This is a genomic window from Streptomyces sp. NEAU-174 (assembly GCF_052665095.1).
In genome coordinates this window covers 68,641-126,112 of the sequence record NZ_JBQTCE010000018.1, presented here as the reverse complement: position 1 = coordinate 126,112, position 57,472 = coordinate 68,641, and the positions used below count along the sequence as shown (strand labels likewise).

Sequence of the window (57,472 nt, the reverse complement as noted above, 5' to 3'; positions counted from 1 at the left end):
CCCCCTTGCGCTTCACGGGCCCCTTGGGCCGCACGTGTCTCTTGCGCCTCACGAGTTCCCTGCTCCTCGTGCGCACCGTGGCCCCCGCGCCCGCCCCCGGGCCTCGCGTGGTTCCCGGGCCTTGCGTGGTCCTCGGGACCCGCGCAGCGCCAGGCGTGCACGGCCTCCAGCTCGACGCCGCGCAGTCGCGCCTCGCGGAGGGCGAACGCCACGGCGGCGGAGGGCGGCGCGGGCTCCTGCTCGCCCGGGCGCTCGCGCTCGGCGATCCCCACCACCACCCGGTTCATCGCGCCGCGCACGTTCTCCGGGCGGCCGCGCACCACGACCACCGGGCACTGGGCGCGAGCCGCGATGCCCAGTCCGACCGAGCCGAGCAGCAGCGAGGCGAACTCACCCCGGCCGCGCGAGCCGACCACCAGCGCCTCGGCGCTCTTCCCGGCGCGCAGCAGGGCGGTGACCGCGTCGTCCGCCGCCAGATCGGTCATCACCTTCAGGGCCGGCACCCGCCGCCCGGCCCGCTCGGCCGCGGCGGCCAGCACCGCCTCGCTGTGCAGCCGCTCGGCGGGGCGGTCGGCGGCCGTCCCGGGGATGTAGCCCTCGTACCGCTCCCACAGCGAGGCGTGGACGACGCGCAGCGGCAGCCCGCGGCGCCCGGCCATCTCGGCCGCCCAGTCCAGTGCGTCCGACGCGGCGTCCGAACCGTCGACCCCGACGACCACGGGAAGCTCCACCGTGCCCACCGCCTCTCCTGTCGGCACCTGGAAGTGTCCCTTCCCATTGTCCCGCCGAAGCGGTCGCCGAGGGAGTCCGGCGGCTCACTCAGCGCAGCCGCATGGCCAGCGTCACCACGGCGCCCACCGCCCCCGCGCTGATCGCCAGCCGGTCGGTGACCAGCTGGGTCAGCCACAGCCCGCGGCCGCTGGTCGCGCCGTCCAGCCCCGGCAGGATCCGCGGGATGACGTCCTCGGAGAAGCCGGGGCCGGAGTCGCTGATCCGGCACTCCAGCTCGTCGCCGATCCGCCGCAGCAGCAGGGATCCGGTGCCGCCGGCGTGCTCGATGGCGTTGTTGGCGATCTCGTCCACGGCCAGCACGAAGTCCCCGCGGCGGGTCTCGCTGAGCCCGGCCCAGGCCGCGCACTCCTCGACCTGCACCCGCAGCCGGGGCAGCTCATCGGCGGTGAAATGACGGTGGAGCAGGTGTTCTCCGGCTCGATCGGCGGACCGACGACGAGGGTCGGCTAGCACCAGTGCCTCCCGTTTGGTGACGAGTACGAGCGACAACACAGGGTCGGTGAAGCAGCCGAGGGTACGGGGAGCGGCCCCTCATTGGTCATGACGACCACGAATGACGTGTCATATCGGAAACGTGACCGAAAATGGGTAAGGGTGAAGCGATACCCGATCGACGGTGTATCGCTTCGGATCGGCTGTCTCTCGTATCCACAGCTAGCCCGCTCAGAGACCGCCGAGGAGCGAGGGGGGAGAGGAGACGGCAGAGTGAGGTCATGATGGGACTGCTGAGCGCGCTGAAGACCGAACACCGTGAGCGGCTGATGGCGCTCGCCCACGATGTGTCCTTCCCCTCGGGCGGCCGCATCTTCGAGGAAGGCCGTAAGGCCGACCGTTTCTGGATCATCCGCACCGGCGCGGTCACCCTCGATCTGCATGTCCCGGGGCGGCGGGCCGCGGTGATCGAGACCCTCGGCCCCGGAGAGCTCATCGGCTGGTCCTGGCTCTTCCCGCCGGACACCTGGCACCTGGGCGCGGAGGCGCTCAGCCCGGTGCGCGCACACGAGTTCAACGCCGAGGCGGTGCGCCGGCTGTGCGACGAGGACCCGGAGCTCGGCTACGCCCTCGCGCTGGCCTGCGCCCAGGTGATCGGGCGCCGGCTCCAGAGCGCCCGCACCCGGCTGCTGGATCTGTACGGGCCCTACGCGGGCGGAATCTCGCCATGACCGGGCGCTCGCCATGACTGGGCCTTCGCCATGACCGGGCCGGAGGGTGCGGCGGGCGGCCCTGGGGCCGAATGGCCCCTTACGCTTCCCCGCGCCAGAACGTAAAGCTGGGCAGCCGGATCGCGACCGGCGAGACCGGCGACCCGCGCGCCATGGAGGAGAGGCCGTGCCCCAGACAGCCGACCGCGACGGCCCCATCGGGGTCTTCCTGCTCGACGACCACGAGGTGGTGCGGCGCGGACTGCGTGATCTGCTCGACGCCGAATCCGATCTGAAGGTGGTCGGCGAGGCGGCCAACGCCCGCGAGGCCATCGACCGCGCCCCCGCCGTACGGCCACACGTCGCGGTGCTCGACGTACGGCTCGGCTCCTCGGGCGAGGGCGGGGACCACGAAGGGATCGAGGTCTGCCGGGAGTTGCGGGCCCGGCTCCCCGACCTCGCCTGCCTGATGCTGACGTCCTTCGACGACGACGAGGCGCTGTTCGACGCCATCATGGCCGGGGCCGCGGGCTATGTGCTCAAGCAGATCAACGGGTCCGACCTGGTGTCGGCGGTGCGCACCGTGGCCGAAGGCCGCTCCATGCTCGACCCCGGCGCCACCTCCCGGGTGATGGCCCGGCTGCGCGGCCCCGCGCCCAGCGGGCCCGTGGAGCTGGAGAAGCTGTCCCCGCGAGAGCGGGAGATCCTCCAGCTCATCGGCGACGGACTGACCAACCGGCAGATCGCCGAGCGGCTGTTCCTGGCCGAGAAGACCGTCAAGAACCGCATCTCCTCGATCCTGTCCAAGCTGGGCGTGGGGCGGCGCATCCAGGCCGCGGTGATCGCGGAGCGGATCAAGGAGCGCGAAGCGGGTCAGTGAGCCCGTGGGCGATGCCCGGTGCGGGTGTCCGGTCCGGATGACGCCCTTACGGTCGCCGCCGTGGACGGCGGTGGCCGCCCTTACGGTCGCCACCTCGGTGGCCGCATGTGTTTCGCGTGGAGCGCGGGACCGGTCCCCTACCGGCCCCGCGCCCCACGCCGAGTGGGGCGGGACCGGTCGACATGCTCATCACCGCAGTGGAGTGAGAGCCCGGCCCACCCCCATGGTGGAGATGGCTCGCGGAACTGTTCGGTCCAGCATCGCGGTCGCGGCCCGTCGCCGGGAGGGGCCGAACGGCCCTCATAAATCGGGCGCGGACGGCCCGCACAACAAATCAGGGGCCGGACGGGGACACCCCATCCGGCCCGGACCTTCCCGCGACCGGGCGCCGCCCGGTCGCATCACCTCCCGACGTGTGTCAGTAGCCGCCTCCCGGCTGCGGCGCCCGGCCGCCCGGGTACTGCTGACGGCCGTAAGGGTCGTCGTACGGAGAGGGGGCGGGTGCCGCCGGGCGAGGCGCGACCGGACGCGTCATGGCCGGGCGCATCGCCTCGTACCCCATCGGCGAGGCCGGCGCGGGGCGCTGCATCTGCGGCTGCTGGGCGCCCGGGTAGCCCCGCGGTCCCGTCGGCTGCGGCGGGATGTAGGGCGCGTGCGCCTGCTGAAGGCCGGTGGGCTGCGGCGCCTGCTGCTGGTACCCCTGGTGCATGGGCTGCGGGGAGGGGGCGGCCGGCAGCGCGGGGAGCGCCGAGGGCAGCGCCGGAAGATGACTTCCGGTGTCATAGGCCGACGGCACCCTGATGGGCGCGATCTGCGGTGTCCCCCGCTCGGCGACAAGACTGTCGTAGATGGGGGTGTCCGGGAAGGACGGCGAGGAGTAGTAGCCGCCACCGTAAGTGCTGCGGGGGGAGGTCATAGACCATAAGTTAAGCCCACCATGTGCTGATTGGGGAGTCCGGTAGGAGGGTTGTTTTCAGTGTTCGGAGTGGCCGTGGATCCCCAATCCGAGCGAACCCGGGAAAATCGGTCGTCAGGGTACGTTGAGATCGTGTAAAGAGCGCGTTTTCAGCGGGTAGCCACCCGCCGTCCGCGCTGTGCGACGGCCGAGCGGCCCGAACCGAGCGAACAGAAAGGCAGGGGGACGGAAATGGCGATGCGCAAGGGCGGTAACACGCCAGTACCGGCTGACGCGGTGCGGATCGAGCTGGGCTGGCGCGCCGGGCCGGGGGCGCCGGACGTGGATGCCTCGGCGCTGCTGCTGGTGTCCGGAAAAGTCAGGTCCGACGGGGACTTCGTGTTCTACAACCAGGCGGTGCACTCCTCCGGCGCGGTGCGCCACGAGGGGAAGCGGACCGCGGGTGACACGGTGACCGACACCCTTTCGGTGGACCTCGCCCGGGTCGAGCCCGCCGTCGACACCGTGGTCCTCGCGGCCTCGGCCGATGGCGGAACGTTCAGCCAGGTCCCCGGTCTGCACATCCGGGTGCTGAACGCGGCGGGCGGCGCGGAGATCGCCCGCTTCGACAGCGAGGACGCCACCGTCGAGACCGCCTTCGTCCTCGGCGAGCTGTACCGCAGGCAGGGCGCCTGGAAGTTCCGCGCGGTGGGTCAGGGCTACCAGAGCGGTCTCGCGGGGCTCGCCACGGACTTCGGCATCTCGGTCGACGAGCCGCAGCAGACGCCTGCTCAGCCCGCCGCCCCGGCTCCGGCCCCCGCCGCCCCGCCGAACGCCGGGCAGAACCCGTACGCGGCGCAGAACCCGTACCCGGCCGCGCAGAACCCGTACGCCGCCCCGGCGCCGCCCGCCGCCCCCGCGCCGCCGTCCGGCCCGCCCGCCGGGGCGTACCCGCCCCCGACGCCCACCGCCGCCTCCACGCCCCTGCCGCCGCCCCCGCCCACCGCACCGGCCGCCCCGGCCCCCGCGCCCGCCGCGGCGCCGGTGAGCCTCAGCAAGGTCACCCTGACGAAGGAGGCGCCCTCGGTCTCGCTGACCAAGCAGGGCGGCACCTCCGGCACCATGCGGATCAACCTCAACTGGCAGGTGCACAAGCAGTTCTCGGGGTGGGCCTCCAAGCTGGGCCGGGCCATGGCCATGCACAGCGACCTCGATCTCGACCTGGGGGCGCTGTTCGAACTCGCCGACGGCAGCAAGGGCGTGGTCCAGGCGCTCGGCAACTCCTTCGGCTCCCTGCACCAGCCGCCCTTCATTCACCTGGACGCCGACGACCGGACCGGTGCCCGGGCGAGCGGTGAGAACCTCACCATCAACCTCGACCAGCAGAAGCTGTTCCGCCGGATCCTGGTCTTCGTGACCATCTACGAGGGCGCCCGCAGCTTCGCCAACCTCCACGCCACGGTCACCCTGCAACCGCAGTTCGGCGCCCCGATCGACTTCTCGCTCGACGAGTGCACCGTCCCGTCCCCGGTCTGCGCGCTCGCGCTCATCACCAACACCGGCGGCGAGCTCGTCGTGCAGCGCGAGGCCCGCTATCTGGTGCCGCAGCGCGGCACCAGCCCGCAGCGCACCCTCGACCACGCCTACGGCTGGGGCATGAACTGGACCCCCGGCCGCAAGTGAAACCCGGGTGCACGGGGTGCGGCCGTCAGGGCGCGGCGCTGGGGCGGGCGTACGTGCGCCCCTTCCAGGCCGCGCCCTGCCCGAGGTGGTGCCGCACCGCCGAGTCCACGGTCATCAGCAGATAGAGAAGGGCCGTCAGGGGCAGCAGCGGCGCCAGCCACAGCGTCTGCCGGTAGTAGCGCAGCATCGGGATGTAGCTGCCCGCCATCAGCGCCCAGGCGACGGCGCCCAGGGCCAGCGGCGCCGGACGCCCCGTCAACACCCCGGCGACCACGGCCGCGGGCGGCACGAGATACACCACCGCCAGCCCCGCGACCGTCACCAGCAACAGCAGCGGGTTGTGGCGCAGCTGGGTGTACGCGCTGCGCGAGACCATCCGCCACAGCTCGCCCAGCCGTGGATACGGCCGCACGCTGTCGACCCGGTCGGCCAGCCCCAGCCAGATCCGTCCGCCGGACCGTTTCACCGTGCGGGCCAGCGCCACGTCGTCGATGACCGCCTGCCGGATCGCCTCCGGGACCCCGGCCCGCTCGGCCGCCTCCCGGCGCAGCAGCACACAGCCGCCCGCGGCCGCCGCGGTGCGCCCCCGGGGCCGGTTGACCCACCGAAAGGGGTACAGCTGCGCGAAGAAGTAGACAAAGGCGGGCACGATCAGCCGCTCCCAGTAGGTCACCACCCGCAGGCGCGCCATCTGGGAGACCAGATCCAGCCCGTTCGTCTCGGCCGCGCGCACCAACTCCCGCAGGGAGTCCGGCTCATGGGCGATGTCCGCGTCCGTCAGCAGCAGGTAGTCCACGCCCCCGTCGCCCTTACGGTTCGCGCCCCCGTCGTCCTTACGGTCCGCACCGTCCGCGTCCCCACGGTCCGCGGCGAGGCGGGTCGTGGCGAGCGCCATGCCGTGCCGCACCGCCCACAGCTTGCCGGTCCAGCCGGGGCCCGGCTCGCCGGGGGAGTCGACGGTCAGCGGCAGCCCGCCGTGCTCGTCGGCCAGTTCACGGGCCAGCTTTCCGGTGCCGTCCGAGCTGCCGTCGTCGATCAGGAAGATCTCCGCCGGCCCCGGATAGTCCTGGGCGAGCAGCGAGGGCAGGCTGGCCGGAAGCACCGCGGACTCGTCCCGGGCGGGCACCACGACGGCCACCGAGGGCCATATCGCGGGCTCCGGCGGCCCGAACCCGTCCGGCTCCGGCGGCCCCGAGCCCTCCGGGCCCGTGCGGGGCAGCGTTACGTCCGTACGCCAGAAGAAGCCCTGGCCCAGAAGAAGCCACAGCCATGCGGCCAACGACCCGGCGGCGATCCACATCAGCGCGCTCACCCGCTGAAGTCTGCCCGAAGGTGTGCCCGGCCGTCGGGCGCACGGGACCGATCCATTAAAGTGACCGGGTGAAGATCGCGTTTATGGACTCCGGAATCGGGCTGTTGCCCACCGCCGCCGCGATGCGCCGACTGCGACCGGACGCCGATCTCGTCCTCTCCTCCGACCCCGCCACCATGCCGTGGGGCCCGCGCACCCCCGAGAACGTCACCGAGCTGGCCCTGGGCTGCGCCCGGGCCGCCGCCGCGCACCGCCCCGACGCGCTGATCGTCGCCTGCAACACCGCATCCGTCCACGCCCTGCCCGCGCTGCGCGCCGAGCTGGAACCCGGGCTGCCGGTCATCGGCACCGTGCCCGCCATCAAGCCCGCGGCGGCCGGGGGAGGGCCGATCGCGATCTGGGCCACCCCGGCCACCACGGGCAGCCCGTACCAGCGCGGACTGATCCGTGACTTCGCGGGCGGCGTCGAGGTGACCGAGGTGCCGTGCCCGGGGCTCGCCGACGCGGTGCAGCACGCCGACAACGAGGGGATCGACGCCGCGGTGGCCGCCGCGGCGGCCCGCACCCCGCGCGATGTCACGACCGTCGTCCTGGGCTGCACCCATTACGAACTCGTCGCCGACCGCATCCGGACCGCCGTGCAGCAGCCGGACGCGCCGCCGATCGTCCTCCACGGCTCGGCCGGGGCCGTCGCCGCCCAGGCCCTGCGCCGGATCGGCGCCGACCCGTTCCCGCCGGACGGCCCGGTCGCCCCGGGCGGTCTGACCGTCATCCTCAGCGGACGCGAGGCCGCCCTGCCGGAGGTTGCCCTGGCCTACGCCGAAGGCGTGCAGCTGGCCCCCGTCGCCCCGACGCGCGCTTGACCGCGACGCCTCGTGCGGTGAGCTGACCGAAACGCTCCTCACCAGCGGATTCCCCCGCCCCGCTGCCGTGGCGCCGGAAGGTGAGTACGCTGCCAACCATGAGGCACCACGACCACGGAGAGCCGAGCGCCCACGGGCAGCCGCCCGCGGTCTGGATCGGACGGGCCCACAATCGCGCGCAGTGGCTGCTGGCCGTGGCGGGCGCCGCGTGCCTGGCACTCGGTGTCGACCTCGCCGTCGACTCGCCCTGGGGCTCGGGCATCGCCCCGCTCCTGATGGCCGTCATCGGCTGTGTCGCCGCCGGGCTGCTGATGCTCTTCGGCACCCTCGCCTTCGTCCATGTGGCGGTGCGGGTCGACGACGAGGTGCTGGAGATCCGCTGCGGCCATATGGGACTCCCGCGCCGCCGGATCCCGCTCAGCGACGTGGTCCACGCCGATGTGGCCCATAAGGTCACCCCGTGCCAGTGGGGCGGCTGGGGCTACCGCTGGCGCCCCGAGAAGGGCACCGCCGTGGTGGTGCGCCGGGGCGAGGGCGTGGTGGTCCGCCTCGGGGACGGCCGTGTCTTCACGGTCACGGTGGACGACGCCGAGGCGGCGGTCCGGGTCATCCGCGACCGGCTGCGGCTGATCGCGGCCCGCACCTCCCAGGTCTAGCCGGCCCCCGTTCTGTTTCAGGGGCGCGTACGCGTGGGCCGTGCCGGATGTCATGGCACCGCTCCCGGGTCGTCGTCCAGGCGACGGGCTGTCGCCAGCCCGGCGAGGAGGCCCGCTCCGGCGGTGATCTGGGAGAAGCTGAGGGCGTTGCCCAGACAGGACTCGACGGCCAGGGCCGTGAGGGTCGCGGCCGCCGTAAGGACCACGGGAGTGGGGCGCGGGGAGCGCCACAGGGCGTGGAGCATCCAGCCGAAGGCCGCGCCCAGCAGGGCCACCCCCGGCAGCCCCTGACCGGCCGCCTGCTGGAGCGGCGCCGAATGCGGCTTGGCCTCCGGGCCCAGTGGCTGGGCCACCGAGGGGCTCAGCTCGCCGAAGCGGTCCGGGCCCGCACCGCGCAGCTGATCCGTCTCCTCGATACGGGCGGCGTCCTGCCACAGCCGGATCCGGTGCTCGGTGAGATGGGCGCGCAGCGCGGGCGGCAGTCCGCCCGGGACCGAGCCCTTGGCCACCGCCCAGGTGCCGCCGACCGCGACCGCCGCGATCAGCGCGCACGCGGTGAGCGCCGGCAGCCGCCGTCGTGGCCGGGCGGCGATGAGCGAGCACACCAGGACGGCACCGCACGCCACCGAACCGACCGTCGAGCCGCCCACCACGGCCGTCAGCGTGACCGCCGCGGCCGTCAGCCACAGCGCCGGGCGGAGGACCCGCGGGGCGGCCCAGGCCGCGCAGCAGAGCGCGCCCGTGGCCAGGGTGAGCTGGGCCGCGCCCGGCCCCTCATGGCCGCTGAGCCCGTACGGCGAGGTGCAGGCCAGGCCGAACCCCGCGAGCCCGGCGGCCGCCGCCCCGGCGACCGGCAGCAGCGATCCGGCGATCCGGCCGCAGGCGTACCCGGCGGCCACGGCCAGCACCGCCAGCAGGACTCCCTCGGGGCGGGCCGGTCGCCCCATGGCCGCGATGAGCGCCCAGACGGCGCAACCGGCGAGGATCAGAACCCCCGCGACATCGGACGCACCGGCGCGGCCGGCGGCCGGTCTGCCGTGGTCCTGCACGACCGGCTCCACCACTGATGACGTCATCCCGCCGACCCCCCGTCGTGACGGGCACCGCGCCGACGCCCTTACGGCCGTCGCGCGAGCCATGACACCCGAAACCGTAGCGCTTGTCGTAAGGAATGTGTATATGGTGCGCAGAAACGATGAGTCGGTCGTGAAACGCCCGCCGTGGAGGGCGCCGTGCGGGCGCCGCGCGCGCCCTCATTTGCGCCCGATACCCTCGGCCCATGCCGACCCCCGACTTCATCCGTGACCTCAGGGCCTCCATCGGTCATGAACTGCTCTATCTGCCGGGCGTGAGCGCCGTGGTCATCGACGACCAGGACCGGGTGCTGCTGGGCCGCCGGGCCGACAACGGCCGCTGGACCATCATCTGCGGCATCCCCGAACCCGGTGAGCAGCCGGCCTCGGCGGTGGTACGCGAGGTCGAGGAGGAGACCGCGGTGCGCTGTGTCCCCGAACGCATCGTGCTCGTACGGACCCTGGCACCGGTGACCTACCCCAACGACGACAAGTGTCAGTTCGTGGACATCTGCTTCCGCTGCCGCGCGGTCGGCGGCGAGGCGCGGGTGAACGACGACGAGTCGCTGGACGTCGGCTGGTTCCCGCTCGACGCCCTGCCCGAGATGGAGGACTTCTCCCTGTCCCGGATCAAGCAGGCGCTCGAGGACGGCCCGACATGGTTCGAGCCCATCGTCGGGGAGTGAAGTATGTGCCGCCCCCACATCGGTCCGGGCCCGACGGCTGCCTAATGTGCCCCTCATGAGCGCGTCCACCACACTAGGCCCGGACTCACGGCCGTCCGGCGGCCTCGATCTCTCCGGCCGTACCGCACTCGTCACGGGCGCCGCCGGGGGCATCGGCCGGGCCTGCACGCTGCGGCTGGCCACCGCCGGGGCGCGGGTGCGGGCCGTGGACCTGGACGCCGGGGGCCTGACCGACCTCGTCGCCGCGGCCTCCGGACTGCCCGGCCCGGTCGAGGCCCACCCCTTGGACCTCACCGACCTCGACGCCGCCGAGCGGGTCGCCGCGGGCACCGACATCCTGGTGAACAACGCCGGGCTTCAGCTCGTCCGGCCCATCGAGGACTTTCCGCCCGAGGTCTTCTCCCGGGTGCTCACCGTGATGCTCGAGGCCCCCTTCCGGCTGGTGCGCGGCGCCCTGCCGCACATGTACGCCCAGGGCTGGGGCCGGATCGTGAACATCTCCTCGGTGCACGGGCTGCGCGCCTCCCCGTACAAGTCGGCCTATGTGGCCGCCAAACACGGTCTGGAGGGGCTCTCCAAGGTCGCCGCCCTGGAGGGCGCGGAGCACGGGGTGACGTCCAACTGCGTCAACCCCGGCTATGTGCGCACCCCGCTCGTCGAGCGGCAGATCGCCGACCAGGCCGAGGCCCACGGGATCTCACCGGAGCGGGTGGTCTCCGAGGTGATGCTGGCCGACGCGGCGGTCAAGCGGCTGGTCGAGCCCGAGGAGGTCGCCGAGGCCGTCGCGTACCTCTGCGGTCCGCACACGTCCTTCATCACCGGGGCCTCACTCAGCATGGACGGCGGATGGACCGCCCACTGAGCGGCCCCTCGGATCGGCCACCAGCCCTTGATGGCCGATTGGCTCAGCCACCGGACCGCCTACTGCCCGGCCGCCCCGCCGACAAGGCCCCGGGCCGCCTTACGGCTGGCGCCGCCACGCCCGGCGGGAGTATGCCTGTGGCCATGTCCGACGACCGGCCGGAGAACCCCTACCTGGAACTGCTCGCACGCGGCGCGCCCGCCGAGGCGTACGAGCGCCCGGTGCTGCGCGCCCGCGCCGACAAGGCCCCGGCCGACCGGCTGGCGGCCCTGGAGGCCGCCAAGCTGCTCGCCCTGCGGGTACGCGGTGAGCTGGAGGGGCGACGGCGCCGCGAGGCCGAGCTGTCCGCGCTCTTCGAGACCGCCCACGACCTGGCGGGGCTGCGCGACCTGGACGCGGTGCTCCAGGCCATCGTGCAGCGCGCCCGCTCCCTGCTGGGCACCGAGGTGGCCTATCTGACGCTCAACGACCCGACGGCCGGTGACACCTATATGAGGGTCACCGACGGTTCGGTCTCGGCCCGCTTCCAGCAGCTGCGGCTCGGCATGGGGGAGGGGCTCGGCGGTCTGGTGGCCCAGACCGCCCGCCCCTACGTCACCGAGAGCTACTTCCACGATCCTCGGTTCCAGCACACCCACACCATCGACGCGGGCGTCAGGGACGAGGGACTCGTGGCCATCCTCGGGGTGCCGCTGTTGCTCGGCAGCGGTGTCATCGGCGTGCTGTTCGCGGCCGACCGCCGGGCCCGGGTGTTCGAACGCGAGCAGATCGCGCTGGTCGGCTCGTTCGCCGCGCACGCGGCCGTGGCCATCGACACCGCCCATCTGCTCGCCGAGACCCGTACGGCGCTCGCCGAGCTGGAGGCCGCCAACGAGATCATCCGGGACCGCAGCCGGGTCATCGAGCGCGCCTCCGACGTCCACGACCGGCTCACCGAGCTGGTGCTGCGCGGCGGCGGGGTGCACGACGTGGCCGACGCCGTGGCCGAGGTGCTGAGCGGCTCCGTGGAGTTCCTCGAGGCCGACGAGGCGCCCGCGGCGGCCGTCGACCGGTCCCGCGCCGACGGCCACGCGGTGCGCGACGGCGAGGAGGACTGGGTCGCCGCGGTCTCTGCGGGCGGCGAACTGCTCGGCGCGCTCGTGCTGCGCGGCCACCCCCGGCTCGACCCCGTGGACCAGCGCACCCTGGAGCGCGCCGCGATGGTCACCTCGCTGCTTCAGCTCGCCCGCCGCTCCGCGGGCGAGGCCGAACAGCGGGTGCGCGGTGAGCTCCTGGACGACCTCCTCGACGCCCCCGACCGCGAGCCCCGGCTGCTGCGGGAGCGCGCCGCGCGGCTCCAGGCGGACCTGGACACGCCCCATGTGGTGCTCGCGGCGGGCATCGAGGCCCTGGGCATGGGCACACCCACCACCGGGCCCGGCAACGCACACGGCACCACGCACGGCACCACACACGGCCACGGCACCACACCCAGCACCGGGCCCGGAAACACGTCCAGCACGTCCGGTGGCGCGCCCGCCGAGGATGCCGCGGGCCGTCGGCGGCTGTGGTCCGCCGCGTCCCATCTGGCGGCCACCCGGCACGGTCTGGCCGTCGCCCGCGACGGCGGCACCGTCCTGCTGCTGCCGCTCGCCGAAGGTGACACTGCCGACGCCCTCGCCCGCCGCACCGCCCGGCAGCTGGGCACCGCCGCACACGCCGCGGTCACCGTGGGCGCCTCCGCGCCCGTTCCCGCGCCCGCCGCGCGGCCCGGGGAGGTCGCCGCGGGCTATGCCGAGGCCCGGCGCTGTCTGGCCGCCCTGCGGGTGCTGGGCCGGGCCGGACAGGGCGCCGCCGCCGAGGACTTCGGCTTCCTCGGTCTGCTGCTGGCCGGGACCCGCGAGGGCGCCCCGGACGGCACGGGCGTCCAGGACTTCGTGGTCCGCACCGTGGGCGCCGTCATCGACTACGACGAGCGGCGCGGCACCGAACTGATCCGCACGCTCGACGCGTACTTCGCCGGCGGGATGAGCCCGGCCCGTACCAAGGACGCCCTCCACGTGCACGTCAACACGGTGGCGCAGCGGCTGGAGCGGGTCGGGCGGCTGCTCGGCCCCGACTGGCAGTCGCCCGCCCGCTCCCTGGAGATCCAGCTCGCCCTGCGGCTGCACCGCCTGACCTCGGCCATGGGCTACTGAGCCTCGGTCATGGGCCACTGAGCCTCGGCCGTGGGCTACCGGGGCGAGGCCGAACGAGCCGTGCGCTTCGCAGCCTCCGCCTCCGTCTCCGTCGCCGACCCCGAGGAGGGGGCCGAGGTCGGTTCGACGGCGGCCAGATCGCGGTCCCGGGTCTCCTTGGCGACGCCCACGGCCACCAGGGTGAGCAGGGCCGCCGCGATCACATAGAGGGCGATCGGCGTGGCGCTGTCGTAGTCGGCCAGCAGCGCGGTGGCGATGAGCGGTGCGGGCGCACCGGCCGCGACGGACGAGAACTGCGCGCCGATCGACGCCCCCGAATACCGCATCCGGGTCGCGAACATCTCGGAGAAGAAGGCCGCCTGGGGCGCGTACATCGCTCCGTGGAAGACCAGTCCGACCATCACGGCGAGCACTAGGGCCGGGAAGCCCTTGGTGTCGATGAGGAGGAAGAACGGGAAGGCCCACGCGCCCACGCCCACCGCGCCCAGGAGATACACCGGGCGGCGCCCGATCCGGTCCGACAGCGCGCCCCACGCCGGGATGACCGCGAAGTGCACGGCCGAGGCGATCAGCACGGCGTTGAGCGCGGTCTGCTTGCCGAGGTCCACATGGTCGGAGGTGGCGTAGACGAGGACGAAGGCGGTGATGACGTAGTAGCTGATGTTCTCGGCCATCCGCGCGCCCATGGCGATCAGCACGTCCCGCCAGTGGTCGCGCAGGACCGCCACCAGCGGCATCTTCTCGGCGGTGTCCTCGTTCCCGCCCGTGGCCGCCTTACGGGCCTCGGCCCGGGCCAGCGCCGCCTTGAAGACCGGCGATTCATCGACAGAGAGACGAATCCACAAGCCGACCAGCACCAGCACCCCCGAGAGCAGGAACGGCACCCGCCATCCCCATGACTCGAAGGCGTCGTCGGAGAGCGTGGCCGTCAGCGCGGAGAGCACTCCGGTGGCCAGCAGCTGCCCCGCCGGGGCGCCGGTCTGCGGCCAGGACGCCCAGAACCCGCGCCGCCGCGCGTCCCCGTGCTCCGACACCAGCAGCACCGCCCCGCCCCATTCGCCGCCCAGCGCGAACCCCTGGACCAGACGCAGCGCGGTGAGCAGGACGGGCGCCGCCGAGCCGACCGTGGCGTGGGTGGGCAGCAGCCCGATGGCGCAGGTTGCGCCGCCCATCATCAGCAGACTCAGGATCAGCAGCTTCTTACGGCCGAGCCGGTCGCCGTAGTGGCCGAAGACCAGGGCGCCGACCGGCCGGGCGGCGAAGCCGACCGCGTAGGTCAGGAACGACAGCAGCGTGCCGACGAGCGGGTCGGAGTCCGGGAAGAAGAGCTTGTTGAAGACGAGCGCGGCGGCCGAGCCGTAGAGGAAGAAGTCGTACCACTCGATGGTGGTGCCGATCAGGCTCGCGGCGACGATACGGCGCAGTGAGCGGGGTGGGGTCGGGGGAGCGGAGGCCGGAGAATCCGGGGTAGGCATGGGACACCACTTCCGAGCGGGGTGCGGGGACGGTTTTGTGTTGCCACACCGTAGAAATGCGCGGTTCGGCTCGGATATGTAGGCGGGCGACATACTTCACCCGGCCACTGTGGTGACACGCCCTTCCTCGGACGTCCTGTACCGGCCCGCCCCGGAGACCCCTCTGGTCGGCTCTAGTCGGCTCTAGTCGGCTCTAGTCGGCGCGTCCCGTGCGCGGCCGCCGTACCTTGCCGAGCTGGAGCATGGCAGCGTTGAGCTGGTCCGGGGTGAGCGAGGGGGCCGGGAGCGGATGGGACCCCTCGGGGCGCAGCCCGTCGAGCAGCAGGGCCAGATAGCGGCGCCAGGCCAGCGGCGCGGCCACGGTCGAGCCGGGGACCGCGCGGCCGAGCGCGGCCAGCATGAACTGGAGGTCCTCCGCCGTGGCGTCCGGCCGGACCTCGCCCTGCTCCTGGGCGCGGCCCAGAAGGTCCTCGAGCGTCTTGTGGTTCTCCTTACGGAGCGCGTCGAGCGAGGGGACGCCCTGGATGCCGGTGGTCATCAGGTCGTTGGTGCCCCGGTCGGCGGCGAGCAGCCCGAAGATGCGCTCCAGGTAGGCTGTGAGCCCGGCCCAGGCGTCGGTGGCGGAGCGGGCCTCCTCGGCGGCCCGCAGAATGTCCCGAAGGGAATCGCCGAATACCGCCTCGATGAGTTCCGCCCGGCCGGCGAAGCGCCGGTAGAGGGTGGCGCTGCCGACTCCGGCCCGACGGGCGATGTCGTCGAGCGGGGCGTCCACACCCTGATCCGTGTAGATCTCCCGGGCGGCAGCTATCAGCATCTCGCGGTTGCGCCGTGCGTCTCGGCGCAACGGTGTCTCTTTCTCCACACGGCTGCCCATGGCCCGCACCCTAACACTAACCGGGGGAATCTCTCCGGTTAGGTGTTAAGATCATCGCCAGAACGGGGAATGATCCCCGGTTCTGGCTTCGGGGGAAGCCGCCGACCGACTGAGGGGATCGCATGCCCCAGGATCTGTCCGCGCTCGGCGCGGATTTCGTCGCCGACCCGTATCCGGTCTACGCACGTCTGCGCGAGCGGGGCCCGGTCCACCGGGTGCGCACCGACACCTCCGGTGAGTTCTGGCTCGTCGTCGGCCACGAGGAGGCCCGCGCCGCGCTGACCGACCCCAGGCTGAGCAATGACGTCCGTCACTCGGCCGCGTGGCAGGACGACGGTGGCAATGCCATCGGGCGGAACATGGTGCAGACCGACCCGCCGCACCACACCCGGCTGCGGGGGCTGGTGGCCCGCGCCTTCACCCCGGCCCGGATCGAGGCCCTGCGTCCCCGCGTCCGGCAGATCGCGGACGGACTGCTGGACGCGATGGCCCCGCTGGGCCGGGCCGATCTCGTCGAGGACTACGCGCTGCCGCTGCCCCTGGCCGTCATCTGCGAGCTGCTGGGCGTGCCGGAGACGGACCGCAAGGCGTTCCACGACTGGTACCTCGAGAGCACCGACCTGACCCGTCCGGAGGCCGCCGGTGCCGCCGTCCAGGCCCTGACGGGCTACTTCGCGGAGCTCATCGAGGCCAAGCGCCGCGGCCACGGCGAGGATCTGCTCAGCGCCCTGGTCCGCACCATGGCCGGGGACGGCGACGCGCTCTCCGACGAGGAGATGCTCGGCATGACGTTCGTGCTGCTCGTCGCGGGCTACGAGACCTCCGCCAACCTGATCTCCAGCGGCACCCTCGCCCTGCTCCGCCACCCCGAGCAGCTGGCCGCGCTGCGCGCCGACTGGTCGCTGCTGGACGGCGCGATCGAGGAGATGCTGCGCTACGACGGCCCGGTGGAGAGCGCCGCGTTCCGCTTCACCAGGGAGCCGGTGGAGATCGCGGGCACGACCATTCCGGCCGGGGAGCCGGTGGGGGTCGTCCTGGCCGCGGGGTCGCGCGACCCCCGGCGCTTCGCCGAGCCGGACCGCTTCGACATCCGGCGCGCGCCGCGTGGCCATCTCGCCTTCGGACATGGCGTCCACCACTGCCTGGGCGCCCCGCTGGCCCGGCTCGAGGGGGCCATCGCCTTCCGGGCCCTGCTGGAGCGCTGCCCCGATCTCGCCCTGGACACCGATCCGGCCGGGCTCGCCTGGCGGCCCAGTCTGATGCTGCGCGGGCTGCGACGGCTGCCGATACGTTTCACCCCGGCTCCGGACGCCTGAGCCCCCGGCCAGGAGCACGCGGCGAACCGCCCCGGCCAGGAGCACGCGACGAACCGTCCCGGCCGGCCCGGCTCGGCGGACCGCGGTGGCCACCCACCGCGGTCCGCGGGGTCTGTGGGGCCCGGCGTTCAGCGTGGTTCCGGAATCATCCGCAGCGGACCGGCCGTGAGACTCATCTGCGGCCTGGGCCGGATCTTCGTCCCCGGAATCGGGCGCATCCGCCAGCGGCCCGCGATCGCGGCCAGGGCGAGCGTCGCCTCCGTCATGCCGAAGACGTCGCCGATGCACTTCCGGCTGCCACCGCCGAACGGCAGATACGAGCCGCGCGTCACCTCCTTGGCCCGCTCGGGGAGCCAGCGGTCCGGGTCGAAGGAGTCCGGGCGGGGGAAGAGGGCCGGATCGCGGTGCAGCACATACGGGCTGATCAGCACGTCCGACGCCGGGGGCAGCCGCCGCCCGCCGAGCTCGGTGGTCTCGGTGGTGGTCCGGGTGAACAGCCACGCGGGCGGGAAGAGCCGCAGCGCCTCGCTGAACACCCGCTGGGTGTACGCGAGCCGGGGGACGTCGGCGTAGCGCGGGGCGCGCCCGCCCAGCACCTCGTCGACCTCGGCGTGCAGCGCGGCCTCGGCCAGAGGATTGCGGCCGAGCAGGAACCAGGCCCAGGTCAGCGCGGAGGCGGTGGTCTCGATCCCGGCCAGCAGCAGGGTCATGACCTGGTCGTGGATCTCCTGGTCCGACATCGTGCCGCCGGTCTCGTCGTCCTGTGCCGCGAAGAGCGCGGACAGCACATCGCCGCGGTCGCCGTCGTCCGACGCCTTGTAGTCGTCGATCATGCGGTCGATGAGCTGGTTGAGCCGGGCGAGCGCGTCGTCGAAGCGCCGGTTCGCCGCGAGCGGGAGCTTAGCCAGCAGCCCGGTGGGGTCGATGGCCTGCCGGTAGGCGCCCTCCACGACGATGGGCAGACAGTGCTGGATCTCGGCCACGGCATGCGGCGCCATATCGGTCGAGAAGAGCGCACGGGCGGTCACCCGGGCGGTGAGCGCGAGCATCTCGTGGCTGACGTCGATGGGCCGGCGCGCCGTCCACGCCGTCGACTCGGCCTCGCACTCCCGCTCCATCACCTCGGCGTACTTGGCGATCCGCGCGGTGTGGAACGCCGGCTGCACCAGCCGGCGCTGCCGCCGGTGGTCCGCCCAGTCGGAGGTGATCAGGCCGTTGCCCAGGATGGGCTTGGCCTTCTCCTTGACCGGCCCGCCGGTGTCGTAGACCCGCGCGTTCACCAGCACCTGCTGGATCAGCTCGGGATGACAGGGCAGATAGACGGGCCGGGGCCCCAGCCGGAGCTCGACCAGATCGCCGTGGGCGGGCAGGGAGGCCAGGAACTGAAGCGGTTTGCGGGCCATGAGCAGGGCATGGCCGGCCAGCGGAAGCCCGCCGGGGGCGACGGTGTGCCGCCAGTGGCGCGTCGCCGGTTGCTGCGCGGTCCTCATGCGGAAGAAGTCCTTCACTCGCGAGGTGGGGTACGGAAGGTGCGGGGCGCCCGGCCCGGGGCGGACCCCGGACCGGACGTCGTCAGCGCGGCTCGCACACCATGGGCAGCGGGCCGGGTTCGAGCGTCGCCTTCGGCTCGGGGCGCAACGTCGTCCCGGGCACCGGGCGGAGACGCCACCGGCTCGCGATCGTCGCCACGATGAGCGCGGTCTCGGTCAGCGCCAGGACGTCCCCGATGCACTTGTGGCTGCCCGCGCCGAACGGGAGCAGCGCCCCGCGCTCCACCTCCTTGGCGCGGTCGCCGAGCCAGCGCTCGGGGTCGAACCGCTCCGGGTCCGGGAACAGTTCGGGGTTGTGGTGCAGCGCCTGGGCGCTGTAGAGGATCATCGTGCCCGCCGGGACGGTCCGGCCGCCGAGCTCGGTCTCGGCCGCCGTGACCCGCATCGCCATCCAGGACGGCGGATACAGCCGCAGCGACTCGGTGATGACCCCGCGGGTGTACTCCAGGGACGGCAGGTCCTCGAAGGTGGGGGAGCGGCCCTCCAGGACCTCGTCGATCTCGGCGTGCACCCGCTTCTCCACCTCCGGGTGGGCGCCCAGGAGATGGAAGACGAAGGCCAGGGTCGAGGCGGTGGTCTCGCTCCCGGCCACCAGGAAGGTGACCACCTGGTCGAGGACCTCGCCGTCGTCGAGGCCCTTACCCGTCTCGGGGTGTTCGGCGCGCAGCAGCGTGGAGAGCAGATCGCCGTGGTCGGCGCCGGAGCGCCGGCGCTCGCGGATCATCTCGTCCACGATCTGCCGCAGCCGGGCATTGGCCCGGTCATAGCGCCGGTTGCCCGGGGTGGGGAGCTTCTCCATGATCCCCAAAGGCGCCATCGTGCGCTTGTAGATGCCGTCCGAGACGATGCGCAGACAGTGGCGCGCCTCGTCGATCGTCGCCTCGTCGATCCCGGTGGAGAACAGCGTCCGCGCCGCCACCCGCATCAGGAGGGCGTGCATGGTGTCGCTGATGTCCAGAGTGCGCCCCGGCTCCCAGGAGCCGATCGCGGCGCGGGTGTCATCGGCGACCGCGGCGGTGTAGGCGGCGATCTTCGGGGTGTGGAACGCGGGCTGGATCATCCGCCGCTGGTAGCGGTGGTCCTCGCCCCGGGAGACCGAGAGGCTGTTCCCGAGCAGCTGCCGCGCCTTGTCGAAGACCCCGCCCTTGTCGAACACCCGGGGATTGAGCAGCACCTGACGGACCAGCTCGGGATGGCAGGCCAGATAGGCGCGGCTGGGCCCCAGCCTGACCTCCACCAGATCGCCGTGGGCGGGCAGGGAGGCCAGGAACTGGAGCGGACGGCGCCAGAGCGCCAGGGTGTGCCCCAGCAGCGGCACCGAGCCGGGCGCCGTGCCGGTGGTCCAGGGGCGCTCCGGCGGTGCGGAGCTCTTCGCGGGAGTCACGGGTCCCCGTTCCCTCACTGGATGCGAGAGTTGACGTCGTTGACGGCCGTCTTGTAGCGCTTGTTGCTGGTGGTCCAGACGAAGTTGCCGTAGATCAGATCGAGGAAGACGTCCTGCGTCAGCTGGTCGAACGCCTTGATGCACTCGATGTCCTCGATCATGTCATCGAGCCGGGCCTGGAAGAACTCCTTGAACGCCGTCTCATCGCTCACATCGCAGAGCCGGAAACAGTTGGTGATCTGGCCCAGGGAGACCTCGCGGTCATAGGAGTAGAAGTCGTTGACGATGGTGAGTCCGCGGGTGGTCATGCGCGCGGCCAGGCTCGTCTTGGCGTGTTCGGTGAACTCCGGATGCCGGTAGATCGGATACGACATCTTCATCCAGAAGTCGACGCCGATGTCGGTGACCCGGAAACGGAAATACTGCTCCGGGGACGTGGTGCACAGCGCCGCCTTGATGGGCGAGTCGCGGAACATATGGTCACTGGTGACGAAGGCGCGTGCCGCCTCGTACGCGACCTCCGCGTCCTCGGGGTCGTAGTACTTCTCGCAGATCTTGCGCAGCTGGGGCAGGAAGAGGCCGAAGTCGTGGAGTGCGGGATCCATGTCGTCCCACACGAAGGTCACGCAGTTCAGGACGCAGACGGCCTTGAACGCCTCCATGTCCTTGATATGACGGGGGCTCTGGGACCACAGCACCACGCCCACATAGGAGATCCAGCGCTCATCGGGAACCGTTTTGCCGAGCGGGGCCACCGCCGCGTTGCAGTCGTCGATGACCTCGCGCAGTTCGGCGTCGGTCAATTCGACCTTGGTGGGCCGGGTGACGACATGGCGGTCGAACATCTCCTGGAAGCGGCGGGTGCACTCCTCCAGGTACGGGCGGACGCTGCTCCGGCCGATGTCCTGGGCCCCGGCCGTGGAAAGTCCTGTCGTCATGAGTTCCTCACAGTGGCCAGGCGGGCGATCTGCTTCAGCGCGTTGACCGCGTCCGCGGTGAATGGGGCGTCGTCGAGGGCCCGCAGGGCCTGTGTCCGGCGGTCGTCGATCATCTGCTCGACGGCATCCCGGGCGGTGGTGGCGGCGAAGATCTCCTGAATGGTGGCGGCGTCCCGCTCGTCGAGCAGCGGATTGCCGATGAGGCTGCGCAGCCGCGCCGCCTGGGTGCTGTCCGAGCCGCGCAGGGCGAGCGCGATCAGGGTGGTGTTCTTCCCGGCCCGCAGATCGTCCAGCTGGGACTTGCCGGTGGACTCCGGATCGCCGTACACGCCCAGCAGATCGTCGCGGAGCTGGAACGCCTCGCCGAGCGGCAGGGCGTAAGCGGTGAACGCCTCCATGGCCTCCGGGCCGGCGCCCGCGATGGCGGCTCCGACGTGCAGCGGACGCTCGATGGTGTACTTGGCGGTCTTGTACCGGTTGACCGTGAGGGTGGCCTCGACGTCGTCCGTCAGCTCCCCGGTGGCCTGGAGATCGAGGTACTGGCCGAGCATCACCTCGGTGCGCATCTCCGACAGCAGCGGCAGCACGGCGTCGAACTGGACGGGCGTCAGACCGGCGGAGTGCAGGAGCTCGTCGGACCAGGTGAGGGCGAGGTCGCCGAGCAGCACCGCCCCGCTGACCCCGAACCGCTCGATCTGCTCGGGCCTGCGGTCGGTGGCACACAGCGCGGCCAGGGTGCGGTGGATGGTCGGCCGGCCGCGGCGGGTGTCGCTGTCGTCCATGACGTCGTCGTGGATCAGCGCGAACGCGTGGAACATCTCCAGGCAGGCGGCCACCCGGAACACCGGCTCGGTGTCCTCGCCACCGCCGACGGCCTGCCAGCCGGTGACACACAACAGCGGCCGTATGCGTTTTCCGCCGGACAGGAAATCCTTGAGCAGCCCGGAGAGATACGGCAGATGGTGTTGCGGGGTGGTGTGGGCCTTGGCCGTCAGGAAATCTTCGAGTACGACGTCCACCGACTTACGGACGGTATCCGCATCCAAGCGGCCGGGGCTGAGCGTGGGTGTGGTCATGCGACTGACTCCTCCACGTCGAAATGTCGATATCCGTTGATTAAGGAGAAGAAAACAGGCACGCGGAAACCCTTGCTTTGTATGGAAAAAGACGGATTGCCGTCCGTGCTCTGTACGGCACCATGAAGGCAGGCGCGAGACACGACCGCCGCCCATGGTCGATATGTCGAACGCCCGTGACGGGCGCGAAGATCAGACGCTCTGGGAATCGTGCGGTCGGCGCGGAGTGGTCATTTCCGCGCGTGGAATCCGAGCCGGGCCGCAAAGGGGCCACGGTCGGTGCGACACCCGCGTGGACATCATCGGTTCGATGGATGCCAGGTGCGCGCGGGCACACTCATTTACGCCCATTTATTCCCCCTGAGTGCCGCCGGTCCCCCCACTCGGACATGAGCAGTCTAGACGCAAGATCGACGGATTCGGAAGCCCGTTCTGGTATCGCGCCTATCACTTGACGGCCGAAGCGGGCGGGGTACTGTCGCCGTGCCCCGAGCGGTCCGAAACCGGGCAACTCGCCCCGTACGCGCGGAGTATCAGGGGAATAAGCGGCGGCGCAATATGGCCCCGGACGGAGCGGGGCCCCGCCGTCACCGGCGGGGCCCCGTCCCACAGCGTGCGGCGGTATCAGACCTTGCGGTAGTCGTACGCCTCCGAGGCCGCCTGGAGCACCGCCTCCACATCCGCCCCGGTGGAAGCCGTGACGAGCGCCGCGACCGCGCCCTCCACGAGCGGCGCGTCCACCAATCGGGTGCCGTCGGGCAGTTCGTCGCCCTCGGCCAGCAGCGCCTTGACGGACAGGACCGCGCTGCCCAGGTCCACCAGGACCGCCACTCCGGCGCCCCGGTCGACCGCCTGGGCCGCCTCCGCTATCAGCTCCGGGCTGGTGCCGAAGCCGCCGTCCGCGGTGCCGCCCGCGGCGCGGACTGGTGCCGTGCCGCCGCCGGACAGCGCCTTCGCCAGCTCGGCGACGGAGTCCGCCACCGCCGCGCTGTGCGACACCAGGACTATGCCGACCTTCCCGCTCTCGTCGGTCATCGGGCCGCCTCCGCCAGTGCACCGATGATCAGCGCCGACGAGGTGGCGCCCGGGTCCTGGTGGCCCACGCTGCGCTCACCCAGATAGCTGGCCCTGCCCTTGCGGGCCAGCATCGGCACGGTGGCCAGCGCCCCCTTCTCGGCGGCCTCGCCCGCGGCCGCGAACGACCCGGTGCCCCCGCCCAGCGCCTCGACGGCGGGGAGCAGCGCGTCCAGCATCGTCTTGTCGCCGGCCGCGGCGCCGCCGAGCTGCGCCACCGCGTCCACCCCGGCCCGCAGTGCGTCCGCCAACTGCTGCGGGGTGATCTGCTCGGCGTCGCCGAGCGCCTTGCCGGCGCGCCGCAGCAGGGTCCCGTACAGCGGTCCCGAGGCCCCGCCCACCTTGGAGATCAGCTGGCGCCCGGCCAGGATGAGCGCGGCCCCGGGGGAGCCCGGGGGCTCCTTCTCCAGCGCCTCGGTCACGGCGGCGAAGCCGCGCTGCATATTGGTGCCGTGGTCGGCGTCGCCGATCGCGGAGTCCAGGTCGGTGAGACGGGCCGCCTCACGGCCCACGGACGTGGCCGCGGCGGTGAGCCATCGGAGGAAGAAAGGGGTGTCGAGCACGTCGTCGACGGCGGGTTCACTGCTGGACACAGACGCCTCCTCGGGGTGTAGCCAACGGCGACAGCGTACGTATCGGGGGCCGGCCGGCCTCAGGCGCCCCAGCGCAGCCCGGCGGTGCGCACGGGCGCGTCCCACAGCCGCAGGAGGTCCTCGTCGACCTGGCACAGCGTGATCGAGGCGCCCGCCATGTCGAGTGATGTGACGTAGTTGCCGACGAGCGTACGCGCCACCGCCACCCGGCGCTCGCCGAGCGCCCGGTGCACCTCGGCGGCGAAGCCGTACAGCTCCAGCTGCGGGGTCGCCCCCATGCCGTTGACGAGCAGCAGCACCGGGCTGTCCGGGCGCAGGTCCTCGACCACCACCTCCACCGCGTAGTCGGCGATCTCCCGGGAGGTCATCATCGCCCGCCGCTCGCGCCCGGGCTCGCCGTGGATGCCCACGCCCAACTCCAGCTCCCCGGTGGGCAGGTCGAAGGTGGGGCCGCCCTTGGCCGGGGTGGAGCAGGCGCTGAGCGCGACGCCGAAGCTCCGCGAGAGCTCGTTCACCCGCCGGGCGATCGACTCCACCCGCTCCAGCGGCGCGCCCTCGTCGGCCGCCGCGCCCGCGATCTTCTCCACGAACAGGGTGGCGCCGGTGCCGCGCCGGCCCGCCGTGTAGAGGCTGTCGGTGACCGCCGCGTCGTCGTTGACCAGGACCTTGGCGACCTGGATGCCCTCGTCCTCGGCGAGCTCGGCGGCCATGTCGAAGTTGAGTACGTCACCCGTGTAGTTCTTGACGATGAACAGCACGCCCTTGCCGCTGTCCACCGCGGCCGCCGCGCGCACCATCTGATCCGGTACGGGGGAGGTGAACACCTCGCCGGGGCAGGCGGCGTCGAGCATGCCGGGACCCACGAATCCGCCGTGCAGCGGTTCGTGCCCCGAGCCGCCGCCGGAGATCAGCCCCACCTTGCCCTCGACCGGCGCGTCCCGCCGGACGATCACCCGGTTGTCGACGTCGACGATCAGCTCGGGGTGGCAGGCGGCCAGTCCGCGCAGCGCGTCGGGGACCACGGTCTCGGGGACGTTGATGAGCATTTTCATAGGTGTGTCCGTCCTCCGCCGGATGGGGGTGTGCACCGCTGCAACAGCGTACGGATCCGCCGCGTCCCTGGCACCCCTTGGACACTGAGCCGAACGGCCTAATAGGACGAAAAAGGTACATAGTCATCATATGGTGCGCGCATGGAGAATACTGCCGCACCGGCGGCCGCCGTCCTGCCCCCGCGCCCCCAGCCCCGCCCGCCGCAGCGGTACCGTCGTCCGGCCCCCTGGCTCGGCCTGGTCGCCGTCGGCTACGCCGTGGTCCAGCTCGCCATGGTGATCCCGCACACCGGCCACGCGCTGGGCTGGGACGAGTCCGTGTATGTCTCCCAGGTCGATCCGCGCACCCCGCCCGCGTACTTCAGCGCACCCCGCTCGCGCGGCGTCAGTCTCCTGGTCGCGCCCCTCGTCTCCGCCACCGACTCCATTCCGGCGCTGCGGATCCTGCTGATGCTGCTGTCGGCGGGCGCGCTCTACGGCGCCTTCCGGGTCTGGACCCGGCTGCTGCCCGTGCCCCAGGTGGCCCTGGCCGCGCTGCTGTTCTCCGGGCTGTGGATCACCCAGATCAGCGGGCCGGCGGTGATGCCCAACCTCTGGGTGGCGATCGGCGCCGTCGCCGCCGTCGGCTGGTTCCTCCGGGTGCCGGACGAACCGAACGCCCGCTGGTGGCTGGCCGCCGTCCTCGCGGGCGTCACCCTGGTGCGCACCCCCGACGGGGGATGGCTCGCCCTGCCGCTGCTGATCGGCGCGATCGGGGTGCGCACCTGGCGCCCCGCCCTCCTTCCGCTGATCGGCGGAACGCTGCTCGGCGCCGCCCAGTGGATCGGGGAGGCGTACGACCGCTTCGGCGGCATCGGGGAGCGGCTGAACGTCTCCAGTGACGTCGAGGGCGGCATGGGGCTCCACTTCAGCGTCGGCGCCGCGCTGCGCAGCCTCAACGGACCCCAGCTGTGCCGCCCCTGCGAGGTGCCGCTGCGCCACCCGGAGCTGACCGTGTGGTGGCTGGCGCTTCCCGTGCTGACCCTCCTCGCCGTGCACACCACCCTGCGCGACCGGCAGGAGTCGCGCCGGGTGCGGGTGGGCCTCGGCCGCCCGGCCGTCCGGCCCCCCGCCGTACCGCTCACCGTGCTGCCCATCGCCTGCGCGGCCACCCTCGCCCTGCCGTATCTGCTGCTCATCGGCTACTCCGCACCGCGCTTCCTGATGCCCTCGTACGCGCTGCTTGCGCTGCCGATCGCCGGGCTGGTGTTCCGCGCCGTACGGGCCGCGCGGTCGCCGCAGCACCTGGCGGTGGCCCTCGGGGTGATCATCACGCTCCATCTGGCCAGCCAGTTCGTCATCCTCAACCACACCGCCAGGCAGACCGACGCCACCACCGGCCGCTATCGCACCGCCGCGAAGGGGCTCCAGGGGCTCGGGCTGCGGCCGCCCTGCCTGGTGACCGGCGACCGCGCCCTGCCCGTCGCGTACCACGCGGGCTGCTCCTCCGCCCAGACCAGCGGGAACAACCGGTCCACCACGCTGTCCTCGCTGCTGCGCCGGGCCGCCCGGGAGCCGACCGCGCTGCTGCTGCGGCGCGGCCAGGCCCGGCCACCGGCCTACGCCCGCACCTGGGTCGCCTATCCGCTGCCGGGCACCGAGTGGAACGCGTATCTGCCCCCGGACCAGGCGCGGGAGTGGGAAGCCCGGAAATCCCGACAGGAGACGTCCGGAAACGGTCCGAGCATGGGCGCCATGACGATGTCCTACCCGACCACCAGCTGGGCCGGATTCGCGGCGGCCGAGCCCGCCTTCGCCGACTACGCCCAGGACCGCTTCCGCCGCTACCGCCACCATGTGCTGGCCACCCTGCGCCAGGACGGCTCCCCGCGCGTGACCCCGCTCGAAGTGAACTTCCTCTCCGGCGAGTTGTGGCTGGGCATGATGCCGGAGTCGCGCAAGGCGCTTGACCTGCGCCGCGACCCCCGGTTCTCGGTGCAGGCCAACCCCGGCCCCGGCGAGGACCTGACCGAGGGCGACATCCGGGTGAGCGGCCGGGCGGTCGAGGTGACCGACCCCGGGACGCTCGCCCGCTTCGCCGAGGAGGTCCACCCGCCCGAGCCCTTCCACCTCTTCCGCGCCGAGGTGACCGAGGTGGTGCACACCGCCCTGGAGGACGGGCGGATGGTGCTGCGCACCTGGCGCCCGGGCCAGCCGGTACGGGCCGTACGGCCGGGCGGCGACGACACCCCGCCCCGGGTGGAGGGCTGAGACCCGAGGCCGTGGACCGGGCCGACCGGCCCGGTCCACGGCCCTTCCGTATTGTTGGAACACGTTCTACCGTGCCCCTCGATCCCAGGACGCTCCCAGCCGGCCGTCATGGCGCACGCGAGACTCCAGGAGGGGCCGTGGACCTCGAATACACCCCTGATCAGCGGCGGTTGCGCGATGAACTGCGCGCGTACTTCGCCGAACTGGTCCCCGATGACGCCTATGCACGCTACGCCGACTCCACCGGGCAGAAGCGGTTCTACCGCGAGACCATCCGCCGGCTCGGCACCGACGGCTGGCTGGGGGTGGGCTGGCCCGAGGAGTACGGCGGGCGCGGGCTCGGCCCGGTCGAGCAGTTCATCTTCTTCGACGAGGCGGCCCAGGCCGGGGTGCCGCTGCCGCTGATGGCGCTCAACACCGTCGGGCCCACCATCATGAGGTTCGGCACCGAGGAGCAGAAGGCGTACTTCCTGCCCAAGGTCCTCTCCGGCGAGATCGACTTCGCGATCGGCTACAGCGAGCCCGACGCCGGTACCGACCTCGCCTCCCTCAAGACCCGCGCGGTGCGCGACGGCGACGATTACATCGTCAACGGCCAGAAGACCTGGACCACCAACGGCGACACCGCCGACTGGGTGTGGCTCGCGGTCCGCACCGACCTCGACGCCAAACCCCACAAGGGCATCAGCATCCTGCTGGTCCCGACCGACGACCCCGGCTACTCCGCCACCCTCATCAAGACCCTCGCCTCGCACGACACCACCGCCAGCTACTACGAGAACATCCGCGTCCCGGCCACCCGCCGCGTCGGCGCCGAGAACGAGGGCTGGCGCATGATCACCACCCAGCTCAACTACGAGCGGGTCACCCTCGCCGCCCACGGCACCATGGCCATCCGCGCCCTGCGCGGCGTCCGCCAGTGGGCCGCCGACACCAAGCTCCCCGACGGCCGCCGGGTGATCGACCTGGGCTGGGTGCGCGGCCGGCTGGCCCGCACCCACGCCCGGCTGGACGCCATGAAGCTGCTCAACTGGCAGATGGTGGAGGCCCTCGAGCGGGAGGCCCTCACCCCGCAGGACGCCTCCGCCGTCAAGGTGTACGGCTCCGAGGCGCGCCGCGACGCCTACGCCTGGCTGATGGAGATCGTCGGCGCCGCCGGTCCGCTCAAGGAGGGCTCGGCGGGCGAGGTCCTCCACGGCGAGCTGGAGCGCGGCTACCGCAGCAGCGTCGTCTTCACCTTCGGCGGCGGCAACAACGAGATCCAGCGGGAGATCATCTCCTGGATCGGGCTGGGGATGCCACGGGTGCGCCGCTGAGCCGCCGCCCGGCGGCGCTTCCCGCGAGGGCCCCGGTCAGCCGCCGACGATCCCGGTCAGCCGCGAGGGTCCCGGTCAGCCGCCGACGATCCCGGTCAGCCGCGAGGGTCCCGGTCAGCCGCCGACGTACGCCGCGAGGTGCTCACCGGTGAGGGTGGACCGGGCGGCCACGAGGTCGGCCGGGGTGCCCTCGAAGACGACCCGGCCACCGTCGTGACCGGCGCCGGGGCCGAGGTCGACGATCCAGTCGGCGTGCGCCATGACGGCCTGGTGGTGCTCGATGACGATGACCGACTTGCCGGAGTCCACGAGCCGGTCCAGCAGACCGAGCAACTGCTCGACATCGGCGAGGTGCAGCCCGGTGGTCGGCTCGTCGAGGACGTAGACCCCGCCCTTGTCGGCCATGTGGACCGCCAGCTTGAGCCGCTGCCGCTCGCCACCGGACAGCGTGGTGAGCGGCTGGCCCAGGGTGAGGTAGCCGAGTCCGACGTCCGTCATCCGCTGAAGGATCTTGTGGGCCGCCGGGGTGCGCGCCTCGCCGCTGCCGAAGAACTCCTCGGCCTCGGTCACCGGCATCGCCAGCACCTCGCTGATGTCACGGCCGCCGAGGTGGTACTCCAGCACCGGGGCGCTGAACCGCTTGCCCTCACAGTCCTCGCAGGGGGTGGCCACGCTCTGCATGATCGCCAGGTCGGTGTAGATGACACCGGCGCCGTTGCAGGTGGGGCAGGCGCCCTCGGAGTTGGCGCTGAACAGCGCCGGCTTGACGCCGTTGGCCTTCGCGAACGCCTTGCGGATCGGGTCCAGCAGCCCGGTGTACGTGGCCGGGTTGCTCCGGCGCGAGCCGCGGATCGGGGTCTGGTCCACCGAGACCACCCCCTCCGGGGCCGGGATGGAGCCGTGGACGAGCGAGCTCTTGCCGGAGCCCGCGACGCCGGTGACGACGCATAGCACCCCGAGCGGGATGTCGACGTCGACGTCCCGCAGGTTGTTGGCGCTCGCGCCGCGGATCTCCAGTTGCCCGGTGGCCTTGCGGACCGTCTCCTTGAGCGTGGCCCGGTCGTCGAGATGGCGGCCGGTGACGCCGTCGCTCGCCCGCAGCCCCTCGACGGTGCCCTCGAAGCACACCGTGCCGCCCGCCGTGCCGGCGCCGGGGCCGAGGTCCACGACATGGTCGGCGATGGCGATCGTCTCCGGCTTGTGCTCCACCACGAGCACCGTGTTGCCCTTGTCCCGCAGCCGCAGCAGCAGGTTGTTCATCCGCTGGATGTCGTGCGGGTGCAGACCGATGGTGGGCTCGTCGAAGACGTAGGTGACATCGGTGAGCGAGGAGCCGAGGTGCCGGATCATCTTGGTGCGCTGGGCCTCGCCGCCGGAGAGCGTGCCCGAGGCCCGGTCGAGTGAGAGATAGCCGAGGCCGATCTCCACGAACGAGTCCAGGGTGTGCTGGAGCTTGGCGAGCAGCGGCGCCACCGACGGCTCCTCGAGCCCGCGGACCCAGCCGGCCAGGTCGCGGATCTCCATCGCGCACGCGTCGGCGATGCTGATCTTGCCGATCTTGGAGGAGCGGGCCTGTTCGCTGAGCCGGGTGCCGTCGCACTCGGGGCACTCGGCGAAGGTGACCGCCCGGTCCACGAAGGCCCGGATATGCGGCTGCATCGACTCCCGGTCCTTGGACAGGAAGGTCTTCTGGAGCTTCGGGATCAGACCCTCGTAGGTGAGGTTGACCCCGTTGATCTTGACCTTGGTCGGCTCGCGGTAGAGGAAGTCGTGCCGCTCCTTCTTGGTGTACTCGCGGATCGGCTTGCCCTTGTCGAAGAAGCCCGACTCGGAGATGACCCGCACCACCCAGCCGTCCCCGGTGTAGGTGGGGATGGTGAACGGGTCCTCGGAGAGCGACTTGAAGTCGTCGTACAGCTGGGTGAGGTCGATGTCGGAGACCGCGCCCCGGCCCTCGCAGTGGGTGCACATGCCGCCGGTGCGGCTGAAGCTCACCTTCTCGGTCTTCGTCTTCTCGGCCCCGCGGTCCACCGTGAAGCCACCGGTCGCCGAGACCGAGGCCACGTTGAAGGAGTACGCGGCGGGCGGGCCGATGTGCGGGCTGCCCAGCCGGCTGAAGAGGATGCGCAGCATCGCGTTGGCGTCGGTGGCGGTGCCCACGGTGGACCGGGGGTCGGAGCCCATCCGCTGCTGATCGACGGTGATGGCGGTGGTCAGCCCGTCGAGCACATCGACCTCGGGGCGCGCCAGGTTCGGCATGAACCCCTGGAGGAAGGCGCTGTAGGTCTCGTTGATCAGACGCTGCGACTCGGCGGCGATGGTGTCGAACACCAGCGAGCTCTTGCCCGAGCCCGAGACGCCGGTGAACACCGTCAGCCGTCTCTTCGGGATCTCGATGCTGACGTCCTTGAGATTGTTCTCGCGCGCGCCGTGCACCCGGATCAGATCGTGACTGTCGGCGGCGTGCGGTTCAGGCGACCGCGTGTCCTCGTCCGTGGCCCTGCTCATGGTGTCTCCATCTGTTTCGGGCGGGGGCCGCCCGCGCGGCCCCCGCCGGTGTCGCCCGAATCGACCCGACCGGCTTCGAACAATACGTCCGGTTCGCAGGTCATGGCTTGACGCTAGCCACACTCCCGTGACCGGGGCTTCTTGATTACTGACCGGTTCCCTTCTTGGGCGTTTCCTGCTGTGGGAAACTGGGCCGGTGAAACGGCAGGACCTCGATGACCTCGTCCGGCTGCGGCGGGCCCGCGACCGGATGGACCGCGACTACGCCGAGCCGCTCGACGTCCCGGCGCTGGCGCGGGGCGCCCTGATGTCGCCGGGCCACTTCTCCCGCAGCTTCCGCGCCGCCTTCGGCGAGACCCCGTACAGCTATCTGATGACCCGCCGCATCGAGCGGGCCAAGGCGCTGCTGCGGCGCGGCGACCTCACGGTGACCGAGGTCTGTATCGCGGTCGGCTGTACCTCGCTGGGGTCGTTCAGCTCGCGCTTCACACAGCTGGTCGGCGAGAGCCCGAGCAGCTACCGGGCCCGCGGCCATGACGACGGCGCCGCCATCCCGGCGTGCATGGCCAAGATCCACACGCGACCGGTCAGGAACGGAGAAGCGAGCCCCGCCGCGCGGCCGTAGCGTGAGCGGCATGGACATCACCCTTTCCACATGTTTCATCGCCGTCGACGACCACGACAAGGCGATCCCCTTCTACCGCGATGTGCTCGGCCTCGAGGTGCGCAATGACGTCGGGTTCGAGGGGATGCGCTGGGTGACGGTCGGGTCGCCCTCGCAGCCGGACGTGAGCATCGTCCTGGAGCCGCCCCTCGCCGACCCGAACGCCTCAGCGGCCGACAGACAGACCATGGCGGAGCTGCTGGCCAAGGGCCTGCTGCGCGGCGTCCTCTTCGCGACGGACGACTGCGACGCCACCTTCGAGCGCATCAGCGCCGCGGGCGGCGAGGTGCTCCAGGAGCCCATGGACCAGCCCTACGGCGTCCGCGACTGCGCCTTCCGCGACCCCGCGGGCAATCTGCTGCGCTTCACCCAGCCGCTCAAGAAGTGAGCCCGGGGAAGGGGCGCGGGGCTGTGTCGATGTGCGGCTCCGCCGCGTGGGCGCGACCAGCCACGATGGCGCCGCGGACGATCGACGGCAGGTCAGGGCACTCCCGGCGGAGCGCCTAGGCTGGCCGTCGGGAGGTGGTGGCCATGGCGGCGGCCATACGGCGGGGCGGAGCGGACGGCGACCCGGGGCTCTACGGCCCCCGGTCGGTCACCTGGCAGATGCACGGCGACCCGGTGATGTGGATCGCGGGGGTGCGCGCCCTGTACCTCCAGGCGCTGCATCCGCTCGCGGTGCGCGGCGTCACCCAGAACTCCGACTTCCGCAAGGACGCCTGGGGACGGCTGCTGCGCACCGCGCGGTTCGTCGCCACCATCACCTACGGCACCACCGAGGCGGCCGAGCGGGCGGGCGCCAAGGTCCGGGCCATTCACCGCAGGCTCTCCCTGACCGATCCGGTCACCGGGGTCCGGCACGGCGTCGACGAGCCCGAGCTGCTGCTGTGGGTGCACTGCGCCGAGATCGACTCCTATCTCCAGGTGATGCGGCGCTCCGGCTATCCGCTCACCGACGCCCAGGCGGACGCCTATGTCGCCGAGAACGTGGTGTCCGCCCGGCTGGTCGGCCTCGACCCCGCCGACGTACCGGCCGATACGGCGGCGCTCGCCGCGTACTTCGCGGCGGTGCGCCCCGAACTCGCCGCCACCCCGGAGGCCCGCGAGGTGGACGCCTTTCTGCGGCGGCCCCCGGTCCATGCCCTGCTCGTCCCGGCGCGCGAGGTGATCTGGGGGCGCTTCGCCTCGCTCGCCTACGGGACCCTGCCCCCGTACGCCCACGCGCTGTACGGGCGCCCCGCGCCCCCGCCACGGGTGGTCACCCGCAGGCTGCGGGTGATGGGCACGGCGCTGCGCTGCATCCCGCCCACCGCCCGCTGGCAGCTGCCGCCGAAGCACATCATGCGGGCGGTCGAACGGCTCGGCCCGGGCAGCCGCCCCTCGCCCTACAAACTGCGCAGAAACGCGGCCATACTGGACAGCGGGGATGCGACGGGGGCACGGCCGTTCGCGGCCGGTCTCCACGGGGGCGGCGGGAGCTGACTTCCGCCAAGGCAGGGGGAGCATGGCGGACATCAAGCTGATCCAGGGCCGGTACCGGCTGCTGGACCGGATCGGGCGCGGAGGAATGGGGGAGGTGTGGCGGGCGCGGGACGAGTCGCTCGGCCGCCGCGTCGCCGTCAAATGCCTCAAACCGCTGGGGCCGCGGCATGACCCCTCGTTCACCGGTGTGGTGCGCGAGCGGTTCCGCCGGGAGGCGCGGGTGGCCGCCGCGCTACAGCACCGCGGGGTCACGGTGGTGCATGACTTCGGCGAGCACGAGGGCGGGCTCTACCTGGTCATGGAGCTGCTGGAGGGCCGTGACCTCGGCCGGCTGCTGGGTGACAACGCGCGCCGGCCGCTGCCGGTCCCCGAGGTGCTGGACATCGCCGAGCAGGTGGCCGAGGCCCTCGCCTACACCCATGGCCAGGGCGTGGTGCACCGCGATCTGAAGCCGGCCAACATCATGCGGCTCACCGACGGCACCGTGAAGCTCTGCGACTTCGGCATCGCCCGCCTCGGCGACGACGTCGGCTTCACCTCCCGGCTCACCGGCACCGGCGTCGCCATGGGCACTCCGCACTACATGTCGCCCGAGCAGATCGCGGGCGACCCGGTCGACCACCGCAGCGATCTGTACTCACTCGGCTGTGTGCTCTACGAACTGGCCACCGGGGCGCCGCCGTTCGCCCTCGACGACGCCTGGGCGATCCTCGTCGGTCACCGCCACACCGTGCCCGTCCCGCCGCGCCGCCACCGGCCGGAGCTCCCCGAGCGGTTCGAGCGCGCCGTACTCGATCTGCTGGCCAAGGCCCCGGAGGACCGTCCGCGCGACGCGGCCGAGTTCGCCGGGCGGATCGCCCCGGGGCGGGTGTCCCGGCGGCCACTGCCGTTCCCCGAGCCGCGCGGCGCCCTCCCGGCCGCGGGACCGCCCGCTCCCCGCCTTCTGACCGGGCCGCCCGCTCCCCGCCTTCTGACCGCCGGGCCGCCGGCTCTCCGCCTCCCGGCCTGGGCCCGCCGGATGACCACCGGGTCCAAGGCCCACACCGGCGGTGTGGGGCTGCTGTCGGCGACCCCGCCCGACGCGACGGCCGCGCTCACCGGCGCCTGGACCGGGGGCCGCGGCACGGCCGACCCCGACCCGCCCGGGGAGCGGGCCCGGCTGGCCGAGCGGCACCGCGCCGGGCTGGGTCTGGGGCGGACGGGACGCTGGGCGGAGGCCGTGGAAACCCACCGCGCGGTGGCCGCCGAGCGCGAGCGCGCGCTGGGCGCCGACCACCCCGACACCCTCGCCAGCCGCTACGAGATCGCCTTCGCCCTCGCGATCCTGGGCCGCCCGGGCGACGCGCTGCGCGAGTACGAGCGGGTCGCGGCGGGCCGCCGGCGCGTCCTGGGCCCCGACCATCCCGACACCCTCGCCGCCCGCCAGGAGACCGCGTTCACCCTGGGCCGCCTCGGCCGCTTCACCGAGGCCCACGACGTCTACACCGCGGTGCTCGCCGCCCGTGAGCGGACCGTGGGCGCCGATCACCCCGACACCCTGCGCTGCCGCCACAACCTCGCCTTCAACCTGGGCTGTCTGGGGCGCCGGGCGGAGGCGTACCGGATGGCGGAGCGGGTGGCCGCGGCCCGCGCCCGGGTGCTGGGCCCCGACCACCCCGACACGCTCGTCACCCGCTACGAGGTGGCCTGCGCCCTCGGTCGCCTCGACCGCTGGGGCGAGGCCCTGGGCATCTTCCGCGAGGTGGCCGCCGCCCGCGCCCGCACCCTCGGCCCCCACCACCCGGACACCCTCGCGGCCCGCTACGAGATCGGCGCCGGTCTGGGGCGGCTGGGCCGGGGCGAGGAGGCCCTCGCGGTCTACCGCGCCCTGGTCGAGGACCGCACCCGCGCCCAGGGCCCCGCCGATCCGGAGACCCTGCGCGCCCGGCACGGCCTCGGCGTCGGCCTGGGGCGGCTGGGCCGCTGGGAGGAGGCGCTCGCCGAGGCGCGGGAGGTCTGCGCCCTGCGCGAGCGCGCCTTGGGCCCGGACCACCCCGACACCCTGGTCAGCCGTCGCGAGGTGGCCGTCGCCCTGGGCTGGCTCGGCCGCTGGTCCGACGCGCTGGCCGGCTACCACCGGGTGACCCGCGCCCGCGTGCGCGTCCTCGGTCCCGACCATCCCGACACCCTGGTCAGCCGCGGCGACGAGGCGCACTGCCTGGAGCGGCTCGGCCGCCGCGAAGAGACGGCCGAGAGCGCTGAAAAGGCCGAGACGGCCGAGGCGGCCGAGACGGCGGGGTGACGGGCGCGGCAGGGGTGACCTCCGATGGCGGAGACCGCGGCCGAGGGGACCCCTTGCGGCCTGGCCCCGGCGATCACCGCGTGCTAACCAGAGGGCATGTCTCACAGCGATGCGTACGACGTCGTCATCGTCGGCGGTGGTCACAACGGTCTGGTCGCCGCCGCGTACCTCGCCCGCGCCGGGCGGAGCGTGCTGGTGCTCGAGCGCCTCGGCCACACCGGTGGCGCGGCCGTGTCCACGCGGCCCTATCCCGGGGTGGACGCACGGCTGTCCCGCTACTCCTACCTGGTCAGCCTGTTGCCGCGGCGGATCGTCGACGACCTCGGACTGCGCTTCGCGGTGCGCAAGCGCGCGGTGTCCTCGTACACGCCCGACGTCCGGGGCGGGCGCCCCACCGGGCTGCTGGTGGACACCGCCGCCACCGGCAGGACGCGCGCCGCGTTCGAGCGGCTGACCGGATCGGAGCGGGAGTACGAGTCCTGGGAGCGGTTCTACGGGATGACCCGGCGCGTCGCAGAGCGGGTCTTCCCCACGCTGACCGAGCCGCTGCCCACCCGCGAGGAGCTGCGGGCGCGGGTCGGGGACGACGCGGCGTGGCAGGCGCTGTTCGAGCGGCCGCTGGGGGAGGCGATCGAGGCCGCGTTCGATGACGACCTCGTCCGGGGCGTGGTCCTCACCGACGCGCTCATCGGCACCTTCGCCCGGGCCCACGACCCGTCGCTGCGTCAGAACCGCTGCTTCCTCTACCACGTGATCGGCGGCGGCACCGGCGACTGGGACGTCCCCGTCGGCGGCATGGGCGCGCTCACCGACGCCCTCGCCGACGCCGCCCGCGCGGCGGGGGCGCGCATCGCGACCGGGCGCGAGGTCACGTCGATCGCCACCGACGGCACCTCGGCCGAGGTGCGCTACGCGGGCGACGCGGGCGAGGGCACCGCTGCCGCCCGGTACGTACTCGTCGGGGCGGCGCCGCGCGAGCTGGCCCGGTTGCTGGGCGAGGAGCCGCCCGCCCCGCCCGCCGAAGGGGCGCAGCTCAAGGTGAACATGCTGCTGCGCAGGCTGCCCGCGCTGCGCGACCGCGAGGTGGACCCGCGCGAGGCGTTCTCCGGGACGTTCCACATCGCCGAGGGGTACGGCGCGCTGGAGGAGGCGTACCGCCAGGCCGCGGCGGGGGAGCTGCCGCACCGGCCGCCGTCGGAGATCTACTGCCACTCGCTGACCGACCCGTCGATCCTCGGCCCGGAGCTCGCCCGGGAGGGCTATCAGACCCTGACCCTGTTCGGACTGCACACCCCCGCCCGGCTGTTCACCGAGGACAACGACGCGGCGCGCACCGCGCTGCTGCGCGCCACCCTCGCGGAGCTGGACGCCCATCTCGCCGAGCCGATCACCGACTGTCTGGCAAGGGATGCCGACGGGCGGCCGTGCATCGAGGCCAAGACCCCGCTGGACCTGGACGCCGATCTGCGGCTGCCCGGCGGCAACATCTTCCACCGGGACCTGTCCTTCCCGTACGCCCAGGAGGGCACCGGCCGCTGGGGCGTGGAGACGCGCCACGCCAATGTGCTGCTGTGCGGCGCGGGCGCGGTGCGCGGCGGCGGGGTGAGCGGAATCCCCGGGCACAACGCGGCCATGGCGGTGCTGGAGAAGTGACCGCCGGGCCCCCTCGCACGGCCCGGGCCCCCTCCGCACGGCCTGAGACCCCTCCGCACGGCCCGGGGCGCGGTTTTCTTGCTCCGAATCTGACGTAGCGTCAGAAAAACTCTTCCTTCGTCCGGCGCCCTGCGGCATCCTGCCGCTCATGCAGACGGAGCTGAGCACAAGGCTGGGTGTCGAGCACGCCGTCTTCGGTTTCACGCCGTTCCCCGCCGTGGCCGCGGCGATCAGCCGGGCCGGCGGCTTCGGTGTGCTCGGCGCGGTCCGCTACGGCGCGGGCGAGGAGCTGGCCCGCGACCTCGACTGGATGGAGGCGCACACCGACGGCAGACCGTACGGCCTGGACGTCGTGATGCCCGCGAAGAAGGTGGAGGGGGTCACCGAGGCCGATATCGAGGCGATGATCCCCGAGGGTCACCGCGCCTTCGTCCGGGAGACCCTCGCCAAACACGGCGTCCCCGAGCTCGCCGAGGGCGAGGCGTCCGGCTGGCGCATCACCGGCTGGCTCGAGCAGGTGGCCCGTAGCCAGCTCGACGTGGCCTTCGACTACCCCGTGAAACTCCTGGCCAACGCCCTGGGCTCACCCCCGGCCGATGTCGTGGCCCGCGCCCATGACCACGGCATCCTCGTGGCCGCCCTCGCGGGCAGCGCCCGCCACGCCCTCCACCACAAGGAGGCCGGGCTGGATGTCATCGTCGCCCAGGGCTATGAGGCGGGCGGCCACACCGGTGAGATCGCCTCCATGGTGCTCACCCCCGAGGTGGTGCGCGCCGTGGACCCGCTGCCGGTGCTCGCCGCGGGCGGTATCGGCAGTGGCGAGCAGATCGCCGCCGGGCTGGCGCTCGGCGCCCAGGGCGTGTGGATCGGCTCCCTCTGGCTCACCACCGAGGAGGCCGAACTCCATTCGGCGGCCCTCATCCGCAAGCTGCTGGCGGCCGGATCCGGGGACACCGTGCGCTCCCGCGCCCTCACCGGCAAACCCGCCCGCCAGCTGCGCACCGAGTGGACCGACGCCTGGGAGGACCCGGACGGCCCGGGCCCGCTGCCCATGCCGCTCCAGGGGCTGCTGGTGGCCGAGGCCGTCTCGCGCATCCAGAAGTACGAGGTGGAACCGCTGCTCGGCACCCCGGTCGGCCAGATCGTCGGCCGGATGGACTCCGTCCGCCCGGTGCAAGCGGTCTTCGACGATCTGACCCGCGGCTTCGAGCGCGCCATCGACCGCGTCAACCGCATCGCCGGACGCGCCTGACGCGCCCGCACCCCACACCACCGCCCATCCGCGTACCCCCGTTCGACATTCCCCTGACCCCGCCGTCAGAAGGAGGACCGGACCGCCATGTCCCCTACACCCAACGGCTTCTGGGCCCAGGCCGCGCTCGAGCCCGACCGCACCGTGCTCATCGCCCCGGACGGCGAGGAGTGGACCGCCGGGCGGCTGCACGGCGCGTGCAACCAGCTCGTCGCCGGGCTGCGCGCCGCCGGGCTGCGCCGCGGCGACGCCCTGGCGGTCGTCCTGCCCAACGGGGTGGAGTTCTTCGTCGCCGCGCTCGCCGCCACCCAGGCCGGGCTCTATCTGGTGCCGGTCAACCACCATCTGGTCGGCCCCGAGATCGCCTGGATCGTCTCCGACTCCGGTGCCAAGGTGCTGATCGCCCATGAGCGCTACGGCGGGCAGGCGGCCGCGGCCGCCGACGAGGCGGGGCTGCCCGCGACCCACCGCTACGCCGTCGGCGCCATCGACGGCTTCCGCCCGTACGCCGAACTCCTCGAGGGGCAGCCGGAGGAGCCGCCCGCCGAGCGCGAGCTGGGCTGGGTGATGAACTACACCTCCGGCACCACGGGCCGGCCGCGCGGAATCCGCCGCGCGCTGACCGGAAAGCTCCCCGAGGACAGCCACCTCGGCGGCTTCCTGCGGTTCTTCGGCATCACCCCGCGCGCCGAGGAGCCCGACCACGTCCATCTGGTGTGCTCACCGCTCTACCACACCGCCGTCCTCCAGTTCGCGAGCTCCTCGCTGCACATCGGCCATCCCCTGGTGCTCATGGACAAGTGGACGCCCCAGGAGATGCTGCGCCTGATCGACACCTACCGCTGTACGCACACCCATATGGTGCCGACCCAGTTCCACCGGCTGCTCGCCCTCCCCGACGAGGTCAAGCGGTCCTACGACGTCTCGTCGATGCGCCACGCCATCCACGGCGCCGCGCCCTGCCCCGACCATGTGAAGCGCGGGATGATCGACTGGTGGGGCGGCTGTGTCGAGGAGTACTACGCGGCCAGCGAGGGCGGCGGCGCCTTCGCCACCGCCGAGGACTGGCTGAAGAAGCCGGGGACCGTCGGCCGCCCCTGGCCCATCAGCGAGATCGCCATCTTCGACGACGAGGGCACCCGGCTCGGCGCCGGTGAACTCGGCACCGTCTACATGAAGATGAGCACCGGGGGCTTCGCCTACCACAAGGACAAGTCCAAGACCGAGAAGAACCGCATCGGCGACTTCTTCACCGTCGGCGACCTCGGCCTCCTGGACGAGGACGGCTATCTCTACCTCCGCGACCGCAAGATCGACCTGATCATCTCCGGCGGGGTCAACATCTACCCCGCCGAGATCGAGGCCGCGCTGCTCACCCATCCGGCCGTGGCCGACGCCGCCGCCTTCGGAATCCCCCACGAGGACTGGGGCGAGCAGGTCATCGCGGTCGTGGAGCCCGCCGAGGGGCATGCGCCGGGGCCCGAGCTGGCCGAGGAGATCCTCGCCCACTGCGCCACCCGGCTCGCGGGCTACAAATGCCCCAAGTCGGTGGAGTTCATCGCCGAGATGCCACGCGACCCCAACGGCAAGCTCTACAAGCGGCGGCTGCGCGAGCCGTACTGGGAGGGTGCGGTCGACGCTGGTCAGACCCCACATTGAGCGTGGGGTTGTCAACTTAATGTCGGTCGCGCTATATAACTAGTCATAGGGCATCGCACGCAGCGCGATACGAAAAGGAGTGATCTGTGATGCTCATGCGCACCGACGCCTTCCGGGAGCTCGACCGGCTGTCCCAGCAACTGCTCGGCACCGCCGTACGGCCGGCCGCCATGCCGATGGACGCCTACCGCGCGGACGACGAGTTCGTCGTCCACTTCGACCTCCCGGGCATCGATCCGGACACCATCGACCTCGATGTCGAGCGCAATGTGCTGACCGTCCGCGCCGAGCGGCGCTCCCCGGCCCCCGAGGGCGCCGAGATGATCGCCTCGGAGCGCCCCTCCGGCCTCCACACCCGTCAGCTCATCCTCGGGGACACCCTCGACACCGAGCGGATCGACGCCTCGTACGACGCGGGAGTCCTCACCCTGCGCCTGCCGGTCTCGGAGAAGGCCAAGCCGCGCAAGATCAAGGTCAGCGACGGGGCGAGCACCCCCCGCCAGCTGACCGCCTGACGCACCTCCCCCCACACCTTCACGAGAAAGGCGCCCTCACACCCATGTTCCAGCAGCGTCGCCCGGGGCGGCGGCAGCCCGGTATGACGTACGACGAGCTGATTGAGGCGGTGCGGTACGACGGCCTCTACCCCACCCGGGAAAGGGCCGAGGAGGTCACCCGTACCGTGCTGGCCGCCCTGGGACGTCAGCTCACCGGTGAGGAGCGGGTCGCCCTCGCCGCGGCACTGCCCCGGAGGGCGGCGCGGGTGCTCGCCGCCGAGATCCCGGGCCCCGAGCGGCTGACGGGCTGGGGATTCGTCAAGGACATCGCCGCGCGCACCCCCGAATCGACCCCGGCGACCGCCCGTTGGGACGCCGGATCGGTGCTGGGGATCATCGGGCGGGTGGCGGGCCCGGACCTGCTGCGCCGCATCCTCGGCCAGCTCCCCGAGGGCTACGCCCTGCTGTTCGGCCAGGCCGAGCTGGCCCGGCCGCCACAGCCCGTCTGATCCGGTCGGCGCTCACGGGGCCGGTTCCGCTTCCCGCGGGACCGGCCCCGTGGCGCGCTCGCGGTGCGGCGCCCTATCGTTCCAGAGCCCGCCGGACGCCACCGGGGCCCCGTACCGCCGAGAGAGGAATCTCGCCCATGCGACCGCATCCGTCCCCGCGTCATGCGCTGATCGCCGTGCTGGCCGCCGCCGTGCTGGCCACCGGGGCCACCGCCGCCGTCGCCGCGCCGGCCGGTCCCGCCCGTGTCCAGCACGGCACCCTGCGGCCGCTGGTCGACCTGTCCGCGCAGCGGGTGCTGGTGGCCGACGAGGTCGCCGCCGCGAAGTGGGGCACGGACAGCCCGATCGACGATCCGGCGCGGGAGCGGGAGGTGCTGGAGGCGGTGGCGCGGCAGGCCGAGGAGCTGGGCGCCGACCCGGTGGCCACATCGCGGATCTTCCGTGACCAGATCGAGGCCAGCAAGGTCGTCCAGCGCGGCCTGTACAGCCGCTGGGACGCCGACCCCGCACAGGCGCCCACCGAACGCCCCGACCTCGGCCGGGTCCGGCTGGAGATCAACCGGATCAACGGCGAACTCGTGCGCGCCATCGCGGACTCGGCTGCCGTACGCGAGTCCCCCTCCTGCGTGGGACACCTCACGGCCGGGGCAGCCGCCGTGGTCCACGGGCGGCGTCTGGACCCGCTGCACACCGTGGCACTGGGCCGCTCGCTGCCGTCGGTGTGCGAGCGCGGAGCGCCGTAGGGGGCGGTCAGGGCACGGGGCGGTCGTTGAGGATGCGCTGGAAGAGCAGATGGTCCCGCCAGGCCCCGGCGATGTGCAGATAGTCCGGCGCCATGCCGATCCGGGTGAATCCGCAGCCGAGCAGGACGCGTTGGGACGGGACGTTCTCCACCAGCGTGCTGGCCTCGATCCGGTGCAGCCCGAGCCGCTCGTCGGCCGTCCGGCAGACGGACCGGACGGCCCGGGTGGCCAGTCCGCGGCCGATGTGCCCGGCGTCGATCCAGTACTCGAGATGGGCGTTGCGCCAGGGCCCGAGGACGATGTTCGACAGGGCGACCGTGCCCAGGATCCGCTCGCCGCCGGCCAGCACCCAGGGCACCCTCCGGCCGGACTCCCACTGTTCCAGCTGGTCCCGCAGCCGGGCGGCCTGGCCTTCGGCGGTGAAGAAGCTCTCGTCCCGCGGTGGGCTGGTGGGGCGCAGATGCTCGAGGTTGCGCGTGAACGCGTCCGCGAGCGCCTCGGCGTCGTCCGCGGCGGCGATCCGCAACGTGATCCCATCGGCGAGAGGTACAGGAGGGGGAACGATCACCCGGTCAGCCTACGGGGCGTCCGGCGGTACGCGTATGCCTGCGGCGGGCTGTTCCCCTCCCCGCCCCTTCCCGTAACCGGGGCTCCGCCCCAGACCCCGGGATCCGGGGGCATGGCCCGCCGGACACTCCCCGGCCGACGCGGCGGTTCAGCCGCTGTGCGAGGTCTCCTGGTCCGCTCCCTCCGCCACCGCCCGCGCCCAGCGGTAGTCCGCCTTGCCGCTGGGGGAGCGCTGGATGCGGTCGGTGAAGACGACCGTACGCGGGATCTTGTAGCCCGCGAGCCGCTCCCGGCAGTGGTCGCGGACCGCGTCGGCGGTGAGCCCGGACGCCTCCGTACGGGGCTGGACGACGGCCGCGACACGATGGCCCCAGCGGGTGTCCGGAACGCCCGCCACCAGCGCGTCGTACACATCCGGATGGGCCTTCAGGGCCTGCTCGACCTCCTCCGGATAGACCTTCTCGCCCCCGGTGTTGATGCACTGGGAACCGCGCCCGAGGACGGTGATCACACCGTTCTCGTCCACGGTCGCCATGTCGCCGAGCAGCACCCAGCGCTCGCCGTCCGCCTCGAAGAACGTCTCGGCGGTCTTCTTCGGGTCGTTGTAGTAGCCGAGCGGCACATGGCCGCGCTGGGCGATCCGGCCGGGCTCACCGGGCGCCACCGGGGCGAGGGTCGCCGGATCCACCACGGTCGTCCGGGCGTTGACGCGCAGCCGGAAGCCCTTCTCGGGGCCGGAGTCGGCGGTGGCGGTGCCGTTGAACCCGGACTCCGAGGAGCCGAAGTTGTTCAGCAGCAGGGTGTGCGGGGAGAGCTCGGCGAACTGGGCGCGTACGGTCTCCGAGAGGATCGCGCCCGAGCTGCTGACGCTGAGCAGCGAGGAGAGATCGGTGCCCTTGAGGGGGCCGGTCAGGGCGTCCACCAGGGGCCGCAGCATCGCGTCGCCGACCAGCGAGGCCGCGGTGACCTTCTCCTTCTCGATGGTCCTCAGCACCGCCTCCGGCATGAACTTCCGGTGCAGTACCACCTTCTGACCGAAGTTGAACGCGATGAAGGCCGTAAGGGTGGAGGTTCCGTGCATCAGCGGCGGGGTGGGGAAGAAGACCAGCCCCTCGCCGCCCGCGGCCACCCGCTCGGCCAGCTCCTCCGGGCGCTCGACGGGCTGGCCGGTCGGGGCGCCGCCGCCGAGACCGGAGAAGAAGAGGTCCTCCTGCCGCCAGACCACGCCCTTGGGCATCCCGGTGGTGCCGCCGGTGTAGATGATGAAGCGGTCGTCGGCGGACCGGGCCGGGAAGCCGCGCTCGGGCGACCCGGACGCCTCGGCGTCGGTGAACGCCACCGATGGGCCGGGGCCGTTCCCGGTGCCGACCCGCACCAGATGGCGCAGGGTACCGGTGTGGGGCAGCGCGGCGGCCACCCGCTCGCCGAACTCGGCGTCGTAGACCAGCGCGGCCAGCTCCGCGTCGCGGTAGAGATAGACCAACTCATCCTCGACGTAGCGGTAGTTGACGTTCACCGGCACCGCGCGGATCTTCAGACAGGCCAGCGCGGTCTGGAGGTACTCCACGCCGTTGCACAGATGCAGCCCGACATGCTCGCCCGGGGCGATACCGCTGTCCATCAGATGGTGGCCGAGCCGGTTGGCGGCCGCGTCCAGCTGGGCGTAGCTGAGCCGCCGTTCGGCCCCGGTGCCCGGGTGGTCGAGGTACACCAGCGCCTCTCTGCCGGGCACGGTGTCGACGATCGACTCGAACAGGTCGGCAAGGTTGTACTCCACGACTCCTCCTGACCCCTCGATACCCCTCGAATCCGGCGGCTCGGCGCTCATTAGAGCCGCGCCGGGATGAGGTGGGAAGGGCTGCGGAACAAGAAATCTGACTGAGCATCAGATTTCTCTTGAAGTCGGTCCCCGGCTGCTGCAACCTGTTCTAGGTCTCGAGACGGGAGGACGTCGTGACAAGCGGGACCGAACACCTCATCGTCGAGCGCGTCGGCGCGACCCTGGTACTCACCTTGAACCGGCCCGAGGCCAGGAACGCGCTCTCGCTGCCGATGCTGGTCGGGCTGTACGACGGCTGGACCGAGGCCGACGAGGACGACGCCGTGCGCTCCGTGGTGCTCACCGGCGCCGGCGGGGCCTTCTGCGCGGGAATGGACCTCAAGGCGCTCGCGGCCGGCGGCCGGATGGACGGACAGCATGTCCGCGACCGCCTCGCGGCCGACCCCGATCTGCACTGGAAGGCGATGCTCCGCCACCACCGGCCGCGCAAACCGGTGATCGCCGCCGTGGAGGGCCCCTGTGTCGCGGGCGGCACCGAGATCCTCCAGGGCACCGACATCCGTATCGCGGGCCGCGGCGCCACCTTCGGGCTCTTCGAGGTCCGGCGCGGTCTTTTCCCCATCGGCGGCTCCACCGTACGGCTGGCCCGCCAGCTGCCCCGTACCCACGCCCTGGAGATGCTGCTCACCGGGCGCCCCTACCCGGCCGAGGAGGCGGCGCGGATCGGGCTGATCGGCCATGTCGTCCCGGACGGCACGGCGCTGGAGAAGGCCCTGGAGATCGCCGAGCTGATCAACGCCAACGGTCCGCTGGCCGTCGAGGCGGTCAAGGCGTCCGTCTACGAGACCGCCGAGATGACCGAGACCGACGGCCTGAAGTCCGAACTCGAGCGCGGCTGGCCCATCTTCGACACCGCCGACGCCAAGGAGGGCTCGAAAGCCTTCGCGGAGAAACGGCCGCCGGTCTACCGCCGGGCGTGACCCCCACCCCTCAGGCCCGCCGCACCCACCCCGCGGCCGCGCGGAAGGAGACGCACCCCCATGACCCCGGCCCCCTCACCCGAGGTGCTCCAGGCGCCTCTGGTCGTCGAGTTCCCGTTCACCCGCTCCCTCGGCCCGGTGCAGAGCGCCTTCCTCACCGGACTGCGGACACACACCGTGCTCGGTGTGCGCACCACCGACGGCCGGGTGCTGGTGCCGCCCGTCGAATACGACCCGGTCACCGCGGACGAGCTGGCCGACCTGGTCGAGGTCGCCCCCACCGGCACCGTCACCACCTGGGCCTGGAATCCCTCGCCGCGCCGCGGCCAGCCCCTGAGCACCCCCTTCGCCTGGGTGCTGGTGCGGCTGGACGGCGCGGACACCGCCCTCCTCCACGCCCTCGACGCGCCCGGCCCCGACGCCGTGCGCACCGGGATGCGGGTGCGGATCCGCTGGGCCGCGGAGCGCGCGGGCGCCATCACCGACATCGCCTGCTTCGAGCCGTACGACGGCGCCAGGGGTGGCGAAGCCGTGCCGCACAGGGGTGAGTTCACCGACCCCGTCAGCGGCATCGTGGCCCCCGCCCGCCTCGACTACACCTACGCGCCCGGCCGCGCCCAGTCGCGCTATCTGAGGGCCCTCGCCGACCACACCACCTACGGGGAGCGCTGCCCGTCCTGCCGCAAGGTGTACGTCCCGCCCCGGGGCGCCTGCCCCACCTGCGGTGTCGCCACCGAGGAGCAGGTGGAGGTCGGCCCGCGCGGCACGGTCACCACCTTCTGCATCGTCAACATCAAGGCGCGCAACCTCGATATCGAGGTGCCGTACGTCTACGCCCACATCGCCCTGGACGGCGCCGATCTGGCCCTCCACGCGCGCATCGGCGGCATCCCCTACGACGAGGTGCGCATGGGGCTGCGCGTGGAGCCCGTATGGAGCGAGGACGGCCGCTACCCCGACCACTACCGCCCCACCGGCGAACCCGACGCCGACTACGACACCTACAAGGAGATGTTGTAGATGCGAGAGGTGGCCATCGTCGCCTTCGGCCAGAGCGACCACCGGCGCGACACCGCGGAGACCTCCGAGGTCGAGATGTTGATGCCCGTACTCCACCAGGCGCTCGACGCCGTCGGACTCCGGGCGGGCGAGATCGACTTCACCTGCTCCGGCTCCTGCGACTATCTGGCGGGCCGCGCCTTCTCCTTCACCATGGCCCTCGACGGCGTCGGCGCCTGGCCGCCCATCTCGGAGTCCCATGTGGAGATGGACGGCGCCTGGGCGCTGTACGAGGCATGGACGAGGCTGCTGACGGGCGAGGCCGAGACCGCGCTCGTCTACTCCTACGGCAAGTCCTCGCCCGGCGATCTGCGGGAGGTCCTCACCCGCCAGCTCGACCCGTACTACGTGGCGCCCCTGTGGCCGGACTCGGTCTCCCTCGCCGCCCTCCAGGCCCAGGCGCTGCTCGACGCGGAGGTCACCCGGGACAGGGGGGACCCGGGGGACATCGTCGCCGACGAGCGGGCCCTGGCCGGGGTCGCGGCCCGCAGCCGGACCGCGGCCGAGGACAACCCCCATGCCCAGCTGGCCGGTTCACCGCCGCCCGAGACCCTCCTGGACGAGCCGTATCTGGTGCGGCCGCTGCGCCGCCACGACTGCCCGCCGGTCGGCGACGGCGCCGCCGCCGTCGTGCTCGCCGCCGGGGACACCGCGCGCCGGCTCTGCCGCCGCCCCGCCTGGATCCGCGGCATGGACCACCGGACGGAGGCGCACAGCCTCGGCGTACGGGACCTCACCCGCTCCCCGTCCAGCCGGCTCGCCGCCGAGCGCGCGGGCGCCTTCGAGGCCCCCGTCGACCTGGCCGAGCTGCATGCGCCGTTCACCTCACAGGAGCTGATCCTCCGCCGTGAGCTGCGGCTGGGGGCGGACGTACGCGTCAATCCGTCCGGCGGGGCGCTGGCCGCCAACCCCATGATGGCCGCCGGGCTGATCCGCCTCGGCGAGGCCGCCGCCGCCATCCACCGCGGCGCCGCCGACCGGGCCCTCGCCCACGCCACCTCGGGCCCTTGTCTCCAGCAGAACCTGGTGGCCGTCCTGGAAGGGGATGCCTCGTGACGAAGGAGCCGGTGGCCGTCGTCGGGATCGGCCAGACCAAGCACACCGCCGCACGCCGGGACGTCTCCATCGCCGGGCTGGTCCGGGAGGCCGCCGTACGGGCCCTGGAGGACGCCCAGTTGACCTGGTCGGACATCGACGCCGTCGTCATCGGCAAGGCCCCCGACTTCTTCGAGGGCGTGATGATGCCCGAGCTGTACCTCGCCGACGCGCTCGGCGCGGTCGGCAAGCCGATGCTGCGCGTGCACACCGCGGGCTCGGTCGGCGGCTCCACCGCGCTGGTGGCCGCGGGCCTGGTCGCCGCCCGTGTCCACCGGACCGTCCTCACCCTCGCCTTCGAGAAGCAGTCGGAGTCCAACGCCATGTGGGGGCTGTCCCTGCCCATCCCCTTCCAGCAGCCGCTGCTGGCCGGGGCGGGCGGCTTCTTCGCGCCGCATGTCCGGGCGTATATGCGGCGCACCGGCGCGCCCTCCGGCATCGGCGCCCTCGTGGCCTACAAGGACCGCCGCAACGCCCTGCGCAACCCCTACGCGCATCTCCACGAGCACGATCTGACGCTGGACCAGGTGCGCTCGTCCCCGATGCTGTGGGACCCGATCCGCTACTCCGAGACCTGCCCCTCCTCCGACGGCGCCTGCGCCATGGTGCTCACCGACCGCGCGGGCGCGGACCGCGCGCCGTATCCGCCCGCCTGGATGCACGGTGGCGCCATGCGCAGTGAGCCGACGCTCTTCGCGGGGAAGGACTTCGTCTCGCCGAGGGCCGGCCGGGACTGCGCGGCCGATGTCTACCGCCAGGCCGGGATCACCGATCCGCGCCGGGAGATCGACGCGGTGGAGATGTATGTGCCCTTCAGCTGGTACGAGCCCATGTGGCTGGAGAACCTGGGCTTCGCGGACGAGGGGGAGGGCTGGAAGCTCACCGAGTCGGGGGTGACGGAACTCGACGGCGAACTTCCGGTCAATCCCTCGGGCGGGGTGCTGTCCACCAACCCCATCGGGGCGTCCGGGATGCTGCGGTTCGCCGAGGCGGCGCTCCAGGTGCGCGGGCGGGCGGGCGAACACCAGGTCGACGGCGCCCGTAAGGCGCTCGGCCACGCCTATGGCGGAGGCTCGCAGTTCTTCTCGATGTGGGTGGTCGCGGACACGTCACCCGCCGGGTGAGTCTCCTGCTCACTCCTCCTTTCGTGGCCTGTGCGGCACCGGTCACGATCGCTAGGGTGGGGCGCGGACGACGATGCGGGAGGATGAGCTGACGTGGCCGATACCACCACCACCGAACAGCCACTGACAGGAAGCGGCGAGAAGCCCGAACTCGACCTCTCGGGCGCCCAGTGGCAGTCGAGCAGTCAGGGCGTGGGCGATGTGGAGATCGCCTTCGTCGAGGGGTTCATCGCGATGCGCCACGGGCGCCGTCCCGAGGGCCCGGCGCTGATCTTCACCCCGGCCGAGTGGCGCGCCTTCGTCCTGGGCGCGCGTGAGGGCGAGTTCGACCTCACCTGAACCGGGGAGGGTGATCGGGGCGGGCGGATCCGGCCGGACCGGATGGCCCGCCCCGTAGTGCGTTATCGGCCAGGATCAGAACGCACGGCGGCCTGATGGTGTCTCATATCGCGGCGCATGGCCTCCGGGTCCGTTTCCCATGAGTTCATCGCGGCTTCACGATCCCCTCACGCCTCATGCCGAAATGTGAGCGTGACTCACGGTAACACCGGCAGGTCGCGCCGGGTCTCCACGGGTGGGAACAGAATCGTCCACGCTCTATGCAGCCTCGGCCCCGGGAGGTAGTTTTCCCTCCCACCTCCCCGTTGTGCGGGGCGGAAAGTCGGCTGAAAAGGGGGTGTCGTGCGCGAATTCAGTCTCCCTCATATGGTGGAACCGCTGCGCGCGGGCGGGCTCGCGGACTCGGTGTACGAGCTGGCGGACCGCGAACCGGACCGGGTCCAGTTCGCCCGGCGCGACCCCGCCGACCGGGATCAGTGGACTCCGGTGACCGCCGCGGCCTTCCGGGACGAGGTCCTGGCGCTGGCGAAGGGCCTGCTGGCCGAGGGAGTGCGGTTCGGGGACCGGGTGGCCCTGATGGCCCGGACGCGCTACGAGTGGACGCTGTTCAGCTATGCCCTGTGGTCCGTCGGCGCCCAGGTGGTGACCGTCTACCCCACCTCCTCGGCGGAGCAGGTGGGCTGGATCCTGGCCCAGACGCGGGCCGTGGCCGTGGTGGTGGAGGGCGAGGACGACGCCATGACGGTCGGCGCCGTCTGCGACACCCTTCCCGCGCTGCGCTCCATCTGGCAGATGGACCAGGGCTGCGTCACGGAGCTGTGGCGGCGCGGCGCCGGGGTCCACGAAGAGCTGGTCACCGAGCGGCGCTGGCTCGTCGAACCGCGCAGTACGGCGGTCATCTGCTACACCTCGGGCACCACCGGACAGCCCCTGGGGTGCATGATCACCCACGCCAATCTCGCGGCCGAGTGCGACACCCTGTTCGCGGGCTGGAGCGGGCTGTTCGCCGAACCCGGGCAGAAACCCGCCATCCTGGCCTTCCTCCCGCTGGCGCACATCTACGGACTGATGGTCCAAGTGCTCTGTGTGCGCAGCGGCATCCTCATGGGCCACGAGCCCGAACTCAGCCCGTCCTCGCTGCTGCCGTCCTTCCAGTCCTTCCACCCGACCTGCGTCTTCGCGGTGCCCTACATCTTCGAGCGGATCCTCGGAGCGGCCCGGACCGCCGCCCAGGACTCGGGCAAGGGCTCGCTCTTCGAGCGGGCCATGGACACGGCGGTGCGCTACGCCGAGGCGGTCGAGCGGCAGACACAGGGCGCGGGGAGGGGACCGGGCCCCGGGCTCAGAGCCGCCCACGCCGTCTTCGACCACATGGTCTACCGGCGGCTGAGAGCGGTCCTGGGCGGCCGGGTGCGCTACGCGGTCACCGGCGGCTCACCGTTCAGCCGGGAGCTGGGGCTGATGTTCGCGGGCGCCGGGATCACCGTCTACAACGGCTACGGCCTTACCGAGACCACCGCCGCCGTCACCGCGCAGCCGCCCGGCCGCCCCCGGCACGGCACCGTGGGCCGCCCGATGCCGGGCACGGCGGTGCGCATCGCGCCGGACGGCGAGGTGTGGGTGCGCGGCGGCACCGTCTTCGCCGGCTATGTGGACGATCCGAAGGCCACCGGGGACGCGCTGCGCGACGGCTGGCTGCACACCGGGGACATCGGATTCCTCGACAGCGAGGGCTATCTGACCATCACCGGCCGTAAGAAGGACATCATCATCACCAGCGGCGGCAAGAGCGTCTCCCCGCTGCCGCTGGAGGAGCGGCTGCGGGCGCATCCGCTGATCTCGCAGTGCGTCCTGGTGGGCGACAACCGCCCCTTCGTCGGGGCGCTGATCACCCTGGACGCCGAGATGCTGAGGCGCTGGCACCAGGTGGTCGGCGCGCGGCTCCCGGTCGGCCGGGAGCACGCGTCGGCGAACAAGGCGCTGCACGCGGAGATCCAGCAGGCGGTCTCCACGGCGAACCTCTCGGTGTCCAGGGCGGAGTCGATCAGGGCCTTCCGCATCCTCCCGAAGGACTTCACGGTGGCGGACGGGCTGTTGACGCCCTCGCTCAAACTGCGGCGCGACGCGGTCTACAAGCTCTGCGCCGCGCAGATCGAGCAGCTCTACGCCAACTGACCGATCGAGCGGCGCCACGCCGGCCGAAGGGGCGAGCGGCCTACGCCGGCTGAGCGCCGGTCAGCTGCGCCCAGGGCCGCTGCCGCCCCCCGCTGACCGCCTCGGTGCCCTGCTCGTCGTACCGGGCCGTACGCAGCGACCAGCCCAGATTGCCCGTCATCACATGCCGCATGCCGTCCACATAGCGCGCCACGGCGCGGTGGGTGTCCGGGTCGGCCCCCGCGTCGGCGAGCCGCGCGGGCAGCTCGGCCGCGGTCTCCTCGAACCAGCGGTACCGGGCGTTGGCCAGATCGGCGATATGGCGTACCGCGTCCTCCAGTTCACCACCCGCGCGCTCCCGCTGGACGATGACGCTGTTGTGGACGTCGCCGACGGCCAGCTCCTTGTCCAGGGATGCGATGTCATTGGTGAAGACCACCACATCGTCCGTAGCCTCCCGCATCCCCTCCAGCGGGAAGCCGCCGTGCAGCGCGGGCGGCAGGGTGTAGCCGCCGAACGGCTCGTTCAGATCGAGACAGGGCTGTACGCCTATCGAGTGGCGCCGCAGCGCCAGCACGTCCTCCACCGAGCGCGGCACCTCCGCGCCGCCGGCCCCGGGCAGGGCGCCGGTCCGCTCCAGCGCCTCGCGGTGGTAGGAGTGCAGATACTCCAGCCAGTGGTGGCGGAAGCGGTCCCGCCACACCTGGGGCCGCCCGGAGTTGATGCGGCGCCACAGGTCGCGGAAGCTCTCCAGCAGCGGCCCGTCGTCGCCGCCCGCCCTGCCGTGCGCCAGGTCCTCGTCGGTGATCCGTACGACGTCCGCCACCAGCCGCGCCACCGCCTCCGGACGGCTGCCCAGCTCCCCGTCGAACTGGTCGTCGAAGACGAAGTACCAGCCCACGAGGTCACTGCCCAGGTTCAGGTCGGTGCCGGTCGCCCGGGGGTAGAACAGACCCGCCAGCACATCGAAGCGGAGCGCGTCGTACTCGGCGACGGACGCGTGGTCCTCGAAGACGCCGAACCGTGAGAGCCATTGGATGGTGTGGTGCCTGGCCGCCTCGGTGCCGGGGTTGAGGTCGGCGGAGGCCGGAAAGCCGAACAGGGCCGCCCGGCGCAGCAGTGCCGTCCGCCGGGCCTGTGGTCGCGCAGCGTGCGTATGCATGAGTGGTGTCCGCCCCCTTCGTGGTTCGGGCGGCCAGGGCCCGCATATACCACAGGCGAAAGCGGTATCTGGCCAACCCGTTGAATCCGGTCATCCTCGCGTGCGGGACGTGGCATCGATAGAGGAGGTGGTGAATTGGCGTGTGCCACTGGCAATGCCCGGCGGAAATCCCCCCATGGGGGAGCTACGCAGCGTGCCATCCGCGCTACGCTCGGCGTCACCTGCCGGAGGGGAAGCAACGTGGCGGAGTACATGGACCAACAGAACCGGACGCGTCGGACGCTGCTGGAGCGGGAGCGGGAGCTGCGCGCGGTGGACGCCGCGCTCACCGAACTGTGCGGTACCGATCCCGGCGACGGGACCGAGGCCCGTAGCGGCGGAGTGATCGCCTTCGAGGGGCCCGGCGGCGTCGGCAAGACCGCGCTGCTCGGCGAGGCGCGCCGCAGGGCCGCCGCGCGCGGTTGCACCGTGCTCCGGGCCCGCGGCGGCGAGCACGAACAGGGCGCGGCCTTCCATGTGGTGCGCCAGCTCTTCCAGCCGGTGCTCGCGGAGACCGGCGAGGACGAGCACCGCAGGATCCTCGGCGGCTGGTACGAGATCGTCGCGCCCGCGGTCGGCCTGGTGGTCTCGGGCCACGGCGGGGCACCCGATCCGCAGGGCGTCCGCGACGGCCTCGACTGGCTGGTGACCCGCTTCGCCGTGGAGCACGCCCCGGTCGTCATGATCCTCGACGATGTCCACTGGGCCGACCCCGAATCGCTGGACTGGCTGACCCGGTTCGCCCCGCGCACCGCCGACCTGCCCCTGCTGCTCGCCGTCGGCTACCGCCCGGAGGACCTGACCGCCGACGTCGCCGCCATACGGACCCTGGTCGAGCGCCAGGGTTCACGGCCCCATGTGCTGGCGCCGCTCACCCCGGGCGGAGTCGGCAGGATCGTCCGTGAGGTCCTCGGGGACCACGCCGACGAGGCGTTCTGCCGCGAGTGCTGGGCGATGACCGGCGGCAACCCGTGGGAGGTCACCGAGCTCACCGCCAAGATCCGCGACCGCCGGCTGAAACCGCAGTCGGAGAACCTGCCCGCGCTGCGCGAGCTGGTCTCCTCGGCCAAGGACAGCGGGCTCAACGACCGGCTGACCCGCCTCGGCACCGCCGCCGTCCGCCTCGCCTGGGCCGTCGCGGTCCTCGGCATCGAGGCCACCCCGGCGCTGACCGCCAATGTCGCCGGGCTCAGCGAGACCGAGGCCGCCGACATGGTCACCCGGCTCGTCGACGCGCGGATCCTGGCCCCGCCGCGCCCCGGGAACGGCACCCGGCCCCTGGAGTACCTCCACCCGCTCATCGCCACCGCCGTCTACCAGGCCATCCCCGGCGCCCTGCGGGTGGCCATGCACGGGTCAGGCCGCCACCGTGGTGCTCGGCGCGGGTCTGGGCTCCGCGGCCGCCGGCCGGCACCTGCTGGAGATGCACCCCGAGGGCGACCCCTGGGTGGTGCGCCATCTGCGGGCGGCCGCCCGGGAGTATCTGCGCGCCGGAGCCCCCGACGCCGGGCGCCGCTGTCTGGCCCGGGCCCTGCGCGAACCGCCCGCCCTGGAGGAGCGCGCCGCCGTGCTGTACGAGCTGGGCTGCGCCGCCCAGCTCACCGAGCCCGAGGTCACCGTCAACCATCTGCGGGCCGCGCTCGAGGAGCCCGCGCTCGGCCCCGAGCTGCGCGAGGCGATCACCTACCGGCTCGCCCAGGCGTACGGCCACAGCGGCCGGATGGAGGAGGCCGCCCAGGTCTTCGCCGACGAGGTCGGGCGGGCCACCAGCGCCCGCACCCGGCTGCGGATGCAGACCGAGCAGCTGATGTGGAACATGTTCCGGGCCGACGAGAAGGAGTCGCCCGCCCGCTCCCGGCGGCTCGCCCGGCTCGCGGACCACCTCACCGGCCGCGGCATGGCCGAGCGCTATCTGATGGGGCTGCGCGCCTGGGACGCGATGACGCGCGGCGAACCGGTCGCCACCGCCCTGCACTACGCGGAGGAAGCCCTCGGCGACGGCCTCAGCTGGACCGATGACGACTGGGGCTTCGAGGTGCCCATCCTGGTCGCCCTGGTCTTCCTCCACTGCGACCAGCCAGGACGCGCCGAGGAGCTGTTCAACAAGGGCATCGCCGAATGCGAGCGCAAGGGCTGGCGCGGCTCCCACCTGGCCTTCGGCTTCACCCTCCTCGGTTACGCCCGGCTGCGCCGCGGCGCCCTCGGCGAGGCGGAGGAGCTGGCCCGTGAGGGGATGCGGATCGCCGACCTGGTGGGCTCCTCGACCCCCGCGCACTGGACCGCGGTCGGCACCCTCATCGGAACGCTGATCTGCCGGGGCCGGATCCAGGAGGCGCAGGAGTTCGCGGCCCGGCACCGCGGCGAGACCCTGCCGCAGGCCACGCTCTGCCCCGATGTCCCGGCGGTCCGCGGCGAGCTGCTGCTGGCCGCCAACCTCCACCGCGAGGCCCGGAACCAGCTCACCGAGGTCGGCCGCCGCATGGACGGGCGCGGTATGCGCAACCCCGCCTGGTGTCCCTGGCAGCTCCACCTCGCCCAGACCCTCGCGCTGACCGATCCCCGGCAGGCCGCCGAGGTCGCCGACGACGCGGTGCGCCGCGCCCGTCAGTTCGGCACCCACTCCGCCGTCGGCAAGGCGCTGCACACCGCCGCCACCGTCACCCAGGGGCCGGACCGGATCAAGCTGCTGGCCGAGGCCGTCAGCCATCTGATGCGGTCACCGGCCGCGTACGACCTGGCCGTGGCGCTGGTCGACCACGGCGCCGCGCTGCGCCGCATCGGCCTGCCCCAGGAGGCCGGCGACCGGCTCTACCGCGGTCTGGAGGGCGCCGTGCGCTGCGGGGCCGACGCGCTCGCGGCCCGGGCCCGCGACGAGCTGTCCGCGGCCGGGCTGCGCCCCATGCAGCTGCGGGTCGATCACACCAGCCCGCTGACCTCGCAGGAGCAGGTCGTCGCCGAGCGGGCCGCCGAGGGCTGGTCGGACGCCCGGATCGGCGAGGCCACGGGGCTCGAGGAGCGTGAGGTGGCCCGGCTGCTGTCCGAGGTCTACCGTAAGGTCGGCACCGACCGGGCCGGGCTGGCCAAGCGGCTCATCACCCCCACGGTCGGCCTTCCCCAGCGCCCGGCGCCCGACCCCGGATGAGGGGTGCGGCCCGGCCGCTCCCCGGCACGGCAACGGGCGCGCGGCCACGTACCATGTCCGCATGTCCTTCCTCCGCCGCCGCAGCGCCGCCACGCCCACCGGGCCGGACTTCGACGTCCTCGCCATGGACCCGGGAGACTGGCCCGGCGATCTCGGAGCGGGGCTGCTGCCCGCTCCGGATGGCACCTGCCAGGGCGTCTTCCTGCGCTACGACCTGTTCGGCGGCCGCGGCCCGGCGATGATCATCGGCAATCTGCCCGAGGGCTCACCGGCCCGGGAGGTGGGCGAGGGGCGGCCGCCGTTCGAGGTGACCCAGCTGCTGGCGGCGCTGGGGAACGACGAGCCGGTTCAGGTGGTGGACACCGAGGACAGCCCGGTGATGCACGAGGACAACCTGCTCATCGTCCGCCGGATCAAGCTCTCCGAGGGCCGGATCTCCTGCGCCCAGTTCGACCGCAGCGACGGTGTGCTCGTCACCATCGCCAGCTGGGACCGGCCGATCACCGACGATCTGTACCGGCTGCTCAAGCCGCTGCCCGCGGAGATGTTCCAGCAGCGCTGAGAGACCTGCGCCGGGGGCCGTGAGACGCCCGTACGGTCGCTCACGGCCCCCGGCCGGCCGTCATACGGCGCACTGACGGCCCGTCAGGCTCACTTCCCCGAGGGCCGGACCGTCACATCGGCGGCCCGGACGAACGCCACCCGGTGCCCGAACTGGATCTGGTAGTACACATCCTGGCCGCGCACCACCTTGTGACCGGCCGGATCGAAGGTGGTCGCCCACAGATACTCGCCCCGCACCCTGAGCCCCAGCGGATAGGACTGCCCGGCGAGCAGCTTGTACGGCAGCGGCGAGACCGCCTGCACCGGCACACCCTCCGGATACGCCTCCTGCTCCGGGTAGGCGCGGCCGTACACCGGAACCTCCGCCGCCCCGGCCTTGGGCGTCACCACGAGCCCCTTGGCGCTCACCGCCGTCGGCCGCCGCTCGGGGTTCTGGAACCAGGCCCGCTGGCCGAGGTACCAGATCGCCGTCCAGTCGCCCTCGTGCCCCGCGACCGCGAACTGCTGCCCGGTGGTGGCGCGGGCGCCGGTGTCGTTCACCCCGGTCGTGGAGTCCGAGCCGTCCGGGCGCAGCCCGATGTCCTTGACCAGCGGGGCGTCCGCGCTCGGCGCCGTGTGCAGCCGCACCGCGGCCGAGCCGTGCGGGGCGCAGGCCTGGCCCGCCGTCTCGCAGTCGGTGTAGACGGGCCGGTTGGTGTCGTAGTCGGGGCGGATGGTGACCAGGCCGCCGGAGGAGCCCGCGGTGCGCCGGAAGGGCGCGCCGAGCAGGGTGAAGTAGTGCGCCCAGTCCCAGTAGGGGCCGGGGTCGGTGTGCATGCCCTTGATGGTGGAGGCGGTGGTGCCCGGCACATTGTCATGGCCCAGGATGTGCTGGCGGTCCAGCGGGATCTCGAACCGCTTGGCGAGGTAGCGCACCAGCCGCGCCGAGGAGCGGTACATCGCCTCCGTGTACCAGGCGTCCGGGGCGGTCAGGAACCCCTCGTGCTCCAGCCCGATGGACTTGGCGTTGACGTACCAGTTGCCCGCGTGCCAGGCGACGTCCTTGAGCGGCACATGCTGGGCGATATGCCCGTCGGAGGAGCGCAGGGTGTATTGCCAGGACACATAGGTGGGGTCCTGGACCAGCTTGATGGTGGTGTCCCAGGAGCCCTCGGTGTCATGGATGACGATGTAGTCGATGGACTGCGAGGAGGGGCGGTCGCCCAGGTCGTGATTGCCGTAGTCGTTGTCCCCGAACTCCTCGTAGGGCGCCGGGATCCACTCGCAGGACACGTCCTTGGGGGCCTCGACCCGCGGATCCCGCGCCCGGGACGGCAGACCGAGCGTCCGCAGCTGCCGGGTGTCCGGGGCGACATCGGGGGCCGCGTCCAGGGAGACCCGCTCGCCGCCCGCGGTCGTCCGCGCGGCACCGCCGCGGATCACCCCGTACACCTCGTCGGCGAAGAAGGCCGCGGCCGCGGCGTCATCGGCCCCGGAGTACGCCGCCACCGCCGCGTACCAGTCGGCGGGGTCCTCGCTCGACGGCAGCCCCAGCCGCTTCTGCGTGGCGGCCAGCAGGGCCGCGCCACCGCGCACATTGGCGCTCTCGTCGTCGCGCAGCGCCTGCGCGGACAGCCCGGTGAGGTCCGCGGCGCGGCTGAGGGTGCGCAGCCGGGCGGGCAGCTGCCGGGGCTGGGGAACGGTGGCCTTGGGGACCCTCAGCGGCCGGGCCAGATCGCCGCGCGCGTCCTCGGTGCCCTGGCTGTGGTGCGGGGCGGTGAGCAGCGCGGTGTGGGCGTCGGTGAGGTGCATGGGGCCGTAGCCACCGGTGACGCTGGGCGCGCCACCGTGGCCGTCCCAGCGCGACTGGAGATATGACACGCCCAGGAGCACGCTCAGCGGAACGCCGTACTCGGTGGCGGCGGCCGCGAAGGCGCGCTGTAGGGCACCGCCGTCGGCACCGGGTCCATCGGCCTGCCGCTGGTCGGCATGGGCGGCGGGGGTGGCGGATACCAGCGGGAGCAGAAGGGCGGCGGACGCCGCGGCTCCCGCGGTGCGCAGCGTGGTTCTCCGGGTGGGACCGGACGGGGTTCTGTGCGCGTCGTGGGCGCTGTCCTGTGCGGATCCTGGCATTGCAGCCTCCTCAAGCGGGCCGGGCCGAGCCGAGCCACTTAGAGATATGCGCTGCCAGGCGTGGCGTCAATCGCCGTCACCCGGACGGGCGTTCGCATGGCCACCCGCCTGCGGCGCGTCACCGGTCCAGACCGGTGACGCGCCAGGCGGTCGCCACCCCGCCTCCTCCTCGCGGGTGCCGAACAGCG

General features: G+C 72.6%; 47 protein-coding genes and 1 pseudogene (1 of these 48 cut by a window edge). 29 read left to right on the top strand and 19 right to left on the bottom strand.

Going from position 1 to position 57,472, the window contains the following annotated elements; genetic code table 11:
* Together ACT2CW_RS39715 and ACT2CW_RS39710 are read right to left on the bottom strand one after the other, a co-directional pair.
* Positions 1-758 carry the 5' portion of a universal stress protein gene (locus ACT2CW_RS39715; RefSeq protein WP_445520103.1) on the bottom strand. It extends 304 nt beyond the left edge of the window, so the window shows 758 of its 1,062 coding nt (coding positions 1-758); it begins with the start codon at positions 756-758; its stop codon lies off the left edge, out of view.
* A 61-nt stretch (positions 759-819) separates the two neighbouring features.
* Positions 820-1,245: an ATP-binding protein gene (locus ACT2CW_RS39710; RefSeq protein ID WP_171072568.1), complete on the bottom strand. Its 426-nt coding sequence runs from the start codon at positions 1,243-1,245 to the stop codon at positions 820-822.
* 260 nt (positions 1,246-1,505) lie between these two features.
* On the opposite strand from ACT2CW_RS39710, the gene ACT2CW_RS39705 reads away from it, so the two are divergent.
* Both ACT2CW_RS39705 and ACT2CW_RS39700 read left to right on the top strand, forming a co-directional pair.
* On the top strand, positions 1,506-1,955 hold the full coding sequence (locus ACT2CW_RS39705; protein ID WP_020873493.1) for a Crp/Fnr family transcriptional regulator: 450 nt from the start codon (positions 1,506-1,508) through the stop codon (positions 1,953-1,955).
* Between the two features lie 166 nt (positions 1,956-2,121).
* The gene (locus ACT2CW_RS39700) at positions 2,122-2,814 is read left to right on the top strand and encodes a response regulator (RefSeq protein ID WP_445520102.1); all 693 of its coding nucleotides are present in this window, start codon (positions 2,122-2,124) and stop codon (positions 2,812-2,814) included.
* A 418-nt stretch (positions 2,815-3,232) separates the two neighbouring features.
* Here ACT2CW_RS39700 and ACT2CW_RS39695 read toward each other — a convergent pair whose 3' ends face one another.
* Positions 3,233-3,730: a DUF6643 family protein gene (locus ACT2CW_RS39695; protein WP_164430195.1), complete on the bottom strand. Its 498-nt coding sequence runs from the start codon at positions 3,728-3,730 to the stop codon at positions 3,233-3,235.
* Positions 3,731-3,967: 237 nt separating this feature from the next.
* On the opposite strand from ACT2CW_RS39695, the gene ACT2CW_RS39690 reads away from it, so the two are divergent.
* Positions 3,968-5,392: a TerD family protein gene (locus ACT2CW_RS39690; protein WP_445520139.1), complete on the top strand. Its 1,425-nt coding sequence runs from the start codon at positions 3,968-3,970 to the stop codon at positions 5,390-5,392.
* A 25-nt stretch (positions 5,393-5,417) separates the two neighbouring features.
* Here ACT2CW_RS39690 and ACT2CW_RS39685 read toward each other — a convergent pair whose 3' ends face one another.
* On the bottom strand, positions 5,418-6,692 hold the full coding sequence (locus tag ACT2CW_RS39685) for a glycosyltransferase (RefSeq protein WP_445520138.1): 1,275 nt from the start codon (positions 6,690-6,692) through the stop codon (positions 5,418-5,420).
* Between the two features lie 80 nt (positions 6,693-6,772).
* On the opposite strand from ACT2CW_RS39685, the gene ACT2CW_RS39680 reads away from it, so the two are divergent.
* Both ACT2CW_RS39680 and ACT2CW_RS39675 read left to right on the top strand, forming a co-directional pair.
* Complete coding sequence (locus ACT2CW_RS39680; RefSeq protein WP_445520101.1) at positions 6,773-7,567, top strand: glutamate racemase; 795 nt, start codon at positions 6,773-6,775, stop codon at positions 7,565-7,567.
* Between the two features lie 98 nt (positions 7,568-7,665).
* Positions 7,666-8,223, top strand: coding sequence for a hypothetical protein (locus ACT2CW_RS39675; RefSeq protein ID WP_164436559.1), 558 nt, complete (start codon positions 7,666-7,668; stop codon positions 8,221-8,223).
* A 50-nt stretch (positions 8,224-8,273) separates the two neighbouring features.
* Here the strand turns inward: ACT2CW_RS39675 and ACT2CW_RS39670 are convergent, their stop codons facing one another.
* A complete protein-coding gene (locus ACT2CW_RS39670) occupies positions 8,274-9,299 on the bottom strand; it encodes an O-antigen ligase family protein (protein WP_445520100.1) in 1,026 nt (341 codons plus the stop codon).
* A 203-nt stretch (positions 9,300-9,502) separates the two neighbouring features.
* On the opposite strand from ACT2CW_RS39670, the gene ACT2CW_RS39665 reads away from it, so the two are divergent.
* The 3 genes from ACT2CW_RS39665 to ACT2CW_RS39655 all read left to right on the top strand — a co-directional run bounded on the left by ACT2CW_RS39665 (position 9,503) and on the right by ACT2CW_RS39655 (position 13,021).
* Positions 9,503-9,982, top strand: a complete 480-nt coding sequence (locus ACT2CW_RS39665; RefSeq protein ID WP_445520099.1) for an NUDIX hydrolase — start codon at positions 9,503-9,505, stop codon at positions 9,980-9,982.
* 55 nt (positions 9,983-10,037) lie between these two features.
* On the top strand, positions 10,038-10,844 hold the full coding sequence (locus ACT2CW_RS39660; protein WP_445520098.1) for a 3-hydroxybutyrate dehydrogenase: 807 nt from the start codon (positions 10,038-10,040) through the stop codon (positions 10,842-10,844).
* Between the two features lie 131 nt (positions 10,845-10,975).
* On the top strand, positions 10,976-13,021 hold the full coding sequence (locus ACT2CW_RS39655) for a helix-turn-helix domain-containing protein (protein WP_445520097.1): 2,046 nt from the start codon (positions 10,976-10,978) through the stop codon (positions 13,019-13,021).
* Positions 13,022-13,056: 35 nt separating this feature from the next.
* On the opposite strand, the gene ACT2CW_RS39650 is transcribed toward ACT2CW_RS39655, so the two are convergent.
* Entirely contained in the window at positions 13,057-14,496 is a 1,440-nt protein-coding gene (locus ACT2CW_RS39650; RefSeq protein WP_445520096.1) for an MFS transporter, read from the bottom strand.
* 193 nt (positions 14,497-14,689) lie between these two features.
* The gene (locus ACT2CW_RS39645; RefSeq protein ID WP_164436554.1) at positions 14,690-15,370 is read right to left on the bottom strand and encodes a TetR/AcrR family transcriptional regulator; all 681 of its coding nucleotides are present in this window, start codon (positions 15,368-15,370) and stop codon (positions 14,690-14,692) included.
* A gap of 122 nt (positions 15,371-15,492) precedes the next feature.
* Here ACT2CW_RS39645 and ACT2CW_RS39640 point away from each other — a divergent pair, with 122 nt between their 5' ends.
* Positions 15,493-16,686: a cytochrome P450 family protein gene (locus tag ACT2CW_RS39640; RefSeq protein WP_445520095.1), complete on the top strand. Its 1,194-nt coding sequence runs from the start codon at positions 15,493-15,495 to the stop codon at positions 16,684-16,686.
* A gap of 128 nt (positions 16,687-16,814) precedes the next feature.
* Here the strand turns inward: ACT2CW_RS39640 and ACT2CW_RS39635 are convergent, their stop codons facing one another.
* The 7 genes from ACT2CW_RS39635 to dhaK form a co-directional block, all read right to left on the bottom strand.
* Positions 16,815-18,176, bottom strand: coding sequence for a cytochrome P450 (locus tag ACT2CW_RS39635; protein WP_445520094.1), 1,362 nt, complete (start codon positions 18,174-18,176; stop codon positions 16,815-16,817).
* 82 nt (positions 18,177-18,258) lie between these two features.
* Positions 18,259-19,620 carry a cytochrome P450 gene (locus ACT2CW_RS39630; RefSeq protein WP_051573588.1) on the bottom strand — a complete coding sequence of 454 codons (1,362 nt, stop codon included), beginning with the start codon at positions 19,618-19,620 and terminating at the stop codon, positions 18,259-18,261.
* Between the two features lie 14 nt (positions 19,621-19,634).
* Positions 19,635-20,558 carry a terpene synthase family protein gene (locus ACT2CW_RS39625; protein WP_445520093.1) on the bottom strand — a complete coding sequence of 308 codons (924 nt, stop codon included), beginning with the start codon at positions 20,556-20,558 and terminating at the stop codon, positions 19,635-19,637.
* Positions 20,555-21,634, bottom strand: coding sequence for a polyprenyl synthetase family protein (locus ACT2CW_RS39620; protein ID WP_164436548.1), 1,080 nt, complete (start codon positions 21,632-21,634; stop codon positions 20,555-20,557). The genes ACT2CW_RS39625 and ACT2CW_RS39620 overlap by 4 nt, the downstream gene beginning before the upstream one ends.
* Positions 21,635-22,258: 624 nt before the next feature.
* On the bottom strand, positions 22,259-22,669 hold the full coding sequence (gene dhaM / locus ACT2CW_RS39615) for a dihydroxyacetone kinase phosphoryl donor subunit DhaM (RefSeq protein WP_020873511.1): 411 nt from the start codon (positions 22,667-22,669) through the stop codon (positions 22,259-22,261).
* The gene (gene dhaL / locus ACT2CW_RS39610; RefSeq protein WP_051573589.1) at positions 22,666-23,301 is read right to left on the bottom strand and encodes a dihydroxyacetone kinase subunit DhaL; all 636 of its coding nucleotides are present in this window, start codon (positions 23,299-23,301) and stop codon (positions 22,666-22,668) included. Before dhaL ends, dhaM begins: the two co-directional genes overlap by 4 nt.
* Before the next feature lie 59 nt (positions 23,302-23,360).
* Positions 23,361-24,353: a dihydroxyacetone kinase subunit DhaK gene (gene dhaK, locus ACT2CW_RS39605; RefSeq protein ID WP_164436547.1), complete on the bottom strand. Its 993-nt coding sequence runs from the start codon at positions 24,351-24,353 to the stop codon at positions 23,361-23,363.
* A 141-nt stretch (positions 24,354-24,494) separates the two neighbouring features.
* On the opposite strand from dhaK, the gene ACT2CW_RS39600 reads away from it, so the two are divergent.
* Both ACT2CW_RS39600 and ACT2CW_RS39595 read left to right on the top strand, forming a co-directional pair.
* Positions 24,495-26,603, top strand: a complete 2,109-nt coding sequence (locus ACT2CW_RS39600) for a pyridoxamine 5'-phosphate oxidase family protein (RefSeq protein WP_445520092.1) — start codon at positions 24,495-24,497, stop codon at positions 26,601-26,603.
* A gap of 137 nt (positions 26,604-26,740) precedes the next feature.
* Positions 26,741-27,919: an acyl-CoA dehydrogenase family protein gene (locus tag ACT2CW_RS39595; RefSeq protein ID WP_445520091.1), complete on the top strand. Its 1,179-nt coding sequence runs from the start codon at positions 26,741-26,743 to the stop codon at positions 27,917-27,919.
* A 114-nt stretch (positions 27,920-28,033) separates the two neighbouring features.
* On the opposite strand, the gene ACT2CW_RS39590 is transcribed toward ACT2CW_RS39595, so the two are convergent.
* Entirely contained in the window at positions 28,034-30,427 is a 2,394-nt protein-coding gene (locus ACT2CW_RS39590; RefSeq protein WP_445520090.1) for an ATP-binding cassette domain-containing protein, read from the bottom strand.
* Between the two features lie 196 nt (positions 30,428-30,623).
* Between ACT2CW_RS39590 and ACT2CW_RS39585 the strand changes: the two genes are divergently transcribed.
* From ACT2CW_RS39585 to ACT2CW_RS39540, 10 genes are all read left to right on the top strand, one after another.
* Positions 30,624-31,052 (top strand): helix-turn-helix transcriptional regulator, encoded by a 429-nt coding sequence (locus tag ACT2CW_RS39585; protein WP_086882581.1) that lies wholly within the window; start codon positions 30,624-30,626, stop codon positions 31,050-31,052.
* A 10-nt stretch (positions 31,053-31,062) separates the two neighbouring features.
* Positions 31,063-31,479 (top strand): VOC family protein, encoded by a 417-nt coding sequence (locus tag ACT2CW_RS39580; protein WP_182467956.1) that lies wholly within the window; start codon positions 31,063-31,065, stop codon positions 31,477-31,479.
* Between the two features lie 143 nt (positions 31,480-31,622).
* Positions 31,623-32,573, top strand: coding sequence for an oxygenase MpaB family protein (locus ACT2CW_RS39575; protein WP_445520089.1), 951 nt, complete (start codon positions 31,623-31,625; stop codon positions 32,571-32,573).
* 22 nt (positions 32,574-32,595) lie between these two features.
* Positions 32,596-34,854 (top strand): tetratricopeptide repeat protein, encoded by a 2,259-nt coding sequence (locus ACT2CW_RS39570; protein WP_445520088.1) that lies wholly within the window; start codon positions 32,596-32,598, stop codon positions 34,852-34,854.
* 96 nt (positions 34,855-34,950) lie between these two features.
* The gene (locus ACT2CW_RS39565; protein ID WP_445520087.1) at positions 34,951-36,507 is read left to right on the top strand and encodes a phytoene desaturase family protein; all 1,557 of its coding nucleotides are present in this window, start codon (positions 34,951-34,953) and stop codon (positions 36,505-36,507) included.
* Between the two features lie 148 nt (positions 36,508-36,655).
* A complete protein-coding gene (locus ACT2CW_RS39560; protein ID WP_037958637.1) occupies positions 36,656-37,759 on the top strand; it encodes an NAD(P)H-dependent flavin oxidoreductase in 1,104 nt (367 codons plus the stop codon).
* A gap of 87 nt (positions 37,760-37,846) precedes the next feature.
* The gene (locus ACT2CW_RS39555; RefSeq protein ID WP_445520086.1) at positions 37,847-39,418 is read left to right on the top strand and encodes an acyl-CoA synthetase; all 1,572 of its coding nucleotides are present in this window, start codon (positions 37,847-37,849) and stop codon (positions 39,416-39,418) included.
* 89 nt (positions 39,419-39,507) lie between these two features.
* On the top strand, positions 39,508-39,933 hold the full coding sequence (locus tag ACT2CW_RS39550; RefSeq protein ID WP_182467950.1) for an Hsp20/alpha crystallin family protein: 426 nt from the start codon (positions 39,508-39,510) through the stop codon (positions 39,931-39,933).
* A 44-nt stretch (positions 39,934-39,977) separates the two neighbouring features.
* Entirely contained in the window at positions 39,978-40,424 is a 447-nt protein-coding gene (locus ACT2CW_RS39545) for a DUF2267 domain-containing protein (RefSeq protein WP_445520085.1), read from the top strand.
* A 137-nt stretch (positions 40,425-40,561) separates the two neighbouring features.
* On the top strand, positions 40,562-41,167 hold the full coding sequence (locus ACT2CW_RS39540; RefSeq protein ID WP_445520084.1) for a chorismate mutase: 606 nt from the start codon (positions 40,562-40,564) through the stop codon (positions 41,165-41,167).
* Between the two features lie 7 nt (positions 41,168-41,174).
* Here the strand turns inward: ACT2CW_RS39540 and ACT2CW_RS39535 are convergent, their stop codons facing one another.
* Positions 41,175-41,732 (bottom strand): GNAT family N-acetyltransferase, encoded by a 558-nt coding sequence (locus ACT2CW_RS39535; protein WP_445520137.1) that lies wholly within the window; start codon positions 41,730-41,732, stop codon positions 41,175-41,177.
* A gap of 150 nt (positions 41,733-41,882) precedes the next feature.
* On the bottom strand, positions 41,883-43,511 hold the full coding sequence (locus ACT2CW_RS39530) for an acyl-CoA synthetase (RefSeq protein ID WP_445520083.1): 1,629 nt from the start codon (positions 43,509-43,511) through the stop codon (positions 41,883-41,885).
* Between the two features lie 176 nt (positions 43,512-43,687).
* On the opposite strand from ACT2CW_RS39530, the gene ACT2CW_RS39525 reads away from it, so the two are divergent.
* The 6 genes from ACT2CW_RS39525 (at position 43,688) to ACT2CW_RS39500 (ending at position 50,286) form a co-directional block, all read left to right on the top strand.
* Complete coding sequence (locus ACT2CW_RS39525) at positions 43,688-44,494, top strand: crotonase/enoyl-CoA hydratase family protein (protein WP_138912420.1); 807 nt, start codon at positions 43,688-43,690, stop codon at positions 44,492-44,494.
* Positions 44,495-44,554: 60 nt separating this feature from the next.
* Positions 44,555-45,514 (top strand): Zn-ribbon domain-containing OB-fold protein, encoded by a 960-nt coding sequence (locus ACT2CW_RS39520; protein ID WP_445520082.1) that lies wholly within the window; start codon positions 44,555-44,557, stop codon positions 45,512-45,514.
* Positions 45,515-46,609, top strand: a complete 1,095-nt coding sequence (locus tag ACT2CW_RS39515; protein ID WP_414081698.1) for a thiolase domain-containing protein — start codon at positions 45,515-45,517, stop codon at positions 46,607-46,609. It abuts the gene before it with no gap.
* Positions 46,606-47,772 (top strand): thiolase domain-containing protein, encoded by a 1,167-nt coding sequence (locus tag ACT2CW_RS39510; protein WP_020873529.1) that lies wholly within the window; start codon positions 46,606-46,608, stop codon positions 47,770-47,772. Before ACT2CW_RS39515 ends, ACT2CW_RS39510 begins: the two co-directional genes overlap by 4 nt.
* A gap of 93 nt (positions 47,773-47,865) precedes the next feature.
* Entirely contained in the window at positions 47,866-48,111 is a 246-nt protein-coding gene (locus tag ACT2CW_RS39505) for a DUF397 domain-containing protein (RefSeq protein WP_037958670.1), read from the top strand.
* Between the two features lie 342 nt (positions 48,112-48,453).
* Positions 48,454-50,286 (top strand): AMP-dependent synthetase/ligase, encoded by a 1,833-nt coding sequence (locus tag ACT2CW_RS39500; RefSeq protein WP_445520081.1) that lies wholly within the window; start codon positions 48,454-48,456, stop codon positions 50,284-50,286.
* Positions 50,287-50,326: 40 nt separating this feature from the next.
* On the opposite strand, the gene ACT2CW_RS39495 is transcribed toward ACT2CW_RS39500, so the two are convergent.
* A complete protein-coding gene (locus tag ACT2CW_RS39495; RefSeq protein WP_414081700.1) occupies positions 50,327-51,427 on the bottom strand; it encodes an isoafricanol synthase in 1,101 nt (366 codons plus the stop codon).
* 252 nt (positions 51,428-51,679) lie between these two features.
* On the opposite strand from ACT2CW_RS39495, the pseudogene ACT2CW_RS39490 reads away from it, so the two are divergent.
* Positions 51,680-54,608, top strand: a pseudogene (locus ACT2CW_RS39490) (ATP-binding protein).
* Between the two features lie 61 nt (positions 54,609-54,669).
* Entirely contained in the window at positions 54,670-55,170 is a 501-nt protein-coding gene (locus ACT2CW_RS39485; RefSeq protein WP_445520080.1) for a hypothetical protein, read from the top strand.
* An 89-nt stretch (positions 55,171-55,259) separates the two neighbouring features.
* Here the strand turns inward: ACT2CW_RS39485 and ACT2CW_RS39480 are convergent, their stop codons facing one another.
* Positions 55,260-57,284, bottom strand: a complete 2,025-nt coding sequence (locus ACT2CW_RS39480) for an N-acetylmuramoyl-L-alanine amidase (protein WP_445520079.1) — start codon at positions 57,282-57,284, stop codon at positions 55,260-55,262.
* Positions 57,285-57,472: the final 188 nt, after the last annotated feature.

What these genes read in the sequence shown, in the direction of transcription:
- ACT2CW_RS39705 (WP_020873493.1), top strand. Translation starts at nt 1,506, where the DNA reads ATGATGGGACTGCTGAGCGCGCTGAAGACCGAACACCGTGAGCGGCTG.
- ACT2CW_RS39695 (WP_164430195.1), bottom strand. Translation starts at nt 3,730, where the DNA reads ATGACCTCCCCCCGCAGCACTTACGGTGGCGGCTACTACTCCTCGCCG.
- ACT2CW_RS39690 (WP_445520139.1), top strand. Translation starts at nt 3,968, where the DNA reads ATGCGCAAGGGCGGTAACACGCCAGTACCGGCTGACGCGGTGCGGATC.
- ACT2CW_RS39685 (WP_445520138.1), bottom strand. Translation starts at nt 6,692, where the DNA reads ATGTGGATCGCCGCCGGGTCGTTGGCCGCATGGCTGTGGCTTCTTCTG.
- ACT2CW_RS39675 (WP_164436559.1), top strand. Translation starts at nt 7,666, where the DNA reads ATGAGGCACCACGACCACGGAGAGCCGAGCGCCCACGGGCAGCCGCCC.
- ACT2CW_RS39670 (WP_445520100.1), bottom strand. Translation starts at nt 9,299, where the DNA reads ATGACGTCATCAGTGGTGGAGCCGGTCGTGCAGGACCACGGCAGACCG.
- ACT2CW_RS39665 (WP_445520099.1), top strand. Translation starts at nt 9,503, where the DNA reads ATGCCGACCCCCGACTTCATCCGTGACCTCAGGGCCTCCATCGGTCAT.
- ACT2CW_RS39660 (WP_445520098.1), top strand. Translation starts at nt 10,038, where the DNA reads ATGAGCGCGTCCACCACACTAGGCCCGGACTCACGGCCGTCCGGCGGC.
- ACT2CW_RS39655 (WP_445520097.1), top strand. Translation starts at nt 10,976, where the DNA reads ATGCCTGTGGCCATGTCCGACGACCGGCCGGAGAACCCCTACCTGGAA.
- ACT2CW_RS39650 (WP_445520096.1), bottom strand. Translation starts at nt 14,496, where the DNA reads ATGCCTACCCCGGATTCTCCGGCCTCCGCTCCCCCGACCCCACCCCGC.
- ACT2CW_RS39645 (WP_164436554.1), bottom strand. Translation starts at nt 15,370, where the DNA reads ATGGGCAGCCGTGTGGAGAAAGAGACACCGTTGCGCCGAGACGCACGG.
- ACT2CW_RS39640 (WP_445520095.1), top strand. Translation starts at nt 15,493, where the DNA reads ATGCCCCAGGATCTGTCCGCGCTCGGCGCGGATTTCGTCGCCGACCCG.
- ACT2CW_RS39635 (WP_445520094.1), bottom strand. Translation starts at nt 18,176, where the DNA reads ATGAGGACCGCGCAGCAACCGGCGACGCGCCACTGGCGGCACACCGTC.
- ACT2CW_RS39625 (WP_445520093.1), bottom strand. Translation starts at nt 20,558, where the DNA reads ATGACGACAGGACTTTCCACGGCCGGGGCCCAGGACATCGGCCGGAGC.
- ACT2CW_RS39620 (WP_164436548.1), bottom strand. Translation starts at nt 21,634, where the DNA reads ATGACCACACCCACGCTCAGCCCCGGCCGCTTGGATGCGGATACCGTC.
- dhaM (WP_020873511.1), bottom strand. Translation starts at nt 22,669, where the DNA reads ATGACCGACGAGAGCGGGAAGGTCGGCATAGTCCTGGTGTCGCACAGC.
- dhaK (WP_164436547.1), bottom strand. Translation starts at nt 24,353, where the DNA reads ATGAAAATGCTCATCAACGTCCCCGAGACCGTGGTCCCCGACGCGCTG.
- ACT2CW_RS39600 (WP_445520092.1), top strand. Translation starts at nt 24,495, where the DNA reads ATGGAGAATACTGCCGCACCGGCGGCCGCCGTCCTGCCCCCGCGCCCC.
- ACT2CW_RS39590 (WP_445520090.1), bottom strand. Translation starts at nt 30,427, where the DNA reads ATGAGCAGGGCCACGGACGAGGACACGCGGTCGCCTGAACCGCACGCC.
- ACT2CW_RS39580 (WP_182467956.1), top strand. Translation starts at nt 31,063, where the DNA reads ATGGACATCACCCTTTCCACATGTTTCATCGCCGTCGACGACCACGAC.
- ACT2CW_RS39575 (WP_445520089.1), top strand. Translation starts at nt 31,623, where the DNA reads ATGGCGGCGGCCATACGGCGGGGCGGAGCGGACGGCGACCCGGGGCTC.
- ACT2CW_RS39570 (WP_445520088.1), top strand. Translation starts at nt 32,596, where the DNA reads ATGGCGGACATCAAGCTGATCCAGGGCCGGTACCGGCTGCTGGACCGG.
- ACT2CW_RS39565 (WP_445520087.1), top strand. Translation starts at nt 34,951, where the DNA reads ATGTCTCACAGCGATGCGTACGACGTCGTCATCGTCGGCGGTGGTCAC.
- ACT2CW_RS39560 (WP_037958637.1), top strand. Translation starts at nt 36,656, where the DNA reads ATGCAGACGGAGCTGAGCACAAGGCTGGGTGTCGAGCACGCCGTCTTC.
- ACT2CW_RS39555 (WP_445520086.1), top strand. Translation starts at nt 37,847, where the DNA reads ATGTCCCCTACACCCAACGGCTTCTGGGCCCAGGCCGCGCTCGAGCCC.
- ACT2CW_RS39550 (WP_182467950.1), top strand. Translation starts at nt 39,508, where the DNA reads ATGCTCATGCGCACCGACGCCTTCCGGGAGCTCGACCGGCTGTCCCAG.
- ACT2CW_RS39545 (WP_445520085.1), top strand. Translation starts at nt 39,978, where the DNA reads ATGTTCCAGCAGCGTCGCCCGGGGCGGCGGCAGCCCGGTATGACGTAC.
- ACT2CW_RS39540 (WP_445520084.1), top strand. Translation starts at nt 40,562, where the DNA reads ATGCGACCGCATCCGTCCCCGCGTCATGCGCTGATCGCCGTGCTGGCC.
- ACT2CW_RS39520 (WP_445520082.1), top strand. Translation starts at nt 44,555, where the DNA reads ATGACCCCGGCCCCCTCACCCGAGGTGCTCCAGGCGCCTCTGGTCGTC.
- ACT2CW_RS39515 (WP_414081698.1), top strand. Translation starts at nt 45,515, where the DNA reads ATGCGAGAGGTGGCCATCGTCGCCTTCGGCCAGAGCGACCACCGGCGC.
- ACT2CW_RS39495 (WP_414081700.1), bottom strand. Translation starts at nt 51,427, where the DNA reads ATGCATACGCACGCTGCGCGACCACAGGCCCGGCGGACGGCACTGCTG.
- ACT2CW_RS39485 (WP_445520080.1), top strand. Translation starts at nt 54,670, where the DNA reads ATGTCCTTCCTCCGCCGCCGCAGCGCCGCCACGCCCACCGGGCCGGAC.
- ACT2CW_RS39480 (WP_445520079.1), bottom strand. Translation starts at nt 57,284, where the DNA reads ATGCCAGGATCCGCACAGGACAGCGCCCACGACGCGCACAGAACCCCG.